Origin of the sequence: Ferruginibacter sp. (assembly GCF_028288465.1) — a bacterium.
Classification (GTDB): Bacteria; Bacteroidota; Bacteroidia; order Chitinophagales; family Chitinophagaceae; genus Ferruginibacter.
Map to the genome: position 1 here is coordinate 1 of NZ_JAQBNR010000033.1, position 57,671 is coordinate 57,671.

The window sequence follows — 57,671 nt, forward strand, 5'->3', positions numbered from 1 at the left end:
TTTTTCATACTCCCACAGTATCGTATACCACCACTTTACTCCACAGATGCTTGCAGGTTGCAACAAAGTTTAAATGGATGGGATCTGTCTGGTAACTATCCTGGTCTTCTCTGTTTTTAAAAAGCAATAACCACGATATACTGTAGCTGGTATCAATCACATCACGGCTGGTGGCGGCCGGCACACCAATGTGAAAAGACTGTATGGTGGAAGCTACTGATAATTTATTCAATCCTTCAATCAATCCGTCGCGGTCTTGTTGATTTTCGGGATGATTCAGCCAAAAATAAACATGGTGAATAAAAACATTTTTTTCAAACATGGAGCGGTATTTTTAAGAGAATTATTAAATGTAAAATCAATGTCGTTTACTTAAATAAATTTAGCCCTGGGGAAAAGGTGGTCGACCTTATTAAACAACTGATAACTATAAAAAGGTCGACCACCTTCATTCGCTAAGTAAACGACATTGAATGTAAAATAATGAAAAATACATTGGCAAATTGTTATTGGCCGGGTTAGTTTAGCGATGGAGTACCTTATTTTTTTGCCCAGTAATCCAGCACGACTGCTTTATCCAGGTAAGGTTTTAAAATGGTTACAAAGGCCAGGTGGGCCGGGTGCACCAGGTAATCGTCCCTGTCTTTTTCACTGGCGAAGGTTACAAAAAAACAATGGGTTAAACCTTCATTCAATTTCTCAGGACTGTTGTTGGTTCCCCACTCTACATCTTTGATCAGGCTGATCTTTCCTTTTAAAGCCATAAAAGCATCTTCAACAGACTTAATGCCTTCAGCAGATGCATCGTCTTTAAATTTAAACATTACCACATGACGCAGCAGTTTGGCAGGTGTTTTTTGTGCAGAAACTACAGCAATGGCGAGGCAGCTGAAGATGGCTAGTGCAATCATTTTTTTCATACTTAAATTTTTCTTTAAAATTAAGTTAAATAGAAATGCAGCAATCATTTTAAGTAATGAACGTAACAGGTAAAAAAATATCAATTGAAATAAGTAGAGAAGGCGTGGATTAAAATAACCTTCCAGCTGAAATTTGTTCTTTTGTTGTTACAAAAAGGCCAGGCAAAATACCTGGCTTAAAAAAAGCTATGTTCAGTAAAAAGAGCTTTGTCAAATTAAGCGACCAACATTGCGGTTACAATTTATTTTGTAAGCTGCTCCATCCACCACCATTGAATACTGCCGTGTAACCCTTTGACGTCAGCAGCGCCTTTGCTGACGAACTGCGCATCCCTGAAGCGCAACAGGTGATGATGGTTGCGTTTTTATCTTTTAACTTGTTAAGATTATTATTAAGCTGGTCGAGCGGAATATTCAGCGATCCCCTGATATGACCGCCCGCATACTCACCTTTACTGCGCACATCAATTATGATGGCTCCCTGCTTTACCAATTGAGCGTAATCCGTTGCGGGCCCTATTCCAAATAATTTTTTAATTGCACTGATCATTTGTATATTTTTTTAGCTGTTTAATTTTCAATCACCTTAATAACAATGGTTTTGAAAAACGAAATTACCTGCTGTTAAAAATCCGGATGGTTACAAATGTTACAAAGCAAAGAAATGAATTGACCCAATATATGTTTGATAGGGGTGTTTTGAGTAAAAGAAATTATCATCAGAGGTGATTGAGAAAAAATACATCCCCAGCCGTGTACATACTCAATTGCAGCGATTTCATTTTAACAAGTCCTGCGGGCGTAATTTGAAGTCCCCGCGGATTTCGCATCAACACTACCTGGCTCTCGCCTGTAACCGTTATTTTATTGCCCTCTGCTATGATAGCCGTGGCTTCATCAATGCCAATGCAGGCATAGGAGGGGAAGCTTGCAATAGCCGACAGCAAGCGGTTATAGCGGCTCCTGACAATAAAATGCTGATCAATTACGGCTTTATTTAAAAGCCCCAAACCTTTTGCAATATGGATATTATTTGTATGAATTTTTTTAAACGTAGCATTGTAATTGGTATCAGTCAATTCTTTTCCGGTGATCATCTTTTCGCTCATTACAGCAGCGCCGGCACTGGTACCCGCAATGGTACTGCCATTGGCGAATGCCACATGAATGGCTTCGTATACGGGAGTGTTTAAAACGATCGCCATAAACCGCTCCTGGTCGCCACCGGTTATAAAAATCAGCCGGGCATGCTTCACTGAATCCAGCCAGCCTTTATCATTCACTTTATCTTTTGTAAAATTTAAATTCGCAACCGGTGCGTTACATACTGGCTGAAAGTCTTCCTTAAAATAATAAAAGGAAGTATCTGGTTCGCTGCCTGACATGGGCAATACTACCACATAATCTTTAGGACCGAGAGCGGCCGTAGCTACCATTTTCTTCATTAATTGCGGCGACCGGTTTCCACCACCTATTATAAACAATTTACCTGCAGGTAATGTTTGGGACGCCTGCGCTACCGCAGCAATCAGGCTACTTTCAAAGCCTGTCAACAGGAATAAAAAAATGTATTTCATAAAGTGAAAATAAAGAATTTTAAGGGAGCCGGTTTTCTCCGCCACAAGCAACTAAATTATTTTTCGATTTAAAATTTACTCAATATTTTTTTCCCGATTCACAAAAGCCGCTTTCTTTTATTAACTTGTATCCATGAAAAAAATACTATTAACGGGCTTGCCATTGGCAATTTTAATTTGCGGATTCAGTTTAAAAACACTCCTTCCCAAAAAGGATACCACGCTAAATCACATTGCACTTCATGTATCTGACCTGCAAAAAAGCACTTTATTTTATGAAAACATTTTAGCGCTGGATTCCGTGCCTGAACCATTTCACGATGGTAAACATACCTGGCTTAAAGTAAGCGACAACGCCAATCTTCACTTGATAAGTGGTGCAGAAAAAGGAGTTCCCCGTGATAAGTTTAGTCATTTGTGTCTTAGTGTTCCATCCTTAAGTGAATTCATCACAAAGCTTAACCAGGAGCATATTCCATATGAGGACTGGCTGGGTGCAAAAATTGCTGTTACCACGCGGGTAGATGGAATTAAACAAGTGTATTTTCAGGACCCTGATGGCTATTGGATAGAAGTAAATGACGATCATAAATAAATGTACGGACGATTAGAATTGTCTTTTGAAGGAAGCCTTAACTGATTGGCATTTCTATTGCAATTGTTTCATCCGTTATTCAACACAAATTAATTACCTAATCTTAAAATTATACGCATGAAAAAAGTACTCATTGCATTGGATTACGAACCCTCTGCAGAAATGATTGCAGAAACAGGTTATAAAATTGCGACAGCATTGAATGCCGAAATAACATTACTGCATGTTATTGCCGAGCCTGCCTACTACTCTTCTTTGGATTATTCTCCCATTATGGGATATAGTGGATTTATGGATACAATTGATCCGGCATTAACAGACACAGTTAAAGATGACATAAAAAAAATGGCACAGGAGTTCCTTGAAAATTCAAAAAAACACCTGGGCAATGACAGTATTAAAACGATGGTAACTGAAGGAAGTTTTGCGCATAGTATTGTAGATGCATCTGAAAGTGGTATGGCTGATTTAATTGTAATGGGATCTCACAACCGACGCGGACTGGATAAGTTGCTGATGGAAAATGTAGCAGAAAAGGTAATTCATCTGAGCAAAATTCCCGTGCTTGTTATACCTATAAAAGATGGCGAGAAGAAGGAATAATGAAAATAAATAAGGTTAATAAAAGGTATTACAAAGTGTAAGTGGTCACATTCACTTTAACACTAACTAAATACTTCCGGGATGAATAATCTTTTTAAAGCCCTTATTGCAGGCTATGGTGCAAAAAAATTAGGCGGGGGCTGCGTAAGTACAGTTATCATTTTTATGGTTATCTGATGGGCACTAGGATACTGCAGATAGAAATCACAGCTACTCATCACAACGGTTACACTCGAATGCTTTTGGAGCATACGCTGCCAGACAAATAATAAGAAGTGACCATGTGCTGCACAGCACTACCTGTTTCTGTAATTAATTGTTGTTGGCTTTCTTCATTTCAATCTGATGGGCATCAAGCGTGGATGTATTACCAAAATTTGTCTTCACATTTTTTATATCGTCTTCCGTAATAGTATCGTTGATATCAGAAATATGCTTGCTAATCTTCCGTTTGGTTACTACATCAGAAAATATTTCCTGCCTGTAATATTCAGCTGTAAAAAGTTCGTATTTGTCTTTTGGTAGCATGGCAATTTTTTTACAAAGCTAAACACAACAACCCGTCCAACAATCTACCTGTTACCAACATTCAAAATTGGTAACATTAAATTAATATTGAGTTTTAATTTTAAAAATGTACATTAAGATTTCAGTGTGTGATTATTGAATTTAAACGCTGCAATACAATACTGGCCTGCATTTCTGTGATTTTACAAAAAATGACCCGGTTGCATTTAAAAGATGGTGTAAAAAGGAGAGAAATAAAAAAAAATAATCGGGTTACGGCGATTACCCGGTCAAGTTTGTCAAATGATCCAAAAAACGCAACGATCATTACAATTTGGGGTGATAATCGCCCAAAATGATGATTTTTTTAGCATTTTGGTATCTGAAAATGCCTGCTTCGTCGCAATATTTGCCGGATGGTCTTTTATGTTGTAATGTATTGCTAATTTGCCTGTATGAAAAAGCCCTGGTACGCAAAAAAATGGATTACCCTTCTGTTGCATACAACAGCATGGGTACTGTTGTTTTCTTTACCATATTTGTTAAGGCCTCAAAATCCCAATGAACCTGTGCGCCCGAAATCGCCCAACGAGACGATCAACAACATCATTTGGCTTACGGGTGATGTGTTGCTGATAGGCTTTTTTTACCTGAACGCCCTTTTGATAATACCCCGCTTATTCTACAAAAAAAAATACACGCTGTATACCCTCGCAATTTTTGGAAGCTTTACAATGTATGTGATGCTGCTGTGGTTATTAAAGGTTTTTTTCACACCTGCAGATAAGACTTTCGAATTTAGAAAACACGTCTTCTTTTCTACATTCATTTTCCTGTTTATATTGGCCTGCAGTATTGCCTACAAAACTATCAGGGATAGAATAATTGCGGATAACCTGGCGAAGGAAAAAGAGAACGAATATTTAAAAACAGAGTTATCGCTTTTACGCTCGCAGGTAAGCCCCCATTTTATGTTTAATGTGCTGAACAACATGGTGGCACTTGCACGCAAACAATCTGATCTCCTGGAGCCGTCCCTTATTAAATTATCTTCTTTAATGAGGTACATGTTGTATGAAACAGATGAAGAAAAAGTATCGCTGGAAAAAGAAACAGAATACCTGCAAAGTTATATTGACCTGCAACGGCAACGCTTTAGCAAGAAGGTTATCATCAATGTAAATATGCAGACAACGGATAAATTATATGATATTGAACCAATGCTGCTGATACCCTTTGTTGAGAACGCTTTTAAACACGGCACGGGTATGATTGAACAGGCACAGATAGATATTGACCTTAAGGCGGAAAATAACACACTACAGTTTATAGTAGCCAATAAATACGATCCTACATCGGTGGAAGTAAAGGATAAGGCCAGTGGTATTGGTTTAACAAATGTTCAAAGAAGACTGGACTTATTATATCCCAATCATCATACCTTGCAAATTGTAAAAGAGAATGGGAAATTTATTGTTTCATTACAAATAAATCTTGCTGTATGATTCGTTGCATTGCCATAGATGATGAGCCATTAGCACTGGAATTACTTACTGATAATATCAGCAAAGTGCCTTACCTGCAACTGGTAGCGGCCTGCGATAATGCGATGGAAGCAATGTCCATCATGGAGCAGCAAACAGTTGACCTTATTTTTTTAGATATTCAGATGCCGGGGCTTACCGGACTTCAGTTTATACAAAGCATGACGGTAAAGCCTATGATTATTTTAATTACAGCTTACGAAAAATTTGCGCTGCAGGGCTTTGAGCTGAATGTAACAGATTATCTGGTAAAGCCTGTTTCGCTGGACCGTTTTGTAAACGCCTGCAATAAAGCGAGGGAACTATTTTATTTAAGAGCGCAACCCAAAGTTGCTTCCGGGGCAGGGTATTTCTTTGTAAATGTCGACTACAGTTTGGTGAAAGTAGTTACTGCTGATATTATATATATTGAAGGTTTAAAAGACTATATAAAAATTCACCTTAAAAGTACGCAGCGGCCCCTCGTTACAAGAATGCCGATGAAAACAATTGAAGAGCAGTTATCTCCTGAATCTTTTATTCGCATTCATAAATCGTACATCGTTTCTATTGCATTTATTACTTCCGTTCGGAAATCAAGCGTTTTTATTGACTCCCTGGAATTGCCGGTGAGTGATAATTACCGTGACGGAATAGCGGCACTCACGGGGAAATTATAAATTTCTTTTAAAAAATTAAAAAGGCGACATTTTACAAATTCAATGTCGCTTTTAATTTCTAAGTTAGCTGATACTACATCACCTGGCCTTTATAACTTTTGCGTTTAAGGGCTGTTCATTTTCAATAATGAGATTAACAATGTAAAAGCCATCCAGCAAATCAGTCATATCCAGTTTTAAAACAGGATTATTACCAGCGCTTACAAACTGCTTTCTTGACATTACCTTACCACTGCTGTTAATAACCGAAACCATTATTTTGGTTCCATCTTTTGCAGCAGTTTTAAGGTCAAGATTGGCGGTATTTTTTACCGGGTTAGGATAAACACTGAGCGAAGAACCACGGTGTAAAAACGGATCTTCCGCCACTGTTATGCTGATGGTATCTTTTGCAACGCCGCCTGCATTATCTGTAACAGTCAGCTCGAAAGTATAGTTGCCTTTCGTTAAATTCTTAACCAGGCAAGCAGCCGCATTACCGTTTTCTATTATCGCAGCAGAACCTCCTATTTGTGTCCATGAATAGCTGGTAACAATCGCATTTATTACGGATACATTGGCAACCAATGACACAGTATCTCTTGGCAGCGTTACAGATTTGCTGGTGCCGGCGCTGGCAGCCAATGAATGCAATGCCGCATTCACTGTAATTTGTACCGTATCTCTTCCTGTAAGTCCTTTGTTGTCTTTTACAATTAATGCGTACTTGTAAATTCCTTTGGCAAGGCTGGTTATTACGGTTGAAGATGCATTGGTTGTACCAATTGCTCCGCCTGCAGGTCCTGCTACTTTTATCCATTCGTAACTGCTGATGGTTCCATCGGTATCGGTTCCGCTGCCACCAAGTGCGACTGTGTTTGCAGGCAAGGTAATGGTTTTATCCGCACCGGCATTTGCAACAGGCGCCTTATTAGCAACCGGCGATGTAACAGCCGCTGCATTAACAATTACTTTAACTGAATCTTTTGAAACAGCACCTTTGTTGTCTGTTACTGTTAATACAAAATTATATGCACCTTGTACCAGGCTATTGATTGTTGTTGAAGCTGCGTTGCTTGTGGCGATCGTTCCGCCCGCAGGTCCGGATATTTTTGCCCATGTATAACCTATGATGGTTCCATCCGCATCTGTTCCGCTACCCGTAAGCGTCACTGTATTTATCGGCAGGGTAACGGTTTTATCAGTGCCTGCATTGGCTACAGGCGCCTTATTAGCACCTGGGTTTGTAGTTGTAACGACCGCTGCGTTAACAATTACTTTAACCGAGTCTTTTGAAGAAGCTCCTTTATTATCTGTTACTGTCAATACAAAATTATATGCACCTTTTACCAGGTTACTTATGGTTGTTGAAGCAGCCTTGCTGTCAGCAATCGTCCCTCCAGCAGGTCCGGATATTTTTGCCCATGTATACCCTGCGATGGTTCCATCGGCATCTGTTCCGCTGCCTTGGAGCGTTACTGTATTTACTGGCAGGGTAATGGTTTTATCAGTACCTGCATTGGCAACAGGTGCTTTATTATTATTTGCAGCACTAACCACAACTGTAATAACATCTTTTGACTTAGCGCCCTTATTATCCGTCACCATCAGTTCAAAATTATACGTACCCTGCACCAGGTTACCTACAGAAGTGGTGGCCGCACCGGCCGTAGTTATTGTGCCTCCCGCAGGGCCTGCTATTTTTGTCCATAGATAACTGCTCACTGCACCATCCGGGTCGGTTGCCGTGCCGGTGAGCGTTACAGTATTTGCCGGAAGCGTAACTGTTTTATCGCTGCCGGCATTTACAACGGGCGCCTTGTTAGAACCTATTGCAACTGCAGTTGCCGCACTGACAACTATTTTAACGGTATCCCTTGCCGTGGCCCCTCTATCATCCGTTACCGTCAATTCCAAATTATAGGTACCCTGCAGCAAATTGTTTAATGCTGTTGACGCTGCATTGGCACTGACGATAGTTCCGCCTGTTGGCCCCGAAATCTTGTTCCAGGCATAACTGCTGATGGAGCCATCTGCATCGGTACCACTACCCGTAAGAGTTACAGTATTAACAGGTAGCATGATGGATTTGTCAACCCCCGCATTGGCTACCGGTGGGTGATTTGCCAATACGCCACCATTATTGATTAAAATAACGCTAGAATAAGGTGCCAGTGAGATATTACCGGAATATGTTTTACCAAATACATCCCTATAGATATTACTACCCAATGACACTGTTTTATTAACTGCCGTTGCGTTGTATTCTAATATGGATTTATCGGTTACAAGTTTTACTGAATGGGCGTCCAACCCGGTATACTCCTGCCATGACGATAAATCCACTGAAGGAGGGAAGGTAAAGCCCCCTCCAAACGTGTTGGCATAATACCATGAAAAGCCTGCTGGATTTAGTAGATTGTAGTAATTGCTGTCAACTGCCCCCAGCTGCTGCAGCGACTGCTGTATATTGCCTGCGACATAACCTATTGTTGTGTTTAAACCAGTATGGGTATGCAACACAGGCAGTTGGGTCGGCTGGGTGTTAAAAATAATGTTTTTCTTTAAAGAAAAATTATACATTCCTTCATTGTATTGCCGGCCTACATACCACCCGTTACAATTGTATGCAGTATTGCCCCTCACCAAAACATCTTTTGGCGAATTCATAAATACAGCGAATGCGCTGCCGGAAAGAGCATCGATGGTATTGTTCAATATCTCAACTCCCTGAGCTCCACCATCGAGATAAATGCCTTGTGCTCCAGTATCTTCCTGCGTACCCAACGGTGCAAATACTCCATTTGTAACAATATTATTCCTAATTTTCCGATTGGTATTTCTGGTACTAAATGTGTAAATACCCCCCCCGTCATTTCTATTTGAACAGAAATAGTTTACGAAATTGCTGTCGATATTTACGTTCGATCCATCAAAATGAATTCCATTATAACCGGTGCTATCTATGCTGTTAAGGCTCACCCTGGCTCCTGTTGATACACCTACGTATATCCCATTGGCATCAGCCGGATCATAAAAACTTCCCATGCCCTGAAACAGTGCTGTATTTTTAATGCGGTTATTTGTTATGGTAACATTACTTGCTATGCCTCTAACATCAATAGCGCTGCATAAGGAATAGTTAATTGTATTACTACTAATAAAAGTATTGAATGAATACCATCCAAATATTGCCTTGGCGCCACTATTGGTAATAGTACAGTTTGTTATCGTAATATCGCGGCCATCGTGAAAAAATACAGCAGCCAGGTTAGCGCCGCTTAAACTTAAACTGTTTATGGTAATACCGCTATGGTCACCAATGTTGATTAAAGTATCAAATGAACTTGCACGAATGCTATAGCCATCCGGATTAGTGGCTCCAAAATACATGCTCATAAGATGTGTGGTTGAATCATAAAACCACTCCCCCAGCTTATCCAATGTTTTAAAATCTCTCTGAATGAATAATCCAAATCCCGGCGAATTCGGCAATGCAGGCGATTGATTACTGGAATTTCTGGGATTAATTGTTTGAATCGTTTGAACATACGTTAAAGTATTACCGGATTGAGACGCAATACGGTTCCTCTCAATAATGTAAGACATTTTTCTCGCTACAAGTTCAGCACCTGTCCATACCTCTCCCGAAAGGCCATCTGCACTTATTTCCGTAGTTCCGGAAAAACCGGTTGCGGTTAAATACCCCCCGTTGGGTGCATCGGCATTTGGGTAACGGCCAACCTCTTGTGGTACATCATCAATAACGACCATGTTCACTGCGTTTTTGACATCTGGGGCTGATACCTGATATACCCCACCGCCAACTGAAGTCCATGAAGACAACGTTGTAAACCCTGATATAACAGGTAATGCCCCTGTACCATAGGCATCAAACGTAAGGTTGTTATTTGATACATTGATGGTCCCGTAAAATGAATCGCCTCGTTTAAATAAAATAACATCGCCAGCAGCGAAAGACGATTGGTTAACTTTAGCCAGCGACTGCCATGGTGTGTTTATTGTTAAACCATCGTTTGAGTCATCGCCTGACGCAGAAACATAATAATTTTTAGCATTTGAAAACAGCGTACAAAATAGCCAAAAAAGGAGTAATGAAATCTGTTTCATGTAAATTGGATTTGTATGGATATTGACTTAACTACGTGGCGCTTCTTTAGCGGAAGAGTAAGCGCTTTTCGCAATGGGACATTCAAAAATTCATAGAAAAATTGCCGGTCTGCCAGCAATTTTGGGCAGCTTTTATCAGGTGCAACAAGAATTACCGGATAATAATTGTTGCAATGAATGACTTATACTGCTTGGAGAAACGCAAACACCCTCCCTGGCCATATTAAACAGCAACCTGCAAGCTTGTTATAAAAGGAAGTAGTATCAATGCATCACTGCACAAATTTGACTAACAGACGTGCAGCATGGTCCATCGCAGAAATGCGTAAGCATACATTCGCAACCAGTACTGTTAAACTACCTGCCGTCTGGCAAATCTTCTGGCTGACACCGCTGGTAGGATCTGCAAATTTTTAAATAAATAAAATAACGGGAGATGATTGTTGGAAGAATGGTCATAGTTATTGGAATAAAAAATGAAAACTAAAAATACAACAATCGCTTTTGCAACAACCATACCATTCTATATTTTTAGCCGGTAAAAGTTTTTAAATTCCGCATACTTTTTTTCAAGAAAATTCGTGTTCCAGTTGAACAGCAACTAAAATCTCATGTTCAATACAACATGGGCTGGCAGATAGTTTCATGGCATAAAGTAACAACGCAGGTAATCTGTACTGTAATTAAATGCATTGCCAAAACTTACTGTATATGCTCTTTTATTAATTTTTTTTTACACTAACTGACTAAGGATAACAACATTCATTGCCTGTTTAAAATCATTGTACAGGAACGACTTTTAAATCTTTTATACACTTTATTCACAAGAACATTGTTTCTTTGAAATCAAAAATAAACGCTCATGATAATTGACTCATTGACAGACGCAACTAAATATTTTTCTCTACACCCCTTTTTTGAAAAGGCATTTGCCTATATCAATAGTTCGGCACTTTCTGTAATACCCGCGGGGAAATATATTGTTGATGGCGAGAATATTAAAGCAATTTTTTTTACTCAACCTGGCGTAAGCGAAGAAAAATCGATTGACGAATTTGAGTGCCATAATCAACACATCGACATCCAGGTTTGTATACGTGGAAAAGAAAAGTTCGGATGGAAACCCAGAGCCAGTTGTGTTAAACCAAAAGGAGCATACGATACCGAGAATGATGTATTAATTTTTGAAGATAAGCCCGACATGTTTTTTGAATTGCATGCAGGCCAATTTGTTATTTTATTTCCTGAAGATGTTCATGCGCCAATGATTGCCGTGGACGATTTACCCATACAAAAAATGGTACTCAAAGTGAGGGTCTAAATATAATCTATTGAAAGCTTATTGCCTGATTTGTGTTACCATCCAAAATATGCCTTCGCATTGTTGAAGCAGATGTCTTGTATTATTTTACCAGCCCAATTGATATCATCAGGTAACTCTCCATTGTCAATTTCCTCACCAATGATATTACAAAGCGTTCTTCTGAAATATTCATGGCGTGGATAACTCATAAAGCTGCGACTGTCTGTAAGCATGCCAATAAACTTACTCAGCAGGCCCATATTGCTCAGGGTTTCAAGCTGCTTTATAATACCATCTTTCTGATCTAAAAACCACCATGATGCACCATATTGCATTTTTCCCGCCACACTTCCATCATTGAAATTGCCGGCCATGGTAGCCATTAATTCATTGTCCGCTGGATTTAAATTATACAGTATAGTTTTTGCCAGTTGATTAGTACTGTCAAGCTTATCCAGAAATTTGGATAACTGCTTTGCCTGCGAAAAATCACCAATGGAATCCCATCCGGTATCAGCACCAAGTTCTTTCAGCATCCTTGAGTTGTTATTACGTAAAGCCCCTACGTGGTATTGCTGCACCCAGTTTTTTTCATGATCCCATAATGCAAATTGTATCAGCATAGCTGATTTAAATTTTATGTTCTCCTGTTGCGAAATGGTTTCGTTTGAAGTGATTTTACGGAATATATTTTTTATTTCCGCTTCGTTGTAATCAACAGCATATAATTGTTCCAATCCATGATCGCTGATGGTACATCCCATTGTTGCAAAAAAGTCATGACGTGTTTTAAGGGCATGCAAATAATCATCCCAACTTGCAATTAATATTCCGGATACTTCCTGTAATTTGTTTACATAGTTGTTAAAGGACTCCACATCATCTACATTCATTGCTTTATCCGGCCTGAAGGCTGGAAGTACCTTTATTTCAAATTCATCGGCCCGTAATTTTTGATGATGTTCCAGGGTATCGGTGGGGTCGTCAGTTGTGCAAAGTACTTTCACATTCATTTTCAGCAACAAATTCCTTACAGAAAATGCAGGCGTTTTTAATTTGGCTGCGCATTCATCATATATCGCCTTTGCGGTTGCCGGAGATAATATGGTATCGATGTTAAAATAGCGCTGCAATTCCAGGTGGGTCCAGTGATACAGTGGGTTGCGCAATGTATAGGGAACAGTGGCTGCCCACTGCTCAAACTTTTCGTAGTCAGTAGCGTCGCCGGTAATGAATTTTTCATTTATCCCATTGGTACGCATTGCCCTCCACTTATAATGATCTCCGTACAACCAAAGCTGGGTAAGGTTTTCGAAGTTAATGTCATTGGCAATTTGTTCCGGTGAAAGATGATTGTGGTAATCAATAATGGGCATTTTTTTTGCAAAGTCGTGATACAGCCTTTGTGCAGTTGCATTTTTTAGCAAAAAATTGTCATCCATAAATTTTTTCATTCCACATTACTTTTCTGATTGTTATACAATGATTATCGTGCTTTGTGCTAAACAATTACAGCCATGATTCCCTGCTGCATAATGGCTTTTAATTTAAGAGTAACATTTTCCGTAAAACCATCCAGTTGTGTAAGATCTGCACCCCATAAATTGATGTCAGATAGGGCAGCTTTTACTAAATTATCAGGGGTTAAATTATGCCACTGATCAAAGAACAAAGATGCCATCTCATCTTTAACAGGATAAGCCTTTCCTTTCCATTCTCCCCTATAATTATTGCCATCCTTTTTTACCTCATGCATAAATAGAAGCCAGGCAGCAAATCCAGTTGCTATATTTTCAGGCACTTTTTTGTATAGTTTGTAGTAGCACTGTAAAACAGGCACAACCCGCATTTTTAATTTGGCTGTATAATTTAGGGTAATGCTTATCCACTGATGTTCTATACTTGGATTGCTGAACCGGTCCAACACTTTTAATGCAAATTCCTTTGCATGCTTTTCTTCTACGTTGAATGGAATGGCAACTGCTATTTCCTCCAGCATAAGCTGTTTTATATACTGGCTCAGGATGGCATCATTCATTGCTTCCTTTACAGTGATAAAACCGGCCAGGAATGCGACCCCGCAACTGAGTGTGTGTGTTCCGTTGAGCAAGCGCAGTTTCAATTCCTTGAAAACCGTGATGTCATCTGCAATTACAACGCCCGGATCTGAAGCTGCAAAAGACAATACCGACTTTACCTGCTCATTACCTTCAATTGCCCACAGGCTATATACTTCGCTCATGATCAGCAGATCATCCTGGTATCCTAGTTCCTGCTCAAGCGCCGCTTTTTTGCCTGCATCCGGTAAGCCCGGTACAATTCTGTCAACCAGCGAATTGCAAAACTGGTTGCACGCCAGCAGCCATTCAATAAATTTTTTATCCAATTCATTCCACTCTGCCAGTTCCTGAACAATGGCTTTTAATTTATTGCCATTATCTGAAATTAATTCTGTTGGTATAATCACAAAGCCGCTTTGCACACTTCCCCCGAATACTTTAAACCGTTCATATAAAAAGGCTAGTAATTTAGCAGGGTAAGATACAGGCGGATTTGAGCTGATAGGTTCTTTTACCAATTCAATACCTATTTCTGTTGTGTTTGAAATAATTACAGCAAGTTCCGGATTGGCGGCGCACTCCAGCACAGACTGCCAGTTTTTTGCAGCGGACAATACCCTGCTTACAGAAGAACAAACCACACTTTCCTGTATTGATTTTCCATCTGCAATGCCACGCATGCACAATGTATATAAACCATTCTGCCTGTCAAACGCACCTGCATCACCGCCATCAGTCGATTTTACCACCACAATCCGGCCGTTGAATTTACCACAACGGTTAGCCTTGTCGATAAAATAATCGGGCAGTGCCCGCAATAATACGCCTGTACCAAATTGCAACACTTTTTCCGGTAAATTCAGCAGGGCTTCATCCGGCAATAATACTGCGTCCCTATTTATTTTTTTAAGATTTTCTTTTGATAGTAACATGCCGCATCCAATTAATGGCTGGTAAATTATTTAATGATATTCTGCAACGCCTTCCACATTTCCATAGCCACAAATAAATTACCTTTTTCATTCAGGTGCACACGGTCTGATGTTAATATTCCTTTTTCCTGGTTGGAAGCATTATTAACTTTGAGGTAATCAGCGAAAGCTTTGTGCAAATCGCAAACCGGCAAAGAAAGGTCTTTTGCCATTGTACGGATAATGGTGCTGTATTGGTTCAAATCGCCGTCCTGCTGGTTGGAATTATCATTGCGCTCACCAATGACTGACGGCGTGCATAGAATAACTTTAATATTTTTCTCCTGCAATTTTTTGATGATGGCCCGATAGAACCGTTCAAATTTATCAGGGTCAGTGCCGGTGCCTGAACTGGCTTTATGCCATACATCATTTATGCCCACATATATAACAACTACGTCGGGATTTTTTTTCAGCACATCCTCATCCATTCTCAAATACAGGTCGTATACTTTATTACCACCTATGCCGGCACCGGCGAGTTCAATAGAATCAGGCAAATGCAATTGCTTTATTACGCTATCAAGCTTCGTAATATACCCTGTTGGCTGAACACCAGCCTGTGTAATTGAATCGCCAAAAAAAACTACCTTAATCTTTTTAGGAGGATTCGTAAAAGAGAGCCATGTCAAAGGCAATAACAATAACAACCTGGATAAGTATTTCATGTGTTTAATTTATAGTTGTGTTGTACGTTTTACTTTTTTCCATTTGAAGGAGCACTGCTTCTTTAGTACCTGTAAAAGGTCCCGAAGATTCAATTTTCAAACTGGCCATTGCTGCTCCAAATTCTCCTGCATCCTGTACAGAAGCTCCTTTTACACGCTGATATAAATAGCCGGCCATATAGGTATCTCCGCATCCTGTTGCATCAGTTTCTACTGCAGGTACAAAGGCCGGGATATCATAAAAAATATTGTTGGCATATACCAACGAACCTTTGCTGTTAAAGGTAATTACCACCTCCTTTACTCCCCATTCTGCAAGCATTTCAGCGCCTCTGCGCACACTGTTGGTTCCGGTTAGAACCTGTAGTTCTGATTCGTCAGCCTTAACGATTTCAACGTATTGCAAAGCTTCTTTTTTTTCTTCCCAGTCAACCGCCTGTACCTGTTTGTCTTCTACCTTGCGCAGGTATCCCTGCACATCCAGCGATATCCTGGCCCTGCCACCCAGTTCTTTTATTAATGCCAATGGTATATCATCCGCCAGCAACGGCCCAAGGTGAAAAATGGCAGCATCAATATTTCCTAGCTGATCAACCGTAAATGGATACGCAGTTTGCAGTACCCGCTGGGTGCGGTGGTCGAGACTGTTGGCATAATTATTTTCGAAATAAACGGTATGTTTACTGGGCAGCGCAATTACCTCTGTTCCATTGGCACGCAGCTCCTCGACAAAACGATTTTCACTTACCGCCAATGCTGTAACCAGGCAATAATTCACATCCATGTTCCGCAGCGCATTGGAGAAATAAAATGATGTTCCCCCGGCCATGTGCTTTTCGCCTCTATTAGTTATTACCTTATCCAGCGTAATGTGTCCTATGCAACAGATATCATACATGTATAGTGGTTTTAATTACTGCAATATTGATTGAAGGGCGTAAAAATAATTAAAACCAGCTATTAAAAGAGAAACAGTTTTTCCAAAGAATAATTGACAGCAATGCAGGTGACACTGGCGTATAACTTAAGTATCCAACTCGTACCCAAAATTGTATAAGGACACATCTGAGCACTGAAAGAATGATCGGGCCTCACTCCGGAACTAAGGCCCAACCTGGTGACATGAGCAGTACAAGAATATGATACAAAACGGCAACAATAACTTCTGTTAATTTGCAATGTAAATTTCAGGGGTGATTTCAAGACGGTAAGTGCGGAGTTTAAATATTTCAGACAAAGGATTTTGCCTTCAGAAAATGTATTTTTTTGATGGAAGCAAGTAAAGAAGTGAGGGATTGATACTGATACTATTCTCCTTCCAGTATTATTTCCTGGCGTTGAAAATTTACAGTATCACCGCTTTTTACATTGTTGCGATAGTTTTTAAAAAGGCTTAACCAGCGTAATTTAATTACACCAAAAACGCCTTCTTTAATGATGCCTTTGTTCATTTTACTATCGCCCAGCTTACGGTCTTTAAAAGTGATGGGCACTTCTTTAATGACAAATCCCAATTTCCAGGCGGCAAATTTCATTTCTATCTGGAAGGCATATCCTACAAAATGAATAGCTGATAAATTAATGGCTTCTAATACTTCCCGGCGGTAACAAACAAATCCGGCAGTTGGATCCATTACCGGCATCCAGGTGATTAGCCTTGTATATAAAGAAGCTCCCTTCGACAAGGCGATACGATTGGCCGGCCAGTTTTCAACAGCACCATTTTTTACGTATCTTGACCCTACTGCCACCCCAGCCCCACTTTTACAAGCTTCATATAAGCGCTGCAAATCTGCCGGGTTGTGAGAAAAGTCGGCGTCCATTTCAAAAATAAACTGGTAACCTTTTGCAAGCGCCCACCTGAACCCATGGATGTAGGCAGTACCCAAACCAGACTTCCCTTTGCGTTCTTCTAAAAATAATTGAGCCGGGTATTTTGAAAATAGTGTTTTTACAATTTCAGCGGTTCCATCAGGTGACCCATCGTCAATAATAAGCACGTGAAACTGTTGCTGCAAAGCAAATACGGCCTCAATAATGGAGGCAATATTTTCTTTTTCGTTATAGGTTGGTATGATAACAAGTTTCTCCAAAGACTAAAATGGCATACTTTAAACGAAAGTACAATTTGTAAATAATATTTCCCATACCATTTTACGCGAACTTTCTAATTAGGTATTCTTTAACAGGGTTCTGTTCAAAATCTCGGTCAATTTCTGCTTGGTATGCAACGGAAAATCGCCCCGCATCATCCAATCGTAATATTGCGGTTCCGCTTTTAATACATCCATCACCGGCCGGCCCTTATGCTTTCCGAAATTAAAAACCTCCACGCCCTTATCATTAAATAAAAAGCGGCGGGCATAATCTACTATCTTTTCTTCCCCTATTGAACCTAAAATACTCTCCACTGAATTACCCAATTGCGGATAACGCTGTATCTGCGACAACAACACATCAATGGTTGCATTAACATCCGACTCGGCACTGTGCGCATCAACCAGTTCTTTCTCACAATAATATTTATAGGCTGCGGTTAAAGTACGGGGCTCCATGGTGTAAAAAATATGCTGAACATCCACCATCTTCCGGGTGCTGAGATCTACATCCATTCCTGCACGCAAAAACTCTTCCATCAGCATAGGGATATCAAAACGATTGCTGTTGTAACCTCCCAGGTCGCAGTTTTCTATAAACATTTTTAACTCATTTCCTGCCTGTTTAAAAGTCGGCGCATCTTTTACCATTTCATCTGTAATGCCATGTATGGCGGTAGTTACAGCCGGGATAGGCATTTGTGGATTGATTAATTTTCTTTTTACCACGCGGCTGCCATCAGGCAAAATTTTTATCATCGCAATTTCTACTATCCTGTCTGTTGACAGGTTTACACCGGTGGTTTCTAAATCTATAAAGGCTATTGGTCGGACTAATTGTAAAGACATTGGGGGAATTTTGTTGTTGTTTTAATTGGTTGTTGTTGAAAATAGTACTCCGAAAAGCATCGTTAAAAATGAAGTTTGAAATACTAAAGGCAAGTTAAGATTTAAATAGCAAAACCCTGCGCCTATGTTAATAATCGCCATTTTGTATCTTTGCGTTTTATTGATCTTATTCAATTTAAAAAACACATGAAGAAAATCATTTTAACTACGCTGGTAATTTTTACCATGTTAGCTGTTTTGACATCCTGTTATTCAAGCAGGAAAACCGGCTGCCCAATGACCGAAAAAATCATTCACTAAAAAGTACTCCTTAATTATATGAACTGGATTGAACTAAACGACGAAGCGCAATTAAGCGATATCAAAAACCTTTCAAATACCAAACCGCAACTTATTTTTAAACACAGCACACGTTGCTCTATCAGCAGCATGGCTAAAAGCCGTTTGGAAAGAGGATCAGCGCCTGCTGGCATTGATTTCTATTATCTTGATCTTATTAAACACAGAAATATCTCGCAAAAAATAGTGGATGTATTTGATGTGAGCCATGAATCGCCTCAGGTATTGCTGATAAAAAACAGTGAATGCATTTACGATGAAAGTCACAGTGGTATCAGCATGGACGAAATTGCAGAACAAGCAGCAGCCTAAGAACTGCCTTATTGCTCTGTTGCAGCTTCCCTTGCCAGATTTATCATTTGCCAGTAAGGTGGCAGGTAATGGTTGTCTTTTTTAAACTGGTCAATTTTAACGACCGCTTTTGTTTTAAGTGCCTGGTACATGGCGACAAAATACTGATTTTTTAACGCTCTTGTTGCACTCATTCCTTCCGGTATGATAGCTGGCTTGCCAAAATAATTTTTTACCATGCACCAGCCTTTTACCATACGCACAAAAGGTAATTGCCAGTGATTGTACTTAATCTGTTTTCCTTTATCTGCCTGCTCCAGCAACACATCCATTACTGCATTATCAATATGATCTTTCAGCAGTGTTTCGGGGTCGCGGTATTCTGCTATCACACTTAACTGCGGATCATATTCCAGGTCGCCCGGCATCTGCGTCACAAAATTTTCTACCCCAAATGCATTCAACCAGTCAACAACTCCAGGTGATGAAATAGTAGACACACCCTGCCATAAATCAATGCCATTTTTTCGATAGGCATAAGAGGCCACCTCCGAACAAAACATAGCGGTACTGTCGTAAAAATTCATTTTGAAATCGTAAGGGATATGCCGGCTGAGTGCCTCATCATACGCCAGCTTCGCTGCTTTTTGTGGCAACATTTTATCCTGCTGCAATTGAAGTAAATCGGCCCGGGGACGCAACACCATACAACGCAATTTTTTATCTTTTATATATTGAGCCAATGAAGAAACGGCTACACCTTTTTCAATATGCGCCTCGATTAAAAAAGCATTTTCTTTTTCATTCACATAAATTAAAGCCACATGAGAAAAATTCGCCGGGTAATCATTGCCTCTTGAGATCAATGCCGATACTTCTGCACCTCCCCGTGATACCAGTAAATCGCCACTGTGAACGGTGATGCCAAATAATGTTGCAGCAGGTGTCGCAGAGGCTCCATCAGTTACCATAATGGCTGCGTCAAAAGGAACGGACGCAGTTTGCAATAACACTTCTTCTTCCGCTGCCCGCATGCCATATAATAACTGGTATAAACTATTGCGTACCACAACGTCATTTATTTTCCAGTGCTGTGACTGTAACTTGACTTCCCTGCGGATTTTATTGTAGAAACGAATAAAGGAATCTCTTTGCTGTGGCTGAGCTGCAATCAGTGGTGCAAGCGAAAAAAAATTATTTAAAAGAAGGGTGAAGCTTGTATCTGTAGCAGCAATACCTGGCAACTTTATTTTATCAACTAATTTTTCTCCTGATAAAAACAAAGCCTGGATATTTGAATCAATTTTCGATTTATTTTCCAGTTTGGCTATTTTGAAATTATCTTCCAACTGGCTCCATAATATATCTTTATCCCATACAAAAGCTTTATTGGTTGCGGCACTACCTCCCGCTTTGTCTGAATCTGGTATTAGCATTAAGAGGTAAGCGAGTACTATAACTCCCAGACAATACAACAACCTCTTTTTTATTTTATTCATAAGGGTCAATTTTGGCCAGCAGGTTATTGGTTACATAGCGAGTAAAAATGATTTTAATAAACCGGCATCTGCCGCCATTTTTGTGCTTTTTTTCTGCAGCAGTAATTGTTGCTGTACGGTTGGCGGTATGGGTACGGCTTCACCTATTACAGGTTCCACCACATCATAAAATTTCACCGGGTGAGCTGTTTCTAAAACAATGCCTTTTTCGGCTGGGCTTTCTTTCAAATATTCCTGCAACGCCAGGTAGCCCACCGCCCCATGCGGATCCAATAAATAGCCTTCTTCCTTATACACTTTCTGAAGCGTGGCTTTTGTTTCAGCATCTGAAATACTGCAGCTGCTGAACTCCTTCTTCAGACTGGCAAACTGGTGATGAAAAATTTCGAGGATGCGGATGAAATTACTTGGATTACCAACATCCATTGCATTGGAAATGGTTGCTACCGCTTTTTTTGGCGTATATTTTTCTGTTTCCATAAAATCGGGTACCACATCATTGGCATTACAGGCCGCAATAAAATGTTTTACCGGCAAGCCGGAAACATGGGCCAGGATACCGGCACAAATATTACCAAAATTACCACTCGGCACAGCGATTACCGGCGGGTTGTTTTTTTGAGCCCACTGTTTATAAGCAAAGAAGTAATAGAATTGCTGCGGCAGCCATCTTGCAACATTGATAGAGTTGGCTGATGTTAGAAATAGCTGATTGTTTAATGCTTCGTCTGTAAATACCTGCTTTACCATTTGCTGACAATCATCAAATGTTCCATCCACCTCCAGTGCATGAATATTTTTACCCAGTGTAGTCAGTTGTTTTTCCTGCACCGAACTTACTTTCCCCGAAGGATATAGTATCACTACTTCAACGCCTTCCACATCATAAAAACCATTGGCCACAGCTCCGCCGGTATCTCCTGACGTTGCCACCAGCACGGTCACTTTTTTTTCAAGGTCTTTTACAAAATACCCCAGGCAACGGCTCATAAACCTGGCACCAATATCTTTAAAGGCCAATGTGGGACCGTGGTACAGTTCCAATGAAAAAATAGCGTCTGTTATCTTTACCAATGGAATATCAAAGTTCACCGTTTCGTTCACAATGCGCCTCAGTTCCGCTTCAGGAATGGAATCGCCAACATAAGGTTTGATGACCTGGTATGCAATCTCTTCGTTAGAGTAGTCGCCGATATTGTCGATAAAGCCGGTGGGGAGTTGCTGTATTTGTTCCGGAAAATATAACCCCTTATCTGGCGCCTGCCCATTAATGGTCGCCTGCTTGAAATCTACTTTGGGAGATTGATGATTGGTACTATAGTATTGCATCTGGTGAGTGATGAATTATAAGTTATGAATTGAGAATTCTATGCCAGCGACAAAAATTTGATCAGCGCCTCAGTTGTTGATATGTGTATCAGGATGGGTTAAAACCCAAACCAATAAATTATTAATTACCAATTACCGTAACGCCAGTTTGGTTAATTGTGGTAACATAAGTATGATACGCCAATCCTATACGGTTGTAAATTTCCTTCATTACGCCTTCAACCGCAATCGCAGTTGGTTCATCTTTACTAAGCATAAAAATGGAAGGACCCGAACCGGAAATGCCGCCACCTAAAGCTCCTGCTTCCTTGCATTTCAATTTAACTTCATCAAAACCAGGAATTAGAATGCTTCGCACAGGTTCTATGATTACATCTTCCAGTGAACGGCCGATCAACGCCAGGTCTTTTTGAATAAAGCCTGCCACCAGGCCAGCTATATTTCCCCATTGCTTAATGGCATCTTTCAGCAATACTTCTTTACGTAAAATCTGGCGTGCGTCTGATGTACGCACTTCTATCTGCGGATGCACAATGGTCACATATAATTCAGGGGCAGGGATTGGCACAATGTCCAGCGGATGAATACTTCTGATAAGAGTTATGCCTCCATAAATACAGGGCGCTATATTATCAGCATGTTTTACACCGGAAGCTACTTTTTCGCCAAACATGGCAAAACGCACAAGGTCTTGTTTTGAAAAAAAATCGCCTAATAAATAATTGGCACCTACCACTGCGCCTGCAGCGCTGGCAGCGCTTGAACCTATCCCGCTTCCGGGCTTTATTTTTTTATGAATGGTGGCTTTAAAACCAATATTGTCTGGCAGTTCATTAATCATTTCAACCAATGGCGCTCCTGCTGTATTCAGCGCCGGATCCAATGGCAGCGGATACCCGTCGGCACTAACAATGATAATCTTTTTTTCTTCCAGTAATTCTATCTCCATCAAATCGTTTGGTTCATGCAGACACAGTCCCAGCACATCGAAACCACAAACCAAATTTGCTACGGTAGCTGGCGCCAAAATCTTTACCAGCTTACCCTTTTTCCCAACTATTGGCATATTATTTTTTGCACCGTGATCCAATATTGTGTGCTGATTTTCATTCATAAGTTCTTGCTATTTTACTTTCTTTCCAACAATTTTTATTACACCCTTGACGCTTTGATAATATCTCCAAACACACCGGAAGCTGTTACATCAGCACCAGCGCCTGCACCTTTTATTACCAGTGGTTGTTCCACATAACGATCGGTATAAAATAATACAATATTGTCTTTTCCGTATAGATGGTACAGGTCGTGCTGTGAATTGATGTGCTGCAATCCAACAGATGCTTTACCCTCTTTAAAGGATGCAACAAATTTTAATTTATTCTCGCCCGCCTCTTTAAATAATTGTTTAAAATGTGCTTCGTGCTCTTCCATGGATTTGTAAAAATCTTCTACAGAACCAACCATACATGCAGGCGGCATAAAGCTGTTGTTGGCAATGTCTTCCATTTCTATTACGTTGCCGGCTTCCCGGGCCAGTATCATTATTTTCCGCATTACGTCTTTACCGCTTAAGTCCAGCCGGGGATCGGGTTCTGTGTAGCCTTCAGCCTGCGCCTGTCTTACAATTGTGGCGAAGCTCTTGTTACCATCGTAATTATTAAAAACAAAATTGAGTGTACCACTTAATACAGCCTGTATGGTATTGATTTTATCACCCCCGCGCAATAAATCATTCAATGTTCCGATAATGGGCAAACTGGCGCCCACGTTGGTTTCAAATAAAAATTGCGCATTGAATTCTCTGGACAGATTCTTTAATTTTTTATAGTACTCATACTTAGAAGAGCAGGCAATTTTGTTGCAGGCAACCACCGAAATACTTTTTTGTAATAACTGCTCATAACAGGTAGCTACCATTTCATTGGCAGTAACATCTGCAAAAACACTGTTACGTAAATTTTTGGATTGTATCCTCTCGATAAATACCTGCATGTCCATTGTTTCGCCTTCCTCAAGCAGCAAGGATTTCCAATTTTTCAGATCAATCGCTTCATCTTTAAAAAGCATTTTTTTACTGTTGCACAAACCAACCACATTTATTTTCAGATGAAGATTTTGCAATAGAAATTGCTGTTGCTGTAGTATTTGTGCCACTAGTTTTCCTCCTACATTTCCAACGCCAGCTATAAAAAGGTTTATCTCTTTATATACGGTTTCAAAAAATTCTTCGTGCAGTACATTGATGGCTTTCTTTACATCCTGTGTAGATACAACCGCTGAAATATTTCTTTCAGAGGAGCCCTGCGCAATTGCCCGAACGTTAACACCATTGCGACCAAGATTACCGAACATTTTTCCACTTATGCCCGGATGACTTTTCATATTGTCCCCCACCAGTGCTACGATGGCTAAGTCTTTTTCAACAACGATGGGATCTACTTTTTTGGTTTCAATTTCGTAGGCGAATGCCTCATTAATAGCCTGCCTGGCGGTTTCTGCTGTGGCGGCATCAATACCTACACAAATCGAATGCTCCGAAGAACTTTGTGTAATTAAAATAACATTGATCTTTTTTTCTGCCAGTGCCTCAAACAGTCGTTTTGAAAAACCCGGAATACCTACCATTCCACTGCCTTCCAGGCTTAACAATGCAATGCTGTTAATACTTGAAATACCCCGAATGCTATTGGTATTATTGCTTGATTCTTGTTGAATGACGGTGCCATTGTCCTGCGGCGCAAACGTATTTTTTATCCATGTTGGTATGCCCTTGCCACGTACAGGCTGAATAGTTGGCGGGTAAATTACTTTTGCTCCGAAGTGCGACAGTTCCATCGCTTCCTGGTAAGAAATCTGTGGAATGATTTTTACGTTGGTTACGAGCCTGGGGTCGGCTGTCATCATACCCGATACATCTGTCCAAATTTCCAGCACTTGTGCGGATAATGCCGCAGCAACAATCGCTGCGGTATAATCAGAACCACCACGACCAAGCGTAGTATTAGCGCCTGTACTGTCTGAAGCAATAAAGCCCGGCATCATAAATAATCCTGCGCCGGAGGCTGCAAAATAGTCAGCAATTTTTTTATCGGTAATGGTGAAATCAACAGCAGCTGAACCATAATTTGAATTGGTGATAATCAGCTCTGCGGAGTTTACCCATTCGCATGCGACGGCTTCTGTATTTAATTTTGCGGCTATAATTTTAGAGGATAGTATTTCACCGTAGCTTACAATTCTATCTTTGGTGCGTTCGGATAGTTCTTTCAGCAAATAAATACCTGTGCAAATATCTTCAATCTCGTTGCACAAAGTTTTTACCAAACTCAACACCGCACTTTGCTGGGTTATTGTAATCAGTTCTTTTACAGTACTAAGGTGCCTGAGTTCGGCTTCATGTAATTTTTGCTTGTACGCTTCATTTCCTTCCGCTGCCAGTTGGCTGCATTGTAATAAAATATCCGTTATTCCTCCAAATGCAGATACAACCACAATTGTTTTATCTGTTATAATTTTCTCTTTAACAATGTCAATTACTTTATTAATATTGGACGCGTTGGCAACAGAACTTCCACCAAACTTTAGAACCTGCATTTCTTTTATTTATAGATGTGATGTAAAATGATGACTGTAATAATTTTATTTATGAAAACGGCGATTTGCCCAAAGGTAATATGAAAGTTGTAACCCTTAACGGGTTGTGCCTGTTGTAAAAATAGTGGTACCTGCAGCAGAAGTTGCTAAAGGCATTTGCGATGAGATAATATGTAATTTCACATGTACCACTTTTGTGGCTGCTAAATTAAGTAAATAATTGGAAACAAGGCCACCGATTTGAAATTTTTTAAGTATTTTCATGCTTTGTGGTAATTGCTGCCAGCTTTATTACTTTTTATTAATTTTTATTGAATATGGATCATCAGTCGTCGACAGGTTTGCAGCATTTTAAGAACTTGGTTGGAATAAAATTTCAATTGTATAACAGTCTCTTTACTTCTCTTCCATTTCACCGGATTGAAAAAACAGGAATACTTCTATCGCTGTTACAAAATAACTGTGAAGAGGGGTATCGTAAAAAGCAAAGTCCGGTGGAAATAATTGAAGACTTTTTTAACAAACAAACCACCTACCGACAGCCGCAGGAGCGGCTGGACCTTTTATTCAGATTCATTCAGTATATAGAAAGACAGGTCGTGTTATTTGATGCCCTGGAAGATGCGTCTTTTAAAGAAGTAAACGACATGGGGGGCGTTGGTACTTTAAAACACCTGGAAAGCGAAGTATTGCAAACCAATAAAGAAGAGGAACTGTCTGCCAAATTAAAAAACTTTGCAGTTCGGCTTGTGCTCACGGCACATCCCACACAGTTTTATCCGGGTTCTGTTTTAGGTATCATCAATGATTTATCTAAAGCATTGATGGCAAACAATGCGGCACAAATTAATATGTACCTGCAGCAGTTAGGTAAAACACCTTTCTTTAAAAAGCAAAAGCCAACCCCATACGATGAAGCTTTAAACCTGGTATGGTATCTTGAAAATGTTTTTTATGCTGCCACCGGCAGGATCATGTCTTTTTTAACTTCCCAGTTTCCGAATGCAATAGATGCCAATCACCCGATTATAACGATGGGCTTTTGGCCCGGCGGCGACAGGGATGGCAATCCTTTCGTAACTGCCTCTACTACTTTAAAAGTGGCCGATGCATTAAGGGGAAGCATTATCAAATCTTACTACCTGGAAATAAGAAGGATCAAACGCCGCTTAACTTTTGAGGGCGTAGACACCATTCTGGCAGATCTTGAAACGGAGATGTACAACAACATTTTTATCCCCGGTCAGCGGACTGCAATCAATAAAAATAAAATACTTGACGAACTGCATAAAATCCGGGAAATATTGATTTACAAACACAATGGATTGTTTCTTTACCTGATAGATAATTTTATCAATAAAGTAAATGTGTTCGGTTTGCATTTTGCTTCGCTGGATGTGCGCCAGGAAAGTTCGGTTCATAATAAAGTACTGGAAGCTATCTCAAAAAAATCAGGCTACCTGCCGGACAATTACGCCAGCTTATCTGATGAAGAAAAAATTGATTTCCTTACTTACATTGAGGTACCGTTAAAAGAAGAAAAGTTTGACGATCCTTTGGTTGCAGATACGATTGCCACCATTAAAGCCATTAAAAACATACAGGATTTTAATGGAGAAGCTGGTTGTAACAGGTATATCATCAGCCAATGTTCAAGCGCATTGAATGTGCTGGAAGTATATGCTTTATTCTTATTATGCGGTTGGGAAAAAGAAGCTCTAAGCATCGACATTATACCTTTATTTGAAACGGTAGAAGATTTACAGAATGCACCGGACGTAATGCAGCAATTGTATTCGAACAAAGTTTATGCAACGCATCTCGAAAATAGAAGTAAAAGGCAAACCATTATGCTCGGCTTTTCTGACGGAACCAAGGATGGTGGTTACCTGATGGCAAACTGGGGCATTTATAAAGCGAAGGAAAACCTGACCACGGTTTCAAAACAACACGAGGTAGAAGTACTCTTCTTTGACGGCCGCGGTGGACCACCGTCAAGAGGTGGGGGTAAGACGCATAAATTTTATGCGTCCATGGGCCAGAATATTTCCAACAAAGAAATTCAATTGACAGTGCAGGGGCAAACGGTTAGTTCCAGCTTTGGAACTGTGGAAAGCGCCCAATTTAATATTGAACAATTACTGCATGCCGGTATAACAAATGAATTGTTTAATAACCGTCATGTGCTGATGAATAAGGAGGAAGAAAATTTGCTGCAACACCTGGCTGAAGTTAGTTTTACAAAATACACCGCATTAAAAAGTCATCCCCGCTTTACCGATTATTTATCACAGGTAAGTCCGCTGAAATTTTACAGCGAAACCAATATCGGCAGCCGGCCAGCCAAGCGTACCGGAGGTAGCAAACTTTCTTTAAAAGACCTGCGGGCTATCCCGTACGTGGGAGCCTGGGCTCAGTTAAAACAAAACGTTACCGGGTACTTCGGCGTTGGCAGTGCTTTGAAAGAACTGGACCAGCAGGGAAAATTCGATGAGTTAAAAGTACTCTATGATAAGTCGCTCTTTTTTAAAACTTTGCTGGATAATTGTGAAATGGCAATGAAGAAATGCTTTTTCCCGCTCACCGAATTTTTATCAGCAGATCCAAAATACAGTGAAATCTGGACAGTGATTTATGATGAATTTAATTTAACCAGGCAATACATTTTAAAGATATCCGGCAAAAAAGAATTGATGAGCGATTACCCAGTTGATCAGTTGTCTATTGCAATGCGGGAAAGAATTGTACTGCCTCTATTAACGATACAACAGTTTGCTATCATGAACATACGGGAGATTGAGGACAACCTCATTAATTCTCCACTTAAAGAAACCTACGAAAAATTGATTATGCGTTCTTCTTTTGGTATTATCAACGCAGGCAGAAACTCAGCTTAAATGAATTGCTGTTCAAGACAGGCAATTACTTTTTTGTTGCTGAAAAAGGTGTTTATCACCCCAAAAGTTACGCTTACAAATATAGATAAACCAGCGCTGGTCAAAATCGCGATGTTAACAATATCTTTTTGGACTTCATCTTAGAAGCCGACAGCGTGAAAAACAAACATTGTAAAACCGATGCCTCGGAGCAAACAATACCAGGGATATAGTTCCATTGAATGTTCCCGGGTAATTTTGTTTTATTCAAGTTTACCATTAAGCAGCTCATTAAAAATATGTCCGATGGCTTACCTAAAAGTAATCCCGCCTTAATACGGTTGCTACAGAACTGCTTAAGAAGATATTGGCCTTTCATTGATTCCCGTTTAATTTCAGTTCCGGCCATCAGAAAAAATTTCAATCGGGAAATTATTAATCCAATCCAGATAACTTACAGGAAGATGGGAATTTTCAGGAAAAGCAAACCCATTTTTCAACACTTGGCGTGATTAGCCACAACCCGGCAAATGGCCGAATCAATAAAAACTATAACAAACCGGCAATTCAGCTATCATCAATAAAATAGCGTATTGGTTGAATAACCGATTGACTATTATTTTCCTCTTGTTCTGTATTTAACTTAAACGAATCACAACATAAAATAAAAGTAGGCTATCTCTTTCGAGACAGCCTATCGCATTCTTTATAACAATTTTTTTAATGAGCTGTATGCTGGCTCTTTTTAAAAGCAGGAGCAACTATAAAGGCTACCAGCAGTAAAAAATATCCAACAGCAGCAGCTCCGCTTACTCCCGGTTCAGAAATGGCAACAGGTCCTTCGGCCATCGTTGAAATTTGAAAACCTATAATAATTGCTAATGTCAATAATCCTTTTTGAATTAAACTTTTCATTGTATTTTTTTTAAGTTGTTATTTTAATTTATTAGACAAAATAACGACGTAAATAAATACAAAATTGCAGTACGGGCGGGCGTTACAGCAAGTACAGCCGAATTTCATTTTTATTAAATATCAAAAATAATCTAGAGAATGATCATATCTGAGCCTGCAAAAGAAAAAAAAAACTTTATGAAAACAAGAAGAGAAAAAATAAATCCAAATTGCCACCTCTATAACCTTCAAGTTAACCAGCTATTAAAATAAAACGGATTAGATAATTTGAGAATAAGAATTTATTTTAACAATTAATTAACAAAACCAAAAAGCCATGTTGATCAGATCAACACGGCTTTTTGGGTGTAATAACGAGTGAGATCTATTCAGAATAGGCTGCAGTTCCATGTTCAAAAACATCTAGCCCTCCAGGATTTGTTTCAGCTTCAGCTTCTACACGCAGTCTCCATGGATTAGGTAATTTATTGATTACCCACATTAATATAAATGCTACCACAAATGTTGCTGCTACAATAGTGAGATTGCCAACCATTTGTTTTACAAACAAGTCTTTACCGCCGCCGTAAAACAATCCCTTTAAAGGAGCTGAGTTATCGGCTCCGGTTGGACCGGTTACACCATACTTGCCACATGCAAACAAGCCCAATGACCATGTACCCCAGATACCAGCTGCGCCATGAACAGGTACCGCACCAATAGGATCATCTATTCTCAGGTATTCCAGCAATCCGGTAACAAGGTAAACAACTAATCCAGCTACCGCACCGATAATAACAGCACCTGTAGGTGAAACCCAATAACAAGGACAAGTGATGGCAACCAGGCCTGCTAAAACACCGTTCACGGTAAAAGGTAAATCAAATTTTCCTTTCGTTCCGCCAAACCATAATGCCAGGTACATTGCAACCATTCCTCCGGAACAGGCTGCAAGCGTTGTATTGGTGGCAACACGTCCTATACCCTGCATATCAACTGCAGAGAGCGTACTTCCCGGGTTGAAACCATACCACCCGAACCAAAGAATAAAGGCACCGACTGCCCCTAATGTGAGGTTGTGAGCTGGTGGCATGCCGCCGCCGTCACGTTTAAATACCCGGCCAATGCGTGGACCTAATACTATTGCACCAGCCAAAGAGGCAACGCCACCGATAGTATGTACAACTGTTGAACCGGCAAAATCCCAGAAACCATAAGTTGCAAGGAAACCGCCCGGCCCCCATGCCCAGTGACCGATGATAGGGTAGATAAATCCGGTTATTCCTATTGAATATAAAATATCGCCACGGAAACTCGTGCGACCGATCATTGCACCAGAAACAATTGTTGAACAAGTATCAGCAAATGCATATTGAAAAATCCAGTGCGCAATCACGGGAATGCCTGTAGTAAGATAGGTTTCCGGTGCACCTTGTAAAAAGAACCAGTGGTAACCAATATAGGAGTTTCCTTCACTAAACATAAAAGCATACCCAATTGCCCAAAAAAGCAACCCGCATAAACAGGTATCAAAAAGGCATTCCATCAATACGTTTACAGTTTCAGTTTTTCTGGCAAACCCAGCCTCAAGCATTACAAAACCTGCCTGCATACCAAAAACCAAAAAAGCTGCAACCAACGTCCATATTGTATTGGCGGTATTTATCAAAACTGTTTCGTGCGGCGTATAAACCTCCTGTGCAATGGCCGTGGAAGCTATCATTGACGGTAACATTTTCATTGCGGTAACCACAAGAAAAACGCCGAGCACTTTTGCAAAAACGATGGTAAACCACATTTTCCATTTTTCTGCTTTTGTTAGTGGTATAGCAGTTGTGGCGCCGGATTTCCGTTGACCCATTTGCCTGAGATTAGCTAAAGTTGCTGAGAACATGGTGGTAAGTTTAAGGTGATAAAATACTAGTACAAAAAATTAATTAAAATTTGTAAACTGCTGCAAGCAATGCGGTGGCGGTTGATTTAGAACCGGTGCCATCATTTTTTGAATAAATTTCGCTTTGAGCAGCTTCAAATCTTAATTCAGGAATAAGGGTAAAAGGACCAACTTTATAATCTAAGGACAGAGTGCTTGCATAAATGCTTTTCGTGCCATAATAAACTACTTTACTATCGCTGATCAATTCATTTCTCCAGGTAAGGCCAACTGTTGGCGAAGGATCCACATTCAGATACAAAGCAAGGCCTTTCCAGCTGCCGCTTGGATTGGTAGAACCTTCAATTTGTTTGCGATCCTGCATGGTTGCGTTAAACCCAATGCCGAATTTATCGGTTACTGTTGCGTTAACAACAAGATCAAGCTGACTTAAACTTTTTAAAGCCAGTGGATTTGAGCCTTCATGGGCTCCAAAAAATCCGGCATAATTCAGATACGCTTTTAATTTGCCATCTTTAGAGCCTCCGCTAACCTGTGCGAGTAGCGTTTTTGTGCTTGTAGTAGAAGTTGTCTGATCAATGAAGTTAGCAACACCCAGCATAAATCCAACTGGGCCTGCCGTAACATCCATCTTTACACCTGTATGAGAAAATGGACCGTTAGTGAACATATAGGACATGCTGTAGTTCCTGTTTAAAGGAGCATCCATCACTTCATAACCAACGTGGGTTGCAAATTTTCCTGCAGTTAATTTTACATTACTGGATAATGCATAAGTAAGGTATAATTGCTTTACCATTGCAAGGCTGGATTTTGCGGCAGACTCATAATAAGAGAACTCTTCGGCTCTTGTGCCAAATCCCAAATCAGCAGTCGCGGTAACTTTACCGGATAAAGCCGTAGCGTCGGCCTTGATTGTAGCCATGCCTAAAGCAAATGAACTTTGCGAATTTGTAAAGCTTGTTTTGTTGTTACTATTACCGGCAGCATTCGAAAAGTTATAACGGTAATAACCATCAACAGATCCGGAAATGGCAAGAGATTTGGTAGAATCCTGCGCATGAAGAGTTTGCATGGCACACAAAGCGATGATTGCAGTTCCAAAAATTTTTTTAATCATTGTTTTTAGTTTAGTAGTTGGTTAAAGAAAAGTGTTGAATCTCTTTTGGCAAAAGCAATTCCGTGTATCATAAGGGCAAAATCATATAAATTATGATTTAGTGTAATCTAAATCTCTTTCACAATAATACGCACAAAAAGTAAAAGTAACCCTAATAAAAAGACATATTTATAGTTAACATGTGTATAAACGGGTCGATTTATTAGAAAATTTTGAAAGTAACGCTCAAAATTTATATAAAATGCAGTATTTACTGTCTTTTATTAAGATTATGAAATATAATATATATCATACAATAACTTCTGGTTAACAAAATGATTGGGCTGCATTTTTAGGTTGAAAAGACGGATGGCGGCGTTTGACAAAAAAAATCCGCGACATTACTGCCGCGGATTTAATAATATTTATGTCTCTGGAAATTTAATGAACTGGTCTCTCTTCAATAATACCTTCAGACCTCACCAGTAAAGTACCCTGTACATAATTTTCACCATGCTGAGATTCATCGAGGCCCGCAGATTCCTCATCTTCAGAGACACGCAATGGATTAACGAAATTGATAAATTTAAATATCAGCCACCCTACAATAAAGCTATAGCTGGCAACTATTACCATCCCTTTCAATTGTGTAAAAAACAAATCACCACCAAAAAATAATCCCTGGTGATTGGCCGTGGCATCTAAACCTACCCCGCTGTTAACTGCATGAGAGGCAAAAACACCGGTCAACAACATGCCAACAATCCCACCTATGCCATGGCAGGGAAATACATCCAATGTATCATCCACTTTGGTCTTGGAACGTAATGAAACAGCAAGGTTGGAAATGATGGCAGCAACAAAACCAATAAAGGCACTATGTGCAATACCTACAAAACCTGCTCCCGGAGTAATAGCTACCAAGCCTACAACAGCCCCAATACAAAACCCCTGCACAGATGGCTTCTTACCGCGTAATACATCAAAAAACATCCAGGACAAACCGGCTGTGGCAGCAGCTGTGTTGGTGGTTGCAAAAGCAGATACCGCCAATGTATTGGCAGCCAGCGCTGAACCGGCATTAAAACCAAACCAGCCAAACCACAGCAAACCGGTTCCGATCAATACATAGGGAACATTTGCAGGATGATTTTCAATATTGTCGATATGCGATTTTCTTCTTTTTAATACCAGTGCACCCGCCAGCGCTGCACAACCTGCCGTAATATGTACAACTGTACCACCAGCGAAATCAAGCACGCCCATTTTAAATAAAAATCCGTCAGGATGCCATGCCCAGTGACATACAGGAAAATAGATGAATACACAAAACAACACAATAAATAAGGCATATGAAGTAAAGCGAACCCTTTCAGCCACTGCACCCACAACCAGTGCTGGGGTGATGATAGCAAACATTAACTGAAATAAAGAGAACAAGGTTAGCGGAATGGTTGGACCACCTACCCACGGAGCACCGGACACAACGCCTTTATAAAATAAATGCGACATTGGATTTCCTATAACACCTCCAATGGTAGTTCCGAAAGACATTCCGTAGCCAACTGTAATCCACAAAACAGTTACAATACCGGCTGCGACAAAACTCTTGATCATAGTACTCAATACATTTTTGCGGTTCACCATACCTCCATAAAAAAAGGCCAGACCCGGCGTCATCAAAAACACCAGAGCAGTCGATATCAAAACCCATGTGATATCTCCCGTTACATATTTGGAAGTATCTGCAAAGGCCTCAGCAGTAGGAAAGAAAAGACTTCCTACAGCTACTGCCGTAAGTGCAAAAAAAGGTAGCACTTCCCTTATTCCGATTTTTTTCATAACGTTTAGTGGTTTTAGTATTAAAAAATAATATAATAATTTGATATCTAAACAAAAATAGCAAAATTTTACAGACAAACGTTCATCCGGATGAATAATTATTAACATTATACTAATAAAGTACATTTAATTTCAATTAACATCACATTAACTGACTATTCTATACAAAATATACAGATATTTAATAATTATATACACTCTAAATAAAAAACTCCCTGTTTGCACAGAGAGTTTTCATTAAAAGTTGAAAATTATTAAGCCAGGTACCGGGCAATCATATTCCCGTCGGCTGTCTCAAGCAGCGAGTTTCCAACAAGGAATTCATCTACTTTTTCAGCACAATCACGTCCTTCCTTTATCGCCCAAACTACCAGCGACTGCCCCCTGCGCATATCCCCTGCGGTAAAGATTTTACTAATATTAGATTGGTAATTTTTCTCCGAAGCCCTTACGTTGCCTCTTTCATCCAACTCAAGTTCCAGTTCTTTAATCAAACCTTCATGTTGCGGATGCACGAATCCCATTGCCAGCAAAGCCAGTTCACAGGGAACTTCCCTTTCACTTCCTTTAACTTCCACGAATTGCGCCGGCCTGTGGTCAACGACTTTCCACTCTAAATCTACCAATACCAGCGACTTTAAATTACCTTTTTCATCACCAATAAATTCTTTGGTAGCAACCGCCCAATGGCGTTCACATCCCTCTTCATGTGAAGATGTGGTTTTTAACAACATAGGATAAGTAGGCCATGGCATTACCAGGCTGCGGGCCTCGGGTGGTTTGGGCAATAATTCAAACTGAGTCACAGAGGCAGCTCCATGCCGATTACTGGTTCCAACGCAGTCGCTGCCGGTATCTCCACCGCCGATAACAATCACATTTTTACCTGTAGCAAAAATATCCTTCTCATCGAAAGTTCTTTCGGCCACCCTTTTATTTTGTTGCTTTAAAAACTCCATGGCAAAGTGCACACCTTTATAGTGTCTGCCGGGAATAGGTAAATCTCTTGGTATGGTTGACCCTCCAGCCAACACTATTGCCTGGTATTCCCGTAATAAATCACTGATGCTGATATTTACACCCACATTGGCATTACACTTAAAAATAATTCCTTCCTCTTCCATCAATTTTATCCTTCTGTCAATTACCCATTTCTCCAGTTTAAAATCGGGTATACCGTATCGCAATAAACCGCCCGGCGCATCGTCGCGTTCAAAAACGGTTACGGTGTGTCCTGCAACATTTAGCTGGGCTGCTGCCGCCAAACCTGCCGGACCACTTCCAACAATAGCTACTTTTTTACCTGTGCGGGAAACCTGTTTGTGTGCTTTTACGAAACCTTTATCGAAAGCAATTTCAATAATATGCTTTTCAATTTCTTCAATCGTAATAGCTGGCTGATTAATTCCCAGCACACACGCTGCCTCACACGGCGCCGGGCAAATACGACCCGTAAACTCAGGAAAATTATTGGTGGAAGATAGAATATCATAAGCCTCTTTCCAGCTTTTGCGATACACTGCATCATTAAACTCAGGTATTACATTGCCGAGCGGGCAACCATTGTGACAAAAAGGTACGCCACAATTCATGCACCTGCCTGACTGCTGATTTAATTTTTCCTCGGGAAATCTTTCTATAAATTCTTTATAGTCGTGCACACGTTCCTGAGCGGGGCGCTTGGCAGGAAGCTCTCTTGTAAACTCTAAAAAACCGGTTGGTTTGCCCATTGTATTATTTGTTTTTCAGTTAATTATTTTTTTCGTGCCGTAATTATTGTCCCGGCATTTTTGCTCTTTGCATCGGCGGTGGCGTCGCAGCCGATAGCTATCTGCTCTTGTGCATTTTATTCGTATCGGCTTTTACCAAAGCGGAGAAGGTTACCTTCTATTTGAGTTTCTCTTCAACAGCTGCAGCGGAAATTTTAGCCAGTGCTTTTTTATAGTCTTTTGGAAATACCTTGATGAAATTCTTCAGCTGGTTTTCAAAATCATCCAGCACAAATTTGGCAACAGTACTTTTTGTAAATTGGTAATGATTGCTGACTAATTGGTTTAATTCCGCTTTATCTGCTTCACCAACCGGGTCAAGATCCACCATTTCCTTATTGCAGTTAACATCAAAGTTTCCTTTTACGTCATACACATAAGCAATACCACCACTCATACCAGCAGCAAAATTTCTTCCGGTATTTCCCAGCACTACTACTCTTCCACCTGTCATGTATTCACATCCGTGATCACCCACGCCTTCCACAACGGCTGTGGCACCTGAGTTACGCACCGCGAAACGCTCACCTGCTTTTCCACGGATATATGCTTCACCCGACGTAGCTCCATAAAATGCCACATTGCCAATTATAATATTGTCTTCCGGAACAAACCTCGCTTTAGCCGAAGGATAAATAATCAACTTGGCTCCGCTCAAACCTTTACCAAAATAATCATTGGCATCGCCTTCCAGTTCCATTGTTACACCTTTTGTATTAAAAGCTGCAAAACTTTGTCCTGCTGTGCCTTTAAATTTAAAGTGAATGGTGTCGTCGGGTAAACCGGCACCTTTGTATTTTTTTGAAATTTCATTGCTTAAAATTGTTCCCGTTGTCCTGTCGATATTTTTGATATCAAAACTGGCGGTTACTTTTTCAAGCTTGTCCAATGCAGGTTGGGCAGCTGCCAGTAATTTCCAGTCAAGCACATTATCCATTTCATGATCCTGGCTTTCTTTATTATACAAGCCCGTGTAAATGGAGGCGGGTTCTTTGTATAAAATTGGTGACAAGTCCAGTTTGCTGTATTTCCAGTGTGTAATGTCTGGCCTTGTTTCCAAACAATCAACCTGGCCCACCATTTCGTTGATGGTTCTGAAGCCAAGCTGCGCCATGATCTCTCTTAATTCTTCTGTTAAAAATTTAAACAGGTTCACTACATATTCAGCATCACCGGTAAAACGCTCACGCAATTTTGGATCTTGTGTAGCCACACCTACGGGACAAGTATTCAGATGACACTTGCGCATCATGATACAGCCTTCGGTAACCAGCGCCGCCGTTGCAACCCCCCACTCTTCTGCTCCCAATAAAGTTGCGATTGCTATATCACGACCGGTTTTTAATTGCCCGTCGGTTTGTAAAACCACCCTGCTGCGTAATTTATTTTTTACCAAAGTCTGGTGCGCTTCTGCAAGTCCCAGCTCCCATGGCAAGCCTGCATGTTTGATAGAACTGATAGGCGAAGCGCCGGTTCCGCCGTCGTTGCCGGCTATCAAGACCACATCTGCTTTAGCTTTGGCAACACCCGCTGCAATAGTACCTACACCCGCTTTTGACACCAGTTTTACATTGATGCGTGCAGCCCTGTTGGCATTTTTTAAATCGAATATCAGCTGGGCCAAATCTTCAATAGAATAAATATCGTGATGCGGTGGAGGAGAAATCAATCCAACACCAGGTGTTGCGTGACGCACTCTTCCTATCCAGTCATCTACTTTATGACCAGGCAACTGGCCACCTTCGCCAGGCTTCGCCCCCTGTGCCATTTTTATCTGCAATTCATCCGCCTCTGTTAAATAATAACTTGTAACGCCGAACCTTGCCGAAGCAACCTGCTTGATGGCACTCCGCATCAGGTCACCGTTGGCAGCTGGTTTATAACGCATTTCGTCTTCACCACCTTCGCCCGTATTACTCTTTCCTCCCAAACGGTTCATGGCAATAGCCAGCGTGCTATGTGCTTCATGAGAAATAGATCCAAAACTCATGGCGCCGGTTGCAAAACGTTTCCATATTCCTTCTGCTGGTTCTACTTCATCTATTGAAATGGGTGCACGGTGAAAATTAAATTGAAACAAACTCCGCAGCGTGCAAGCTTTATCACCCTGGTCATTTACCAGTTTTGAATACTTTTTAAACGTAGCATAATCATTCATCCTGGTCGAATATTGCAACAGGTGAATCGTCTGGGGATTGAATAAATGAAACTCTCCCTTACGCTTCCACTGGTACAATCCGCCTACAGGTAAACGGTCAACCGGTATTTCTTTTTTGCTGAATGCAAATGCATGCTTAGCTAAATTTTCTTTGGCTATTTCATCCAGTCCCATCCCTTCAATGCGGGAAATAGCACCAGTAAAATATTTATCTACAACAGACCTGTTTAGACCAATGATCTCAAATATTTGTGCACCCTGGTAGGACTGCAAAGTAGAAATGCCCATTTTGGAGAACACTTTCAACAAACCATCATTAACCGCCTTGGTATAATTCTTTTTAAGATAATCTGAATCCAGGTCAGTAACCAGCTTGCCGCTGATCTTCATGTCCCGGATGCTGGATAAAGCCAGGTAAGGGTTAATAGCAGTTGCTCCAAACCCCAGCAGGCAGGCAAAATGATGCACTTCCCAAACATCGCCCGCTTCTACAACAATACCAACCTGTCCTCTTAAACCTTTACGGATCAGATGGTGGTGAACGGCAGCTGTAGCAAGTAAAGAAGGGATGGGTGCATGATCTGAATCTATAGAACGATCAGTTAATATCAATACCTCAAAACCATCCTCGGCTGCATCTACGGCATAACGACAAATTCTTGCCAACGCCTTTTTCATCGAATCCGGTTTGCCATCTGCCCGATAATACATCTGCAAAGTCTTCGCCTGGAACACTCCGGTATCAATACTCCTGATTTTTTCCAGCTCAAAATTGGATAGCACCGGGTGTTGCAATGCCACCGTGTGACAAGCCAAAGGATCTTCATTCAATAAATTGCCATTGTTGCCAACAAAGGTCGCAAGAGACATCACTAATCTTTCACGAATAGGATCAATCGGCGGATTGGTAACCTGCGCAAACAATTGCTTGAAGTAAGAACTCAAATGCTGAGGCTGATCGCTTAATACAGCCAGCGGCACATCCGTGCCCATGGAACCGATCGGCTCTTTTCCTTCCAGCGCCATTGGAGCAATGATAGTATCCAGATCTTCTGTTGTATATCCAAAAGCTTTCTGGTATTTAAACACCTGGTCGCTGCCTAAGTGGGTAAACATTACCCTTGGTTCGGGCAGCTCTTCCAGCCTGATTTTATATTTATTCAACCACTCGCCATAAGGCTTTTGTGAGCAGATACCTTTCTTCAATTCTTCATCGCTGATGATACGGCCCTGCTCCATATCTACTACAAACATTTTACCCGGTTGTAATCTTCCGTTTTCGATGATGATGGAAGGATCAACAGGCAATGCCCCTGTTTCAGATGCCATGATAACACGGTCATCATTGGTAACACAATACCTGGATGGACGCAAGCCATTTCTGTCTAAAGTAGCGCCGATGATTTTTCCGTCTGTAAAAGAAATAGAAGCAGGTCCATCCCATGGCTCCATCATGGATGCATGATATTCATAAAAAGCTTTTCTTACAGGATCCATTTTATCATCGCCATCCCAGGCTTCTGGTATCAGCATCATCATCACATGTGGCAATGACCTTCCTGTCAGTGTCAGCAATTCTATCATGTTATCCAAACAGGCAGAGTCTGATTGCATACTGGTAACCACCGGCAGCAACATTTCCATTTCTTCTTTACTAAAATAAGGAGATACAAAACCTGTTTCACTTGCCTTTAACCAGTTCAAATTTCCCTGCAATGTGTTGATCTCGCCATTGTGTGCAATGTAGCGGAACGGCTGCGCCAGTTTCCAGGAAGGAAAGGTATTGGTTGCAAAACGGGAGTGTACCAGCCCAAAGGCAGATACAACCCTTTTGTTATTAAGATCAGGGAAATAATTGCGTACCTGGCGGCTGGTGAGCTGGCCTTTGTACACGATGGTTTTATATGAAAGCGATGCGATGTAAAAACCAATGGCATCCTGCCTTACGGTATTGAATATTGTGTGACTTGTATAATTACGCAGTACAAATAATTTCCTTTCGAAGTCCAATGGATTGGTAATATGATCGGGGCAAGCGATAAAAACCTGTTCCATCACCGGCTCAACCGATAATGCTGTCGGACCGATGCCCGATGTATTTACCGGAACACTTCTGTAAGTCAATATTTCCAACCCCAGTTTTTCTGCAGCCCTGTTAAATATATCGCGGCATTCTTCCCTGAGTTTTATTTCTTTTGGAAAAAATATAACGCCTACACCGTACTTGCCAAAGGATGGCAAATGAACGCCCAGCTTTACACATTCATCAAAGAAAAACTCATGCGGTATCTGGATGAAAATACCTGCCCCGTCGCCGGTATTGGTTTCGCAACCGCAGGCACCCCGATGCTCCATATTTTCTAAAATGGTTAATGCATCTGAAATGTGCTGGTGACTTTTGTTGCCTTTGATATTGGCAACAAACCCGATACCGCAGGCATCATGCTCAAACTGAGGATCGTACAATCCCCTGTTTGCTGCAGTGGAGATATTCAACGATTCGTTGTTTGTTTGAGGCGTTTTAGTAGTTGCAGTTTTGTTCATCTAATCGAAATTTTTTTAGTAAAAAATAGCAATTCATTTTTTGTAATGAATTCATTTGGCAGCAGCAATCGTATGTTTTTTATACCAGGTATCCGTACAGGTTATCATCCTTCTTCAATTCCGTAAAGTTGACCTGGTATTTATTTAAATTTTGTAACAGCACATGGTAATCAGCTTTGTCTTTTAACTCAATACCTACCAATGCCGGTCCTGTTTCCTTATTGTGTTTTTGCATGTATTCAAAACGGGTGATATCATCATTTTCACCCAGCACAAAATTTACAAATTCTTTCAGCGCACCTGGCCTTTGTGCAAACCTGATTAAAAAATAATGCTTCAATCCTTCATATTGCAGGGAACGTTCTTTTATTTCCTGCATGCGGTCAATATCATTGTTTCCACCACTTAATATACAAACTACATTCTTCCCTTTTATCTCATCTGCATAAGCATCCAGGGCGGCGATAGACAATGTGCCAGCGGGCTCAGCAACAATTGCATCCTCGCCATACAATTTCAAAATGGTGGTACAAACCTTTCCTTCCGGCACCAAATGTATCTCCCGCAACACCTCTTTACAAATAGCAAAGGTAAGATCTCCGACGGTTTTTACCGCAGCCCCGTCTACAAAACGATCAATGCTGTCAAGGGTTACAGGCTTACCGGCCTTAAAAGATTCAAACATGGCGGGTGCACCCTCCGGTTCAACGCCAATTAAAATCGTTTCCGGCGACGCGGTTTTAAAATAGCTTCCAACACCTGCACCTAATCCGCCACCACCAACCGGCATAAATAAATAATCTATTTGTGGCTGTTCTTCAAGTATTTCCAATCCTACCGTACCCTGACCTTCAATAATTTTATAATCATCAAATGGCGGAATAAAAGTCATCCCGTTTTGAAGCGTATATTTTTTTGCAGCCACGGCACAGTCATCAAATGTGTCGCCCACCAGTTTCACTTCAATCCATTCTTCGCCAAACATTTTTGTTTGACTTATTTTTTGATTGGGCGTAACCACCGGCATAAACACCACGCCTTTTACCTGCAATTTTTTACAACCATAAGCAAAGCCTTGTGCGTGATTGCCGGCACTGGCACAAACTACGCCCTGTTGCAATTGTGCTTCCGGCAAACTGCTCATCATATTGTAAGCGCCCCTCAATTTATAAGAGCGCACCACCTGTAAATCCTCTCTCTTTAAAAAAATAGTACAATCATATTTTTTTGAAAGATTGGCATTATAAGTCAGTGGTGTTTTGCTTACAATATTTTTAAGACGTTCTGCAGCAGCAGGGATATCGGGCATCTTCCCCCCATCCCCTAAAGGGGGGGCATTTGGAGAGTCTGCCTTATCTTCCCTCCTCAAATTTTTGTCGAGCCCAACAAAAGCATCAGTTTCTCTATTTTCAAAAATTGTGTTCACTTATCTTGTTCCTCTATTTTCTTTATTGTTTTCTTTTTAAATCTTCCCCAAAAAGTGTAAGCTTTGAATTGGACTTAAGCAACTGTATTAATCGTTTTCATCTCAGTCATCGCCTGCCTTAATTCAGCGCCGATGGATTCAATTGGATGATAGCGGATAATTTCATTTACCGCGATGATCACTTTATTGTCAACACCTGCATCAATGCCATCATTAAAGTTTTTTCCAATCAGGTTGGTATCTACTGTCTTCATAAAATCAGCCAGCAATGGTTTGCAGGCATGATCGAATAAATAACAGCCATACTCTGCCGTATCAGAAATAACCCTGTTCATTTCAAATAATTTTTTACGGGCAATGGTGTTTGCAATCAATGGCGTTTCATGCAGTGATTCATAATAAGCAGATTCTTCTTTAATGCCTGATTCAACCATCGTTTCAAAAGCCAGTTCAACACCCGCTCTTACAAAAGCTACCATCAATAATCCGTTATCAAAATATTCCTGTTCTGCAATTTTATATACAGTAGGTGCGGTTTTTTCAAAAGCAGTTTCGCCGGTAGCCGCTCTCCAGGTCAATAAATTCTTATCGCCATTGGCCCAGTCTTCCATCATTGTTTTAGAAAACTCGCCACTCATAATATCATCCTGGTGCTTTTGAAACAGCGGACGCATGATATCTTTCAGTTGTTCAGAAATTTCGAACGCCTTAATTTTTGCAGGGTTTGACAACCTGTCCATCATTGCAGTGATACCGCCTTGTTTCAAAGCTTCGGTAACAACTTCCCAGCCATATTGAATTAATTTAGCAGCATAAGCTTTATCAATTCCTTTCTCAATCATTTTATCAAAACTCAGGATAGAACCGGTTTGCAGCAAACCACAAAGAATGGTTTGCTCGCCCATCAAATCTGATTTTACTTCAGCTACAAAAGACGATTTTAAAACACCAGCCTTGTGACCGCCTGTTGCAACCGCATACGCCTTTGCATAATCCCAGCCTTTACCTTCGGGATCATTTTCAGGATGCACCGCAATCAAAGTAGGCACACCAAAACCTCTTTTATATTCTTCTCTCACTTCCGTACCCGGGCACTTTGGAGCTACCATGATAACAGTAATATCTTTCCTGATTTGCATACCTTCTTCTACAATATTAAAACCATGAGAGTACGATAAAGTGGCTCCCTGTTTCATCAATGGCATGATGGCGCTTACTACCGCTGTATGTTGTTTATCTGGTGTCAGGTTAATCACTAAATCCGCAGTTGGAATCAATTCTTCATAAGTACCTACTGTAAACCCGTTTTCAGTAGCACTTTTCCATGATTGTCTTTTTGCATCAATAGCTTCCTGCCTTAATGTATAAGAAATATCAAGGCCACTATCCCTCATATTCAATCCCTGGTTTAAGCCCTGGGCGCCGCATCCTACTATCACTATCTTTTTACCTTTCAATTCATTTACGCCGTCTGTAAATTCGCTTTTGTCCATAAACTCACATACCCCTAACTGATTTAATTTTTCTCTTAGCGATAATGTGTTAAAGTAATTAGCCATTGTTGTTTGTTGTTTGCCCCCATCCCCGAAAGGGGTTTTATGGAGTGTTAATAATTATTATTACTATCGTTTTTTATTTCAAATATTATTCATCCGGTATTTGTGTTTCATGGCATCAGCGTTGTGTCACTCCCGTGTACCATTTCAGCTTTTTGGTACGCTTCATCAATTCAAAACAATTTTCAATCACACAACTTATCAACCTTGCCGCAGCAGAGGCTGGTCTTACATGCTGAATACTTCGTCCTGCTGATTCAGGAATTCATTTTCTATCACTTCTTCACCAGGTTCTCTTTGCTCAAATTCTTTCAGCTTTTCATGAAAACCATGACTTTCTTTTATAATCGCAATTCTTGCACTGCGGACGAATTCTATCAATCCATAAGGCTCAAGCGCTTTAATCAGTTTATTCGTTTCTTCCCGGTGACCAGTTGTTTCAAAAACGGTAAAATCTTTACGGATGGCAATCGCCCTGGCGCCACATTCCCTTAACAACCTTTCTACTTTTACCTTCTCAGCAATTTCATCTGTTGATACCTTATATAAAGCCATTTCCTGCCAAACCACTTCATCGTTGGTGTTGAAATAGGCTTTTAAAACCTCTACCTGCTTTTCAATTTGCCTGCACACTTTTCTTACTACTTCTTCTGTTTCGTCTATCACAATTGTAAAGCGGTGAATGCCTTCAATTTCTGAAGGAGAAGTGTTCATGCTATCAATATTAATTTTCCTTCTTGAAAAAATAATGGCGATACGGTTGAGTAAACCTATCTGGTTTTCGGTGTAAACGGTGATCGTAAATTCCTGTTTCATATTTATCCTGTTGCGGTGTTGACCGGATGATGAAAAATTTATTTTATTGCAATTATTCTTAGTCTTTTATAATCGGCATACCAGTCTCCATTTTTAAACTGGGTTGGCTTAAGCGCTGCCTGCACTTCATCTAATATCGTTTCGATTGTTGGTTCGTCAATTCCTTTTAAGAAAGAACTTCCGAACATACGGACCCAATCTTTAATACCATTTTGTGTATCAGCAAGCTTTGTATCACGGTTAAAATGTGCGGCATATGTAACACGAAAACCCCGCTTTTCAAGCAGGCTGGTATACTCGCTTACAGAAGGAAAATACCATAATGGAATAGCTGCATTTTCAGCAAAGCCATGGCTTATCAAACTGTTTTGTAAAGCGGTGACAATTTTGGCCATGTTCTGCTTTCCTCCAAATTCCAGTACAAGTCTTCCGCTTCTTTTTAAATTGCGGTACATGCAATCAATGGCCATTTCTTTTTGCAACACCCAATGCAGCACTGCATTTGAAAAGATCGCATCAAAGTGTTGGTCAAAATAAAACTCCGTGGCAGACTGCACTTTAAACGCCAGCTCAGGGTATTGTGCTTTGGCCTTTGTAATCATTTCCAAAGAATTATCAATACCAGTAACCGTAGCCCCAGCCGCAGCTATCACACTTGTAAGATAACCTGTGCCACAACCTAAATCCAAAATGCGTTCGCCCGCCTGTGGATTTAAAAGATCTACCAGGCCTTCTCCGTATTTAAATACAAAAGAATGCTTGTCATCATACAGATGAGGATTCCAGTTGGTATGTACTGTTGCGGTATTCATTATCTGTTTACAATTCTTTTAAGTGCCATTGCATATCCTAAATGCAGGCCTTCGTGCATGGTAATAAATTTAACAGCATCATCCACACTGTTCAACTCTACGTTAAAACTTGTAGTGTAGTTATTATAGCTGGTAAAAATATTTTTTTCTATGTCTGCAACTAATTCATTGATCAATCCAATAGACTGGCTTTTTAAAAACTCAAACTCCTTTTCGTCCAAAAATGTTTCAGGTTTTGTACCCTTTGAATATTTAGCAACATAAGACGCATCGATTTTCATTGGCAATCCTGCCAGCTTATAACAAAGTATCTGCTGACTTACAATCACGTGCCCGAAATTCCAGATGATATTGTTGTTAAATCCTTCAGGGACTTTATTGAGTTGTTCGATAGTCAACCCATCCATCAGCTTCAAAAATAAATTTCTTGAAGCCAGAATTGTATCAATGCATTTATCTTTTTCTATTACCATCACGTTATTATTTTATGTGCTTAACTTAATCTTATTTCTGCAACGCTGCAACCTTGTGGCACCATCGGGAATACATTATTTTCCTTGCCTACCATTACTTCCAGCAGGTAAGCGCCATTATGCTCCAGCATTGTTTTTACAGCTGCTTTCAGATTTTTCCTTTCGTCAACACGCTGGCCTTCTATGCGGTATCCTTTTGCTACCTGTACATAATCCGGGCTTTCAATATCTACGAAAGAATATCTTTTATCATGAAACAACTGTTGCCATTGCCGCACCATACCCAAAAACTGGTTGTTAAGAATTAATATTTTCACATCCGTACCAGTCTGCATAATTGTACCCAGTTCCTGTATAGTCATTTGTACACCACCGTCACCAATGATCGCTACAACGGTGCGGTGTGGAGCGCCGAATTTCGCACCAATTGCCGCAGGCAAGGCGAAGCCCATCGTACCGGCACCCCCGGAAGTGACATTGCTCTTTGTCTGGTTGAACTTTGCATAGCGGCAGGAAACCATCTGGTGCTGGCCAACGTCTGTTACAATAATGGCATTGCCTTCAGTGATCTCATTGAGTATTTTAATTACTTCACCCATGGTTAATTCATCACTTGTTGGGTTAAGTTCATCTTTAATAACAACGTCTATTTCCTTTTGCGTAAACTCTTTAAATTTCGCCATCCATTCCGGATATTGTTTTGCTTCTATCAGTGATGTAAGCAAGGGCAATGTTTCTTTACAATCGCCCCAAACAGGTACGGCTGATTTTACATTTTTATCAATCTCTGCAGGATCAATATCCAAGTGAATTACTTTGGCTTGCTTGGCGTATTTATCCAAACGGCCGGTTACCCTGTCGTCAAAACGCATACCTACTGCGATTAAAACATCGCATTCATTGGTTAAAACATTGGGACCATAATTACCATGCATACCCAACATACCCACATTTTGCGGATGATCGGTTGGCAGGGCACTTAAGCCAAGCAAAGTCCATGCTGCAGGCAATCCGCCTTTCTCAATAAATGCTTTGAATTCTTTTTCTGCCTTACCCAATATTACCCCTTGTCCAAAAAGCACAAACGGCTTTTTTGCTTCGTTGATCAGTTTGGCGGCTTCTTCTACATATTCTTTTCTAACAATTGGCTTAGGGCGGTAACTGCGGATGTGCGTACATTTTGTGTAGCCTTCGTAATCAAATTTTTGCAGTTGCGCATTCTTGGTAATGTCTATCAAAACTGGTCCTGGTCTTCCGGTACCGGCTATATAAAAAGCCTTCGCCAAAACAGCAGGTATTTCGGTGGCGTCCGTTACCTGGTAGTTCCATTTGGTAACCGGTGTGGTAATATTTATTACATCCACTTCCTGGAAAGCATCCGTACCCAGCAAATGAGCATATACCTGGCCGGTAATGCAAACCAAGGGGGTGCTATCGATCATCGCATCTGCCAAACCCGTTACCAGGTTGGTAGCGCCCGGACCACTGGTTGCAAAAACAACCCCGGTTTTTCCGGATGCCCTTGCATAGCCCTGGCCTGCGTGAATACCACCCTGTTCGTGGCGGACCAATATGTGTTTTAGTTTGTCATGGTAATCATACAAAGCATCATAGATGGGCATGATGGCACCGCCCGGATATCCGAATATGGTATCTACACCTTCCGCGACGAAAGCTTCCAGCACGGCTTGTGATCCACTGATAGCAGTAGTTTCCGCTTTCAACGGTAATGTTTCCGCAACCGCTGCCTTATCGGCGGGCGCTATTTTTTCTATGATGTCTGATGTTTCCATTGTTCATTAATTTAATTTTCTTACAGGTAATAGGTTTGTTATTTTTTACTGATTAAATTTTATGCTTCATCCGTTACACAACCTTCCGATGCATCTTTTACATAGGTTGCGTATTTAAATAAGATACCCTTGGTAGCTTTTAAGGCTGGCTTTGTCCAGGCTGCTTTTCTTGCTGCTATTTCTTCTTCACTTACTTTTAATGTAATTGCTTTTGTGGCCACATTTATTTCAATGATGTCATCATCTTTTACCAGGCCAATCAAACCGCCTTCAAATGCTTCAGGTGTGATGTGACCTACTACAAAACCGTGTGTACCACCACTGAATCTTCCATCAGTAATAAGGGCTACGCTTTTACCTAAGCCTGCACCTATAATAGCAGATGTAGGCTTCAGCATTTCGGGCATACCCGGTGCGCCCTTGGGGCCAACATGTGTTATCACTACAACATCTCCTGCTTTTATTTTACCGGAGTTTATGCCGTTTATTAATTCGAACTCACCATTGAAAACCCGTGCAGGTCCTTCAAATAATTCGCCTTCTTTGCCACTGATTTTTGCAACGCTTCCTTTTACCGCCAGGTTGCCAAACAATATTTGTAAATGTCCTGTTGCTTTGATGGGGTTGGTTACCGGGAAAATGATTTTTTGCGAATCAAAATCCAGCTCAGGTACGTCAGCTAAATTTTCTGCAATGGTTTTCCCTGTTACGGTTAAGCAGTCGCCGTGCAACATGCCCACCTTTAATAAATATTTCATCACAGCCGGAACACCGCCGATATTATGCAGGTCCTCCATCAAATATTTACCGCTTGGTTTTAAATCGGCCAGCACCGGTACTTTATCACTAATTAATTGAAAATCATCCTGCGTAAAAACAACATCCACACTTTTTGCGATGGCGATGAAATGCAATACCGCATTGGTGCTGCCACCAAGCGCCATGATAACAGTCACCGCATTTTCAAATGCTTTCCTGGTCATGATATCAGAAGGTTTGATATCTTTTTCCATCAGGTTGCGTATGGCTTTACCTGCATCCAAACATTCTTTCTTTTTTGCTTCGCTTAAGGCCGGGTTAGAAGATGAATAAGGTAAACTCATGCCCATTGCTTCAATCGCACTGCTCATGGTGTTGGCTGTGTACATACCACCGCAGGCGCCTGCGCCGGGGCAACTGTTCATCACAATGCCTTTAAAATCTCCTTCATCTAATTTGCCTGCTATTTTTTGACCAAGCGCTTCAAAGGCAGAAACAATATTCAGATCCTGGCCTTTGTAGTGACCGGGAGCAATGGAACCTCCGTAAACCATAATAGCCGGACGGTTTAATCTCCCCATCGCCATAATAGATCCGGGCATATTTTTATCGCAACCAGGTATTGCTATCAACGCATCATAATATTGTGCGCCACAAACTGTTTCAATTGAATCGGCAATAATATCACGACTGATCAGCGAATACCGCATACCATCTGTACCATTGCTCATACCATCACTTACGCCGATGGTATTAAAAATAAGTCCCACCATATCATTATCCCAGACGCCTTCTTTTACCAGTTTCGCCAGGTCGTTCAGGTGCATGTTACAAGTGTTGCCGTCATAGCCCATGCTTACGACGCCTACCTGCGCCTTCGCCAAATCCTGTTCTGTTAATCCGATGCCATAAAACATGGCTTGTGCCGCAGGCTGCGTTGCATCCTGTGTGATGGTTTTACTGTACTTATTTAATTCCATTTTGTTGTGCTGAAAATTACTGGTGATAATTGTTGAACAATAAAAAAACCCGTCTCTTTTTGGAGGCGGGCTTTTCTTATAATTAGTTGATGATACTATATATTAAATCCTGCTCCATTTGCTACGGGTATAATAATGACCAAGACCAGCGTAATAACTACGTTGATTCTTTTAAAGCCATTAAATAAACTTGCTGCGAACATAAAGAAGTGTTGTACAGCAAATATACCCAAGCAATTCATAATAACAAAGAACTTTTTCCCCTATCCCGTTAAAGAAAAGTTATTCGACGATCTCATATTCCCGGGTTGCCCTCTTTAGGGAACTGGCGTTTTATATAATCGTTGACTTCCTTAATTCTATATTTTCTTTATTCACCCTGCCGCTGATTCTTCCGCTGATGTATTCGCTGATGAGTTCGCCGATGGTAGAGGTGAAATAAAAATTTACCGGGTCAATGTCTTTTGATACAAACAAACTCTTTATCGTCCATTCTACTGCATCCCTTACCAGCTGTGCTTCTTCCTTTAAATTAAAATAATCCAGCATCATGGCTACTGATAAAACCGCACCCAGCGGATTGGCAATATCTTTACCGGTTGCTTTTGAATATGAACCATGGATAGGCTCAAACAAAGCATTTGAATTACCAATGGATGCAGATGGCAATAAGCCCAGTGATCCTGTAATTACACTTGCTTCATCACTTAAAATATCGCCAAACAAATTGTCCGTCAAAATCACATCAAACTGTTTTGGGTTTAATACAATCTGCATGGCCGCATTGTCTACAAACAAAAATTCAAGCTTTACATCTTTGTATTGCGGTGCTATTTCTTTTACCACTTTGCGCCAAAGCCTGGATGTTTCCAGCACATTGGCTTTATCTATCAGTGTTAATTTCTTTCTTCTTTTTTGTGCCGATTGAAAAGCCAGGTGTGCGATGCGCTCTACTTCTTCTTTTGTATAACTGCAATCGTCCGATGCCCATGTCTGCTCTTCATTTGTTTTCTTCTCGCCAAAATAAATACCGCCGGTTAATTCCCTAAAAATGACAAAATCTACCCCTTCGATGTATTTACTTTTTAAAGGAGATAAATGATGCAATGATGGATAGGTTGTTACCGGGCGAATGTTTGCAAACAACTGCAACGATTTTCTCAGCTTCAGCAAACCCTGTTCAGGTCTTACTTTAGCGGTTGGGTCGTTGTCGTATTTTGGATGACCAATAGCGCCAAACAAAATGGCATCACTTGCCAGGCAAACTTCAACAGTAATGTCTGGTAAGGGATCGCCCGTTTCATCAATAGCTACGGCACCCATTAAACAGTACGTGTAATTAAAATTGTGTTTAAAATGTTCAGCAACCGCATCCAGTACTTTTACAGCCTGCTGCGTTACTTCGGGACCAATCCCATCACCTGTTATTACTGCAATGTTTTTTTTCATTTTTTATCCCGGAGGATAATTGTATGCTGATTAATTATCTTAATTACCAGGGTAGTAATTAGTTTTGTTTTATCCTTTCTGTTTGTACAGCCTTTTATAAAACATCATTCAAGTCGCTAATTGTAATATTGTACAAGAGCCGATAGCTATCGGCTGCCACGCCAATGAAGCAAAATTGAAATACAATTGCCCGGCTAAAAAAATTATACCGTTAACTCTTTGGTATGTGCTTTCGCCAATTTGTTCAGGTCATCTTCCATCACTTCTTTTTTACTGTCCGCAACCAGTAAAAATTCTTTGTACAGCACGTCAATATCGTTCCGGTCGAACTGGTATCCCAATTTTTGAAAACGGTGTGCCAATGCACTGCGGCCACTTCTGGCGGTTAATACAATCTTTGATTCTTCAGCTCCAACTTCGGCTGGGTTAATGATTTCATATGTCAATGCATCTTTTAAAAATCCATCCTGGTGAATGCCGGAAGAATGAGAGAATGCGTTGCTGCCCACAATGGCTTTATTGCATTGAACCGGCATGCGCATGGTTTCAGCAACCTGCTGGCTCAATGGATTTAATAATTTTGCGTTGATGTTGGTATAAAAGCCCATGTCTTTATGCTGCTTGATGATCATCACCACTTCTTCAAGGGAAGTGTTGCCGGCTCTTTCGCCAAGGCCATTGATGGTACATTCAATTTGCCTTGCACCATTGATGATACCTGCAATGGAATTTGCGGTAGCCAGGCCAAGATCATTGTGACAATGGCAGGAGATGATGGCCTTATCAATATTGGGAACGTTGTTAACGAGGTAAGCTATTTTTTCTCCGTACTGGTGCGGCAGGCAATAACCTGTTGTATCCGGAATATTTACAACCGTGGCGCCTGCCCTGATGACCGCTTCCACTACCCTTGCCAGATATTCGTTGCCGGTGCGGCCGGCGTCTTCTGCGTAAAATTCAACGTCATCTACAAAGTTCTTCGCCCATTTTACGCACTGAATGGCTCTTTCTAAAATTTCGCTTTGTGTAGAATTGAATTTTGCTTTTATGTGCAGATCGGAGGTGCCGATACCGGTGTGTATTCTTGGGCGGACGGCGTATTTTAATGCTTCAGCAGCAACTTCAATGTCTTTTTGAACAGCTCTTGTAAGGCCACAGACCGATGCGTTTTTGATGATTTTCGATATCTCATTGACCGAGTTAAAATCGCCGGGAGAAGAGATGGGAAACCCCGCTTCGATGATGTCAACACCCAGTTCTTCCAGCTTTAATGCCAGCTCAATTTTTTCTTTCGTATTGAGTTTGCAACCTGGTACCTGCTCGCCGTCGCGTAGCGTGGTATCAAAAATGTGTATCTTATTATCTGTCATAGAAATAGGTTATTTATTACGATCTGGTTTAATTATTTTTGTTGATGGGGTTAGCTATTAAATAATTATTAACCTTCAATTACGAATATAACCATTAATAATGGTGTATTTTTCACATAATAGAGCCTTATTTACGCTTCATAAACCACTCATTACCGCATCAAATGCACAACCAGCAAGCGTTTTAAAGAAATTAAATTACGATGCCCAACAGGAGTACAGATACCTTATTTCAACTGATTAAGTCGCTGGAGAAAAGCGAAAAACGCAACTTTAAACTGTACGCCAACCGCAATTCGTCGGGCGAGGAATTAAAGAGCGTTCAACTGTTTGATGCACTTGATAAAATGGATGAATATGATGAGGCGTTGCTACTGAGAAAAAATGAAACTATTAAGAAGCAGCAACTGAGCAATATGAAGGCGCACCTGTACAAACAGATTTTGAGCAGCCTCCGGTTAATAAACGATGAAACCAATATAGATATACAGCTGAACGAGCAGATGGATTATGCCCGCATTTTATACAATAAGGGACTATACCATCAAAGTTTGAAAGTACTGGATAAAACCAAAGACCTTGCTAAAGCCAATAACCAGTTTACGTACCTCGAGCAAGTATTATTTTTTGAAAAGAGTATTGAGTCGCTTTACATAACCCGTAGCATCCAAAACCGGGCAGAGCAGTTGAGTAAAGAATCCGTAGTGGTTAATACGAGTTTAAGCCTTACCTCTGAGTTATCCAACCTTTCCCTGCAACTGTACAGCTGGTACATACAGAACGGCCACAGCCGCAATGAAGAAGAAGATGCAGCAGTACAAAAATTTTTTGTAGATAACCTCGGTGACAAGACTTCACAATGCAAACACTTTTACGAAAAACTATACTTGTATCAAAGCTTTTGCTGGAGCGCTTTCATCCGGCAGGATTTTTTGCAATATTACCGGTATACGCAAAAATGGGTTCATCTTTTTGAAAAGGAACCATGCATGATCGCCATTGAAACAGGCCACTATATAAAGGGCATGCACAACCTGATGGGATCCCATTTTGATTTGGCGAATCATAAAAAATTAGAAGAAACGCTGGAACAATTTGAAGTTTTTTGTGAAAGTCCTATTGTGCTCAATAATGTCAATAACCGCATACAGTGCTTTGTGTACCGAGCCATTTCTACCCTCAACAAGCATTTTCTGGAAGGAAGTTTTACCGAGGGCCTACAGTTGGTACCGGATATAGAAGCGAAGTTAAAAGAGTATGAAATTTATATGGACCGTCACCGCATCCTGGTGTTTGACTACAAAATTGCCTGTCTTTATTTTGGCAGTGGCAATTATGAAAAAGCGATTGATTATTTAAATAAAATCATTAACTGGAAGGTGGATCTGCGTACCGACCTGCAATGCTATAGCCGCCTGCTGCACCTCATTGCACATTATGAACTGGGCAATGATAAAATACTGGACTCGCTGATAAAATCGGTGTACCGTTTTATGTCGAAGATGCAGAACCTGAGTGTGGTGGAAGAAGAGATTTTTAAATTTATCCGCAAATCCTTTCAACTGAGTGTAAGAACCATCAAACCGGAACTGGAGAAGTTGCTGGTGAAGCTAAAGAAACTACAGAACAACCGTTTTGAAACCAGGGCATTTATTTACCTGGATATTATTTCGTGGCTGGAAAGCAAACTGGAAAATATCCCGGTGCAGGATGTACTGAAACGCAAGTTTGCTGGTAAAAGAAATAACTGATTGTTAAAGAAAATAATGCACCGCTAATGCATAGCCTTTTAAGCCAAGCCCGCTGATAACACCCTTTGCCTTTGCAGAAACATGCGATAATTTCCTAAAATCTTCCCGACCAAAAATATTGCTGATATGAACTTCTACTACAGGAGTTGTTATAGAAGCGATAGCATCTCCCAAAGCAACAGATGTATGTGTGTAGCCGCCCGGGTTTAAAATAATGCCATCATAAGTAAACCCTATCCGCTGAATTTCATTGATCAATTCGCCTTCCACGTTGCTTTGGAAATAATGAAAATCAATCGCAGGAAACTGGTTTTTTATTTCTTCAAAGTATTGCTCAAAAGTCTGACTGCCATATATCGAAGGTTCCCGTGTACCCAGCAGGTTTAAATTTGGTCCGTTGATGATGGCTATGTTCATAATGCGAGTAGTTTATAACACGAATTTTTAAGCACGAATTACACGAATTGCAACCGGCAGCCCTCTGCCTAATTTTTTACAATCGAAGCAATAAACTCATCAAACAAATACCGGCTGTCATGTGGACCAGGTGTTGCTTCCGGGTGATATTGTACCGAAAAGGCTGGCTTGTTTTTCATGCGAATGCCTTCAATAGAGTCGTCATTCAGGTTAAGGTGTGTAATTTCAACGTCAGCCGAAGCTCTTACTGCATCGGGGTTTACACCGAAGCCATGATTTTGTGTAGTGATCTCACTTTTGCCGCTGATGATATTTTTTACCGGGTGGTTTAATCCCCTGTGGCCATGATGCATTTTAAAAGTCGGAATGTTGTTGGCCAGTGCCAGTAACTGGTGGCCAAGGCAAATACCAAATAAGGGTTTATCCAATGCCAGAATTTGTTTGATTGTTTGCACCGCATAATCCATTGGCGCCGGATCCCCGGGGCCATTGCTAATGAAATAACCATTGGGACTAAATGATTCCAGTTCTTCAAAACTAGCTTTGGCGTTGTGTACTTTTACATAAGCACCTCTTTCAACCAAACAGTTCAATATATTTTTCTTGATGCCATAATCCAGCACCGCAACCCTGATTTTACTGTCGGGGTCACCGGCAAAATAAGATTCTTTTGTAGAAACTACTGATGCAAGTTCAAGCCCATCCATGGAAGGTACTTTGTCCAACTCCGTTTTTAATATTTCAAGGTCGGTGATTTCAGATGAGATGATGCAATTCATCGCACCCTGAATGCGAACATGCGCTACGAGTGCTCTTGTATCCACGTCATCAATTGCTACCACATTTTGTTGTTCAAAATATTGCTGCAGCGATTCATCCGCCATAAAGCGGGAATATTTCTCTTCCAGGTTTCTGCCGATGATGCCTTTTACCTTTACACCGTCACTTTCCACATCGATTTCTTTAACACCATAATTGCCCACATGCACATTGTTCATGATCAGTATCTGTCCATAATAACTCGGGTCAGTAAATACTTCCTGGTATCCCGTCATGCCGGTGTTAAAACAAATTTCACCTGTTGTAGTTCCTATCTTACCAAAAGCATGGCCGTAAAAAACGGTACCATCTTTAAGTAATAAAATAGCTGATTTTTTATTTATTGTAGCTGCCATTATTTTTCAAAAGTTTTGCAAAGAAAAGGATTCGGTGATGGATAATGCAATTATTTTTTTCACACTGTGAATTTATCAATTGCTTGTAAAACCCATATTCATTTTTCACAAACCCATAAAAAAGCTCCGATATAAATATCGGAGCTATATGTAATTTTAAAATACTCATTTATGCTTCGGGAGTCGCTTTATCTTCTGAAGTTTCTTCTCCTTTCACTTCCACCGCTTCGTCAACTGATGAAGTGTCGGCCGCTTTCTTTTTAGCACCGCCACTACGTCTTGTTTTCTTAGCTGGTTCAGCAGCTGCAGCTTTTACTATACTGTTGCCGTAAATCTCATTAAAGTCAACCAGCTCGATCATTGCTACTTCAGCATTGTCACCTGTTCTGGTTCCTAATTTAATGATACGTGTATAACCACCCGGGCGACTTGCAATTTTAGGAGCTACTACGGTAAACAATTCCTTAACAGCAGCTTTGTCATTGAGGTAGCTAAACACAATACGGTGATTGTGCATAATCTGCTCTTTGGTGTCTGTATGTTTAGTTTTTGTAATCAATGGCTCAATGTAAGTACGTAAAGCCTTTGCTTTTGCCAATGTAGTAGTGATTCTTTTAAAAGTAATCAGCTGGCAACCGAGGTTCATCAGCAACGCTTTTCTGTGAGAAGCTGTTCTGCTTAAATTATTATTCTTATTTCCGTGACGCATGACATTGTTGTTTTAAAATTCGGTTATACCGTGTCAGGATTTATAACCTACTCAATTATTAAATTCGTATACTTCCTAATTCAAAATTCGTGTTTAGCTGACTGCTATTATTCGTCATCCAATTTCAGCTTGCTCAAATCCATTCCAAAACCTAAGCCTCTTTCAATCAGCACCTGTTCAATTTCACTTAAAGATTTTTGGCCAAAGTTTCTGAATTTCATCAGGTCTTCCTGTTCGTACTGAACAAGTTCGCTCAATGAATTGATTTTTGCAGCTTTCAAACAGTTAAAGGCACGTACAGAAAGATCCAGGTCTTCCAATGGTGTCTTCAGCACTTTACGCAATTGTAAAGTTTGTTCGTCAACCAGGTCTTCTTTCTTATCTTCTTTGGTATCAAAAGTGATGTTTTCATCAGTAATGATCATCAAATGCTGAATCAAAATACGGCTGGCTTGTTTTACCGCTTCTTCCGGGTGAATAGTACCATCTGTAACCACTTCCATGATTAATTTTTCGAAATCCGTGCGTTGTTCAACACGGGTATTTTCGATGGTATATTTTACATTTTTGATGGGCGTATAAATCGCATCCACCGCAATGTATCCAAAATGCGTGCTCTTATCCTGGTTGTCTTCTGCAGGTACATAACCCCGGCCCTTGCCGATGGTAATTTCGATATCCAGTTTAGCGCTGCTGTCCATTACGCAAAGCACCAGTTCAGGATTCATTACTTCAAAAGACAAGGAAGCTTCACCGATGTTACCGGCAGTAAGCTCTGTTTTATTTTTAATAGAAAGCGTGATTTTTTCACTGCTCACTTCATGATCAACCTTCTTTTTAAAACGAACCTGCTTAAGGTTAAGGATTATTTCGGTTACATCCTCTGTAATACCTTTGATGGTTGCAAACTCATGATCAGCACCAACAATGTTGATACCGATGATTGCATAACCTTCCAGGGAGTTTAATAAAACCCTGCGAAGAGCGTTACCAATAGTTACACCATAACCAGGTTCAAGCGGGCGAAATTCAAATTGTGCTTCAAAGTCATTTGCTTTTTGCAGAACAATTTTATCGGGCTTAACAAAATTTAAAATGGCCATTTGTATTTTGTTGTTTTAATGTTTAAAATTTGTTTGACGGGCATTTTTGCTTTGCTCATCATCGTTGTGTCACTCACTTGTACTTTTATCGCTTTCATCAACCGTTCACGGTAACCGAAACAATTAATATTACTTAGAGTACAATTCCACAATCAGCTGCTCCTTAATATTTTCAGGAACACTTTCTCTTTCAGGATATGCAATGAAAGTACCTTTCAATTCAGTTTCGTTAAAATCGATCCAGTTGAATTTAGTATTTTTTCCACGAACATTACCAGTAATAGAAGTATTAACAGCACTCTTGTTTTTCAATCCAACAGTTTCACCTGGTTTCAATGAATAAGAAGGAACGTTTAATACATCACCGTTAACAGTGATGTGCTTATGACTAACCAGCTGACGTGCAGCCTGGCGGCTTGGCGCAATACCCATACGAAACACCACATTATCCAAACGGGCTTCCAGTAATTTAATCAGGTTTTCACCAGTAAC

General features: G+C 40.5%; 45 protein-coding genes (1 of these 45 running past the window's edge). 8 read left to right on the plus strand and 37 right to left on the minus strand.

Annotated elements, in window-relative coordinates:
• Nucleotides 1-4: 4 nt before the first annotated feature.
• The 4 genes from JWR61_RS14505 to JWR61_RS14520 form a co-directional block, all read right to left on the minus strand.
• Nucleotides 5-322, minus strand: coding sequence for a Dabb family protein (locus JWR61_RS14505; RefSeq protein WP_301928487.1), 318 nt, complete (start codon nt 320-322; stop codon nt 5-7).
• A gap of 217 nt (nt 323-539) precedes the next feature.
• Nucleotides 540-920, minus strand: coding sequence for a Dabb family protein (locus tag JWR61_RS14510; RefSeq protein ID WP_301928488.1), 381 nt, complete (start codon nt 918-920; stop codon nt 540-542).
• Nucleotides 921-1,155: 235 nt separating this feature from the next.
• Nucleotides 1,156-1,470, minus strand: a complete 315-nt coding sequence (locus JWR61_RS14515) for a rhodanese-like domain-containing protein (RefSeq protein WP_301928489.1) — start codon at nt 1,468-1,470, stop codon at nt 1,156-1,158.
• A 169-nt stretch (nt 1,471-1,639) separates the two neighbouring features.
• Nucleotides 1,640-2,497: a cyanophycinase gene (locus JWR61_RS14520; RefSeq protein WP_301928491.1), complete on the minus strand. Its 858-nt coding sequence runs from the start codon at nt 2,495-2,497 to the stop codon at nt 1,640-1,642.
• 133 nt (nt 2,498-2,630) lie between these two features.
• Here JWR61_RS14520 and JWR61_RS14525 point away from each other — a divergent pair, with 133 nt between their 5' ends.
• Together JWR61_RS14525 and JWR61_RS14530 are read left to right on the plus strand one after the other, a co-directional pair.
• The gene (locus JWR61_RS14525; RefSeq protein WP_301928492.1) at nt 2,631-3,092 is read left to right on the plus strand and encodes a VOC family protein; all 462 of its coding nucleotides are present in this window, start codon (nt 2,631-2,633) and stop codon (nt 3,090-3,092) included.
• Nucleotides 3,093-3,209: 117 nt separating this feature from the next.
• On the plus strand, nt 3,210-3,695 hold the full coding sequence (locus tag JWR61_RS14530; RefSeq protein WP_301928493.1) for a universal stress protein: 486 nt from the start codon (nt 3,210-3,212) through the stop codon (nt 3,693-3,695).
• Nucleotides 3,696-4,007: 312 nt separating this feature from the next.
• Here the strand turns inward: JWR61_RS14530 and JWR61_RS14535 are convergent, their stop codons facing one another.
• Nucleotides 4,008-4,223 (minus strand): hypothetical protein, encoded by a 216-nt coding sequence (locus JWR61_RS14535; RefSeq protein ID WP_301928494.1) that lies wholly within the window; start codon nt 4,221-4,223, stop codon nt 4,008-4,010.
• Between the two features lie 434 nt (nt 4,224-4,657).
• Between JWR61_RS14535 and JWR61_RS14540 the strand changes: the two genes are divergently transcribed.
• Both JWR61_RS14540 and JWR61_RS14545 read left to right on the plus strand, forming a co-directional pair.
• A complete protein-coding gene (locus JWR61_RS14540; RefSeq protein ID WP_301928495.1) occupies nt 4,658-5,707 on the plus strand; it encodes a sensor histidine kinase in 1,050 nt (349 codons plus the stop codon).
• Nucleotides 5,704-6,405 (plus strand): LytTR family DNA-binding domain-containing protein, encoded by a 702-nt coding sequence (locus JWR61_RS14545; protein WP_301928496.1) that lies wholly within the window; start codon nt 5,704-5,706, stop codon nt 6,403-6,405. The genes JWR61_RS14540 and JWR61_RS14545 overlap by 4 nt, the downstream gene beginning before the upstream one ends.
• 78 nt (nt 6,406-6,483) lie before the next feature.
• Here the strand turns inward: JWR61_RS14545 and JWR61_RS14550 are convergent, their stop codons facing one another.
• On the minus strand, nt 6,484-10,515 hold the full coding sequence (locus tag JWR61_RS14550; RefSeq protein ID WP_301928497.1) for a right-handed parallel beta-helix repeat-containing protein: 4,032 nt from the start codon (nt 10,513-10,515) through the stop codon (nt 6,484-6,486).
• A gap of 862 nt (nt 10,516-11,377) precedes the next feature.
• Between JWR61_RS14550 and JWR61_RS14555 the strand changes: the two genes are divergently transcribed.
• A complete protein-coding gene (locus JWR61_RS14555) occupies nt 11,378-11,836 on the plus strand; it encodes a YhcH/YjgK/YiaL family protein (protein WP_301928498.1) in 459 nt (152 codons plus the stop codon).
• 35 nt (nt 11,837-11,871) lie between these two features.
• On the opposite strand, the gene uxaC is transcribed toward JWR61_RS14555, so the two are convergent.
• The 6 genes from uxaC to JWR61_RS14585 form a co-directional block, all read right to left on the minus strand.
• The gene (gene uxaC, locus JWR61_RS14560; RefSeq protein WP_301928499.1) at nt 11,872-13,272 is read right to left on the minus strand and encodes a glucuronate isomerase; all 1,401 of its coding nucleotides are present in this window, start codon (nt 13,270-13,272) and stop codon (nt 11,872-11,874) included.
• Nucleotides 13,273-13,319: 47 nt separating this feature from the next.
• Nucleotides 13,320-14,810 (minus strand): tagaturonate reductase, encoded by a 1,491-nt coding sequence (locus tag JWR61_RS14565; protein ID WP_301928500.1) that lies wholly within the window; start codon nt 14,808-14,810, stop codon nt 13,320-13,322.
• A gap of 26 nt (nt 14,811-14,836) precedes the next feature.
• Nucleotides 14,837-15,517 carry an SGNH/GDSL hydrolase family protein gene (locus JWR61_RS14570; RefSeq protein ID WP_290335959.1) on the minus strand — a complete coding sequence of 227 codons (681 nt, stop codon included), beginning with the start codon at nt 15,515-15,517 and terminating at the stop codon, nt 14,837-14,839.
• Between the two features lie 4 nt (nt 15,518-15,521).
• On the minus strand, nt 15,522-16,415 hold the full coding sequence (locus JWR61_RS14575) for a PfkB family carbohydrate kinase (RefSeq protein ID WP_301928501.1): 894 nt from the start codon (nt 16,413-16,415) through the stop codon (nt 15,522-15,524).
• A gap of 409 nt (nt 16,416-16,824) precedes the next feature.
• Nucleotides 16,825-17,610: a polyprenol monophosphomannose synthase gene (locus JWR61_RS14580; RefSeq protein ID WP_290335957.1), complete on the minus strand. Its 786-nt coding sequence runs from the start codon at nt 17,608-17,610 to the stop codon at nt 16,825-16,827.
• A 78-nt stretch (nt 17,611-17,688) separates the two neighbouring features.
• Nucleotides 17,689-18,462 carry a 3'-5' exonuclease gene (locus tag JWR61_RS14585; RefSeq protein ID WP_290335956.1) on the minus strand — a complete coding sequence of 258 codons (774 nt, stop codon included), beginning with the start codon at nt 18,460-18,462 and terminating at the stop codon, nt 17,689-17,691.
• A gap of 318 nt (nt 18,463-18,780) precedes the next feature.
• Here JWR61_RS14585 and ytxJ point away from each other — a divergent pair, with 318 nt between their 5' ends.
• Nucleotides 18,781-19,113, plus strand: coding sequence for a bacillithiol system redox-active protein YtxJ (gene ytxJ, locus JWR61_RS14590; protein WP_301928502.1), 333 nt, complete (start codon nt 18,781-18,783; stop codon nt 19,111-19,113).
• A gap of 8 nt (nt 19,114-19,121) precedes the next feature.
• Here the strand turns inward: ytxJ and JWR61_RS14595 are convergent, their stop codons facing one another.
• From JWR61_RS14595 to JWR61_RS14615, 5 genes are all read right to left on the minus strand, one after another.
• The gene (locus JWR61_RS14595) at nt 19,122-20,591 is read right to left on the minus strand and encodes a YiiX/YebB-like N1pC/P60 family cysteine hydrolase (protein WP_301928503.1); all 1,470 of its coding nucleotides are present in this window, start codon (nt 20,589-20,591) and stop codon (nt 19,122-19,124) included.
• A 30-nt stretch (nt 20,592-20,621) separates the two neighbouring features.
• Nucleotides 20,622-21,920: a threonine synthase gene (gene thrC / locus JWR61_RS14600; protein WP_301928504.1), complete on the minus strand. Its 1,299-nt coding sequence runs from the start codon at nt 21,918-21,920 to the stop codon at nt 20,622-20,624.
• A gap of 121 nt (nt 21,921-22,041) precedes the next feature.
• A complete protein-coding gene (locus JWR61_RS14605; protein ID WP_301928505.1) occupies nt 22,042-23,034 on the minus strand; it encodes a homoserine kinase in 993 nt (330 codons plus the stop codon).
• Nucleotides 23,035-23,072: 38 nt separating this feature from the next.
• A complete protein-coding gene (thrA, locus tag JWR61_RS14610; protein WP_301928506.1) occupies nt 23,073-25,514 on the minus strand; it encodes a bifunctional aspartate kinase/homoserine dehydrogenase I in 2,442 nt (813 codons plus the stop codon).
• A gap of 96 nt (nt 25,515-25,610) precedes the next feature.
• Nucleotides 25,611-25,778: a hypothetical protein gene (locus JWR61_RS14615; protein ID WP_301928507.1), complete on the minus strand. Its 168-nt coding sequence runs from the start codon at nt 25,776-25,778 to the stop codon at nt 25,611-25,613.
• 53 nt (nt 25,779-25,831) lie between these two features.
• Here JWR61_RS14615 and JWR61_RS14620 point away from each other — a divergent pair, with 53 nt between their 5' ends.
• Entirely contained in the window at nt 25,832-28,411 is a 2,580-nt protein-coding gene (locus JWR61_RS14620; protein ID WP_301928508.1) for a phosphoenolpyruvate carboxylase, read from the plus strand.
• Between the two features lie 699 nt (nt 28,412-29,110).
• Here JWR61_RS14620 and JWR61_RS14625 read toward each other — a convergent pair.
• The 15 genes from JWR61_RS14625 to JWR61_RS14695 all read right to left on the minus strand — a co-directional run bounded on the left by JWR61_RS14625 (nt 29,111) and on the right by JWR61_RS14695 (nt 52,024).
• On the minus strand, nt 29,111-29,305 hold the full coding sequence (locus tag JWR61_RS14625) for a hypothetical protein (RefSeq protein ID WP_301928509.1): 195 nt from the start codon (nt 29,303-29,305) through the stop codon (nt 29,111-29,113).
• 364 nt (nt 29,306-29,669) lie between these two features.
• Nucleotides 29,670-31,145 carry an ammonium transporter gene (locus tag JWR61_RS14630; RefSeq protein WP_301928510.1) on the minus strand — a complete coding sequence of 492 codons (1,476 nt, stop codon included), beginning with the start codon at nt 31,143-31,145 and terminating at the stop codon, nt 29,670-29,672.
• A 76-nt stretch (nt 31,146-31,221) separates the two neighbouring features.
• Nucleotides 31,222-32,298: an outer membrane beta-barrel protein gene (locus JWR61_RS14635; RefSeq protein ID WP_301928511.1), complete on the minus strand. Its 1,077-nt coding sequence runs from the start codon at nt 32,296-32,298 to the stop codon at nt 31,222-31,224.
• Nucleotides 32,299-32,718: 420 nt separating this feature from the next.
• Nucleotides 32,719-34,119, minus strand: coding sequence for an ammonium transporter (locus JWR61_RS14640; protein WP_301928512.1), 1,401 nt, complete (start codon nt 34,117-34,119; stop codon nt 32,719-32,721).
• A gap of 254 nt (nt 34,120-34,373) precedes the next feature.
• Nucleotides 34,374-35,849, minus strand: coding sequence for a glutamate synthase subunit beta (locus JWR61_RS14645; protein WP_301928513.1), 1,476 nt, complete (start codon nt 35,847-35,849; stop codon nt 34,374-34,376).
• Nucleotides 35,850-36,006: 157 nt separating this feature from the next.
• Nucleotides 36,007-40,590: a glutamate synthase large subunit gene (gltB, locus tag JWR61_RS14650; protein ID WP_301928514.1), complete on the minus strand. Its 4,584-nt coding sequence runs from the start codon at nt 40,588-40,590 to the stop codon at nt 36,007-36,009.
• A gap of 79 nt (nt 40,591-40,669) precedes the next feature.
• Nucleotides 40,670-42,016 (minus strand): threonine ammonia-lyase, encoded by a 1,347-nt coding sequence (gene ilvA, locus JWR61_RS14655; protein WP_301928515.1) that lies wholly within the window; start codon nt 42,014-42,016, stop codon nt 40,670-40,672.
• Nucleotides 42,017-42,090: 74 nt separating this feature from the next.
• Nucleotides 42,091-43,575, minus strand: a complete 1,485-nt coding sequence (gene ilvC, locus JWR61_RS14660; protein WP_301928517.1) for a ketol-acid reductoisomerase — start codon at nt 43,573-43,575, stop codon at nt 42,091-42,093.
• Between the two features lie 225 nt (nt 43,576-43,800).
• Nucleotides 43,801-44,388 (minus strand): acetolactate synthase small subunit, encoded by a 588-nt coding sequence (gene ilvN, locus JWR61_RS14665; protein ID WP_290335938.1) that lies wholly within the window; start codon nt 44,386-44,388, stop codon nt 43,801-43,803.
• 38 nt (nt 44,389-44,426) lie between these two features.
• Nucleotides 44,427-45,200 (minus strand): methyltransferase domain-containing protein, encoded by a 774-nt coding sequence (locus tag JWR61_RS14670; protein ID WP_301928518.1) that lies wholly within the window; start codon nt 45,198-45,200, stop codon nt 44,427-44,429.
• On the minus strand, nt 45,200-45,673 hold the full coding sequence (locus tag JWR61_RS14675; protein WP_301928535.1) for a DinB family protein: 474 nt from the start codon (nt 45,671-45,673) through the stop codon (nt 45,200-45,202). The genes JWR61_RS14670 and JWR61_RS14675 overlap by 1 nt, the downstream gene beginning before the upstream one ends.
• A 20-nt stretch (nt 45,674-45,693) precedes the next feature.
• Nucleotides 45,694-47,466 (minus strand): biosynthetic-type acetolactate synthase large subunit, encoded by a 1,773-nt coding sequence (gene ilvB / locus JWR61_RS14680; RefSeq protein WP_301928519.1) that lies wholly within the window; start codon nt 47,464-47,466, stop codon nt 45,694-45,696.
• 59 nt (nt 47,467-47,525) lie between these two features.
• Nucleotides 47,526-49,205 carry a dihydroxy-acid dehydratase gene (gene ilvD, locus JWR61_RS14685; protein WP_301928520.1) on the minus strand — a complete coding sequence of 560 codons (1,680 nt, stop codon included), beginning with the start codon at nt 49,203-49,205 and terminating at the stop codon, nt 47,526-47,528.
• A 333-nt stretch (nt 49,206-49,538) separates the two neighbouring features.
• The gene (gene leuB / locus JWR61_RS14690) at nt 49,539-50,654 is read right to left on the minus strand and encodes a 3-isopropylmalate dehydrogenase (protein ID WP_301928521.1); all 1,116 of its coding nucleotides are present in this window, start codon (nt 50,652-50,654) and stop codon (nt 49,539-49,541) included.
• 203 nt (nt 50,655-50,857) lie between these two features.
• Complete coding sequence (locus JWR61_RS14695; RefSeq protein WP_301928522.1) at nt 50,858-52,024, minus strand: 2-isopropylmalate synthase; 1,167 nt, start codon at nt 52,022-52,024, stop codon at nt 50,858-50,860.
• Between the two features lie 203 nt (nt 52,025-52,227).
• On the opposite strand from JWR61_RS14695, the gene JWR61_RS14700 reads away from it, so the two are divergent.
• Complete coding sequence (locus tag JWR61_RS14700) at nt 52,228-53,775, plus strand: hypothetical protein (protein WP_290335929.1); 1,548 nt, start codon at nt 52,228-52,230, stop codon at nt 53,773-53,775.
• A 3-nt stretch (nt 53,776-53,778) separates the two neighbouring features.
• Here the strand turns inward: JWR61_RS14700 and aroQ are convergent, their stop codons facing one another.
• From aroQ to rpsD, 5 genes are all read right to left on the minus strand, one after another.
• Entirely contained in the window at nt 53,779-54,192 is a 414-nt protein-coding gene (gene aroQ / locus JWR61_RS14705; protein ID WP_301928523.1) for a type II 3-dehydroquinate dehydratase, read from the minus strand.
• A gap of 68 nt (nt 54,193-54,260) precedes the next feature.
• On the minus strand, nt 54,261-55,367 hold the full coding sequence (carA, locus tag JWR61_RS14710; RefSeq protein WP_301928524.1) for a glutamine-hydrolyzing carbamoyl-phosphate synthase small subunit: 1,107 nt from the start codon (nt 55,365-55,367) through the stop codon (nt 54,261-54,263).
• A 169-nt stretch (nt 55,368-55,536) separates the two neighbouring features.
• Nucleotides 55,537-56,076: a 50S ribosomal protein L17 gene (rplQ, locus tag JWR61_RS14715; RefSeq protein ID WP_367881802.1), complete on the minus strand. Its 540-nt coding sequence runs from the start codon at nt 56,074-56,076 to the stop codon at nt 55,537-55,539.
• Between the two features lie 107 nt (nt 56,077-56,183).
• The gene (locus tag JWR61_RS14720) at nt 56,184-57,179 is read right to left on the minus strand and encodes a DNA-directed RNA polymerase subunit alpha (protein ID WP_290335926.1); all 996 of its coding nucleotides are present in this window, start codon (nt 57,177-57,179) and stop codon (nt 56,184-56,186) included.
• 129 nt (nt 57,180-57,308) lie between these two features.
• Nucleotides 57,309-57,671 carry the 3' portion of a 30S ribosomal protein S4 gene (gene rpsD / locus JWR61_RS14725; RefSeq protein ID WP_301928525.1) on the minus strand. The gene runs 243 nt beyond the window's last position, so only the last 363 of its 606 coding nucleotides appear in the window; its start codon lies beyond the right edge, outside the window; its stop codon occupies nt 57,309-57,311.

What these genes read in the sequence shown, in the direction of transcription:
- JWR61_RS14505 (WP_301928487.1), bottom strand. Translation starts at nt 322, where the DNA reads ATGTTTGAAAAAAATGTTTTTATTCACCATGTTTATTTTTGGCTGAAT.
- JWR61_RS14510 (WP_301928488.1), bottom strand. Translation starts at nt 920, where the DNA reads ATGAAAAAAATGATTGCACTAGCCATCTTCAGCTGCCTCGCCATTGCT.
- JWR61_RS14515 (WP_301928489.1), bottom strand. Translation starts at nt 1,470, where the DNA reads ATGATCAGTGCAATTAAAAAATTATTTGGAATAGGGCCCGCAACGGAT.
- JWR61_RS14520 (WP_301928491.1), bottom strand. Translation starts at nt 2,497, where the DNA reads ATGAAATACATTTTTTTATTCCTGTTGACAGGCTTTGAAAGTAGCCTG.
- JWR61_RS14525 (WP_301928492.1), top strand. Translation starts at nt 2,631, where the DNA reads ATGAAAAAAATACTATTAACGGGCTTGCCATTGGCAATTTTAATTTGC.
- JWR61_RS14530 (WP_301928493.1), top strand. Translation starts at nt 3,210, where the DNA reads ATGAAAAAAGTACTCATTGCATTGGATTACGAACCCTCTGCAGAAATG.
- JWR61_RS14535 (WP_301928494.1), bottom strand. Translation starts at nt 4,223, where the DNA reads ATGCTACCAAAAGACAAATACGAACTTTTTACAGCTGAATATTACAGG.
- JWR61_RS14540 (WP_301928495.1), top strand. Translation starts at nt 4,658, where the DNA reads ATGAAAAAGCCCTGGTACGCAAAAAAATGGATTACCCTTCTGTTGCAT.
- JWR61_RS14545 (WP_301928496.1), top strand. Translation starts at nt 5,704, where the DNA reads ATGATTCGTTGCATTGCCATAGATGATGAGCCATTAGCACTGGAATTA.
- JWR61_RS14550 (WP_301928497.1), bottom strand. Translation starts at nt 10,515, where the DNA reads ATGAAACAGATTTCATTACTCCTTTTTTGGCTATTTTGTACGCTGTTT.
- JWR61_RS14555 (WP_301928498.1), top strand. Translation starts at nt 11,378, where the DNA reads ATGATAATTGACTCATTGACAGACGCAACTAAATATTTTTCTCTACAC.
- uxaC (WP_301928499.1), bottom strand. Translation starts at nt 13,272, where the DNA reads ATGAAAAAATTTATGGATGACAATTTTTTGCTAAAAAATGCAACTGCA.
- JWR61_RS14565 (WP_301928500.1), bottom strand. Translation starts at nt 14,810, where the DNA reads ATGTTACTATCAAAAGAAAATCTTAAAAAAATAAATAGGGACGCAGTA.
- JWR61_RS14570 (WP_290335959.1), bottom strand. Translation starts at nt 15,517, where the DNA reads ATGAAATACTTATCCAGGTTGTTATTGTTATTGCCTTTGACATGGCTC.
- JWR61_RS14575 (WP_301928501.1), bottom strand. Translation starts at nt 16,415, where the DNA reads ATGTATGATATCTGTTGCATAGGACACATTACGCTGGATAAGGTAATA.
- JWR61_RS14585 (WP_290335956.1), bottom strand. Translation starts at nt 18,462, where the DNA reads ATGTCTTTACAATTAGTCCGACCAATAGCCTTTATAGATTTAGAAACC.
- ytxJ (WP_301928502.1), top strand. Translation starts at nt 18,781, where the DNA reads ATGAACTGGATTGAACTAAACGACGAAGCGCAATTAAGCGATATCAAA.
- JWR61_RS14595 (WP_301928503.1), bottom strand. Translation starts at nt 20,591, where the DNA reads ATGAATAAAATAAAAAAGAGGTTGTTGTATTGTCTGGGAGTTATAGTA.
- thrC (WP_301928504.1), bottom strand. Translation starts at nt 21,920, where the DNA reads ATGCAATACTATAGTACCAATCATCAATCTCCCAAAGTAGATTTCAAG.
- JWR61_RS14605 (WP_301928505.1), bottom strand. Translation starts at nt 23,034, where the DNA reads ATGAATGAAAATCAGCACACAATATTGGATCACGGTGCAAAAAATAAT.
- thrA (WP_301928506.1), bottom strand. Translation starts at nt 25,514, where the DNA reads ATGCAGGTTCTAAAGTTTGGTGGAAGTTCTGTTGCCAACGCGTCCAAT.
- JWR61_RS14615 (WP_301928507.1), bottom strand. Translation starts at nt 25,778, where the DNA reads ATGAAAATACTTAAAAAATTTCAAATCGGTGGCCTTGTTTCCAATTAT.
- JWR61_RS14620 (WP_301928508.1), top strand. Translation starts at nt 25,832, where the DNA reads ATGGATCATCAGTCGTCGACAGGTTTGCAGCATTTTAAGAACTTGGTT.
- JWR61_RS14625 (WP_301928509.1), bottom strand. Translation starts at nt 29,305, where the DNA reads ATGAAAAGTTTAATTCAAAAAGGATTATTGACATTAGCAATTATTATA.
- JWR61_RS14630 (WP_301928510.1), bottom strand. Translation starts at nt 31,145, where the DNA reads ATGGGTCAACGGAAATCCGGCGCCACAACTGCTATACCACTAACAAAA.
- JWR61_RS14635 (WP_301928511.1), bottom strand. Translation starts at nt 32,298, where the DNA reads ATGATTAAAAAAATTTTTGGAACTGCAATCATCGCTTTGTGTGCCATG.
- JWR61_RS14640 (WP_301928512.1), bottom strand. Translation starts at nt 34,119, where the DNA reads ATGAAAAAAATCGGAATAAGGGAAGTGCTACCTTTTTTTGCACTTACG.
- JWR61_RS14645 (WP_301928513.1), bottom strand. Translation starts at nt 35,849, where the DNA reads ATGGGCAAACCAACCGGTTTTTTAGAGTTTACAAGAGAGCTTCCTGCC.
- gltB (WP_301928514.1), bottom strand. Translation starts at nt 40,590, where the DNA reads ATGAACAAAACTGCAACTACTAAAACGCCTCAAACAAACAACGAATCG.
- ilvC (WP_301928517.1), bottom strand. Translation starts at nt 43,575, where the DNA reads ATGGCTAATTACTTTAACACATTATCGCTAAGAGAAAAATTAAATCAG.
- ilvN (WP_290335938.1), bottom strand. Translation starts at nt 44,388, where the DNA reads ATGAAACAGGAATTTACGATCACCGTTTACACCGAAAACCAGATAGGT.
- JWR61_RS14670 (WP_301928518.1), bottom strand. Translation starts at nt 45,200, where the DNA reads ATGAATACCGCAACAGTACATACCAACTGGAATCCTCATCTGTATGAT.
- JWR61_RS14675 (WP_301928535.1), bottom strand. Translation starts at nt 45,673, where the DNA reads ATGGTAATAGAAAAAGATAAATGCATTGATACAATTCTGGCTTCAAGA.
- ilvB (WP_301928519.1), bottom strand. Translation starts at nt 47,466, where the DNA reads ATGGAAACATCAGACATCATAGAAAAAATAGCGCCCGCCGATAAGGCA.
- ilvD (WP_301928520.1), bottom strand. Translation starts at nt 49,205, where the DNA reads ATGGAATTAAATAAGTACAGTAAAACCATCACACAGGATGCAACGCAG.
- leuB (WP_301928521.1), bottom strand. Translation starts at nt 50,654, where the DNA reads ATGAAAAAAAACATTGCAGTAATAACAGGTGATGGGATTGGTCCCGAA.
- JWR61_RS14695 (WP_301928522.1), bottom strand. Translation starts at nt 52,024, where the DNA reads ATGACAGATAATAAGATACACATTTTTGATACCACGCTACGCGACGGC.
- JWR61_RS14700 (WP_290335929.1), top strand. Translation starts at nt 52,228, where the DNA reads ATGCCCAACAGGAGTACAGATACCTTATTTCAACTGATTAAGTCGCTG.
- aroQ (WP_301928523.1), bottom strand. Translation starts at nt 54,192, where the DNA reads ATGAACATAGCCATCATCAACGGACCAAATTTAAACCTGCTGGGTACA.
- carA (WP_301928524.1), bottom strand. Translation starts at nt 55,367, where the DNA reads ATGGCAGCTACAATAAATAAAAAATCAGCTATTTTATTACTTAAAGAT.
- rplQ (WP_367881802.1), bottom strand. Translation starts at nt 56,076, where the DNA reads ATGCGTCACGGAAATAAGAATAATAATTTAAGCAGAACAGCTTCTCAC.
- JWR61_RS14720 (WP_290335926.1), bottom strand. Translation starts at nt 57,179, where the DNA reads ATGGCCATTTTAAATTTTGTTAAGCCCGATAAAATTGTTCTGCAAAAA.